We start from the raw sequence: 57671 nt of genomic DNA, 5'->3' as shown, positions 1-57671 counted from the left end.
AAAGCAGTTGGACTTATATTGTAGTCCTTTGCTGAAGTAATTAAACAATATAAATCTCCTAAGTGGGGACTTATATAAGCTGATGACCAGTCAATAACAGTGAGTTCCTCATCGTGAATTAGTAGATTTTTTGGATGATAATCATTATGGGTCAGTGTTATTGGAAATTCCTTATATAACCGATTAAGATGTTTCGGTAGCTCTTCCAACGCTTTTTTTAACACATGTGGTGCAATTTCTATATGTGTTTGTTGATTTATGTACGTTAAATCATTTAATACATCTTTTTTTGAGACGAGATAAGATAAATAATCTTTATTTGTAAGTTTTCCTTCTGTTAGAGCAACCCTTGCCTTTTTGCGGATATTTGATAAGGTTTGCGCTGCTTTAACAAAAGATATAAATTGAGGAGATTCTTCTATCGTCTGCCCTTTAAGGTCTTCCATTATTAAAGCACCAATCTTATTATCTTCATAGACGTTATAAATTGCTGGTACATTTAACTCAAATGGGATAAGTAATTTTTTATATATTGAAACTTCACCAGAGTTTATTTCTTTTCCTATTTTAGCTATCATTGTATTTCCATCTGGCATTTCTATTCTCCAAACTTCAGAAAGTGACCATTGTCGTAAAGGTTCCCACTTAACTGCTTTATTTAAAATGGGAAGAAAGTCAAAATAATCTCTCCAAAATTGAGGTGCATTCTCCATACTATTCTACTCCCTTCGTAAAACTATTTTCATATTCACGTGCTCTATTTCTTTATGTAGTCTGTAATTCCTTCTTCAACAAAACTGACCCTTTATTAACCACGTCATATTCATTTTAACATTAATTTCCTTTTTCTGTTTTTTAAAAAAGAAAAAGCATTCCCGCTTTATTGCAGAAATGCTCCTGTTAATTGAAGAAATTTGTTGTCTAATATTCTTGAATGTCTTCGTCACTTTTGTATTCTAAAATATCGCCCGGCTGACATTCTAAAGCCTTACAAATCGCCTCTAAAGTTGATAATCTAATTGCTTTTGCCTTTCCATTTTTTAATATAGAAAGATTAGCCATTGTGATTCCAACTCTCTCCGAAAGTTCTGTGACGCTCATTTTCCTTTTAGCCAGCATCACATCAATATTGATTATAATTGCCATATTATTCACCTCAGACTATTAAGTCGTTCTCTGATTTTATATCGATGGCTTCTTGTAAAAGTCTTTGAAGAACAGCCGCAAAGACAGCAATCACCATGGGAGCTAAAATCATGACCATTCCGATGATTATCAGACCCGGTGCGTCATCTACCTCCGCTATGATATAGACGAATGGTATGGCTACAACATATAAGCCACTGATTGTGATGGCACATTTTTTGATTTTCTTCAGAGCTCTTACAGATAATTCCGAGAAAGCTTGGTTCTTGTCAATATAGCTTAAAAGGTTAAAAGATTGATACAAAGCGAAGTAAAATGGGATCGCCGAAACATACATAACCATTAAAAGGCCATATACCACATAAGCCAAATCTGACCCTCTTTCTGCTGCTTCATTTGCTTCATTCGCTATCTGAGGCAACAAAAATAGGCACAAAGCAAGAACCGGAATGCCTATAAAAATAACAGCTACCTTTAAAAAGAGTGTTGAACTTCGTTTCATAAAAAGCACCTCATTTATTTATTGTCAATTTGAATTTAACACATATTATATCGTTTTACAATAAAATATTATTGAAATTAGTTAAATTATTATTGTTTATTTAATTGTCCTTTTTCAGACAAATGTAACTAACCTGCACCAATAGTTCAGTAATCCACAAAAAGAACGTTAACCCTGCTTGGATCAACGCTCCCGTTAGCCATCCATGCAGCAGAAATATCGTACTGCACCACAGAATGAAAAATAATATCATTCATCCCATTTACTCTCGGGTCATGCTATAAAATACCGGTTCCAATGAGGGCACTGAAAAAGGGTGCAGTTCACTATTTCAGTGCCCTCTTAGTAATGCGCGGAGCCGTTGCCTGGTTTTGAAAAGCCTTGCTATGAGTGGTTTTCTCATAGCAAGGCGCGCAACGAGTGAAGCCATTACTACTTCCTCGAAATGCTTTCAAAGGGTTTTTCAGTGGCCTCGTTCCAATAGGGTGTTAAAGCTATGCGATTGGCACCCATAATTACAACGCTATTTAAATTTCTCCCTTAGAACTGAACCCGTTAACATTTTGTAGGTTTTTCTGAATACAATTCTTTTAGAGGTGATGAAAAGTGGCAAGAGTGAAATATACCGAAAGTGACATTGCTTTAATGGCAAGGATGATGAGGGCAGAAGCCGAAGGTGAAGGTCGACTCGGGATGCTTATGGTTGGTAATGTAATTGTAAATCGACTAAAAGCGAATTGTGGAGATTTTCTAAGTTTAAGGTCAATTCCTCATGTGATTTTTCAAGTTCAAGGAGGAAATTATTCTTTTGAAGCCGTTCAAAAAGGTAATGTTTTTTATAACAGAGCAAGAAGTATAGAAAAAAGATTAGCCAAACAAACCTTAGACTACTGGCGAGGGCATCCTTCCAAGTATGCCCTTTGGTATTTTAATCCCTATGCTCCATGTCCACCTACATGGTACGATCAACCAATTTCAGGACAATATAAACAACATTGTTATTATGAACCAGCGGCTAATACATGCGAAGGTGCTTATAGGTGGTAACAAAAACATAATACTATTTTATGATTGTCCTCTAGTAAGATAAATAAAGCTAGGCAGAGTATGTTCTGCCTAGCCTTATTCATTTTCTTATTCTTATTTTGAAGCTATCCCATTCCAAAGTTCTATTAACTGTTTGGCATCGGAGGTCAAATTAGTTTTTAATTGTTCGTCCACCTTATTTTTATTTAGGTGTTTTATAAAATCTTCCATCTGTTTTGCAGCTTGAACGTGTTTTCCTTCATCCAACTGATGCTGTACCTGGTTTAACTTGTTCACTAACACGGAAAGCTCTGGACTATTCAATTCAAGATTTACTGAATGCTTTATTGAATTGACACTTGGCGTATAATCAATTTTTTCTGCATTTAACTTTCCATCAAGTACAGTTTCTCTAATATCCTCACCTAGATAGAAACCGATATGTGGTGGTTGATTGTAAGTCGTATTTTGCCAAGCAATCGCCATTCTATATACTGGATCATGCATAAGAGTATATAGTCTGTACTCTGTAGGAATTGTTGTGCTGAATATTCTTAACTCTGAATCATCTTCAGTACTGTAAATAACCTCTTCACGCCAATCCCCAAGAATATCTGCTTGTAAGGTTGGATTTGCTTTTGTTCCATTATTACTTACAACACCTTCAAAGCTTTCCATAACACTAACTTTGCCTGTTGTTTCGTCATACTTAGAAATCGTTGTTCCATCTAATAATTCATGTAGTAGGTCTCCATCCCAGTAAGTAACAAAGTTAACTGGAAGACCAATACTTCTAAAGTCATTAGCTTCAACACCACCCTGGACATTGTAGACACCGCCACCTGTTTCAACAGTTCCACCGCCAGTTCCCCAGAATTCATACCCAGGTGTAGAGGTAATGTTTGCTGCTACTCCACGACCTGCATCCTTGTATGCATAGAACGCTTGTAAAGTTTCACCTGTTGCACCATCATGATATTCTAAAGATGCAACCTCTGATGACTCACGCACACCAAAGACATGTAAACCTTCACGATTAGGATCGAATGCACCTACATGTAGAGCATCACCATGAGATCCTTGCACACGACCCATTTCTCCATCCATTGCATAAAGGATCGTTCCGTCGTGATCAAGTGTTAATGAACCAGCTACAATTTCATCAAATCCATCATTATCTAGGTCACCAATCGCAAGGTTATGGTTACCTAAGCTTGCCCCTCTGCCCGCTTCGTCTGAATCAAATGTCCATTCCTCGATAAGTTGGCCGTCTTCTAAACTATATGCCGCAAAAGCAGTTCTTTCATAATATCCTCTACCATAAATTGCACTTGGTTTAACTCCATCTAAGTAAGCTAATCCAGAAAGGAATCGGTCTGAACGGTTATAGAAGTTATCTCCCCATGATGCACCCATATCTCCTTTTTCTTTTTCAACTGGGAATGCAAAATCAATCGTATCAATAACTTCACCAGTTTCACCATTGAAAACAGATATTAATTCTGGGCCATTCACTACATGACCACCATCATTAACCCAGTCAGCGGTTGGGTCACCGATTACACTAGTAACCTTATCGCTATCAAATTTGCCATCTGTTGCACCATATGACGTTGTTCCATCCGCTGTTTTAATAAGGAATTCAGATTTACCATTGCCATCCATATCACCCACCACAAATTGGTGATACTGAGGACCAGATGTTAAGTTAGGACCCATATTTATCCGCCATAATAGGGTTCCATCTAATTTATACGCATCAAAAATTGTTGGACCCGTGATCACATCTTCTAGAGCATACATAGAGTTAGATGGACTCCAAGTGATAATTACTTCATACTCTCCATCCCCGTCTAAATCACCTACACTAGCATCATTTGATCTATATGTGTAGTCACCTGTAGCAGTTGTTCCACCTGCTGGTTTTTGAAGTGGAATAGATAGATAATCTTTTTCTGCTACTTCTTTATCGTTTTTCTCGGTAGACTTTCCATTAACAAGTGTCTCAACCGTATAATTGTCTTCAGTTGTACCTTCTGAATCAACATAGTTTGTCACAGCCAATGGTTGATCATTTAACTTCTCACCATTACGATAAACATTGAATTTCACATCTTTATCATATTCATCTGCAAGCAAACGCCAGCTAATGAAAATACCATCTTCAGATTGAAGAGCGATGACTCCTCTATCAAGCCATTCTACCTGTTGTGGGTTATCAACTGGAGTATGACGATTATACACATACATTGTGACATCCCTGTTAAATTCATTGTTTACTTCATCTGTTTCTTCAAACGTCCCCTTAAATTCGTAGACACCAGCTTCATCAGGGTTCCATTCCTTACCTACTGCAGTCCACTCGCTTATAGGTACTTCTGCTTTACTATTATCAGCAAGAGTTACTGTTACATCTTCGGGCAAACCAATTGAATCGATGTCTTTAGTTGACTCACCTACATACAATCGGTGATATGGAAGTTTGTCCGCTCGAATAAGTGTATTGTCAGCCACAGGCACATTATAGACTCCAAGGTTATCTAGATAAGTAGTCCATGTTAAATTGTTACCAGATGTACGTACACCTACTAGTTTAAATGCAGCAACAGAGCCATCGAAAGCAACACCATCTAATGAAGATGCATATTCTTCCGTTATCCCCTCTTGATCTGTAAGACTTAACAAAACCTCATTGTTAAGAAGATCAAAATTAACCTTTACATGATACCATGCTTCCGTATCTGTAAACTCAGTTTGAGTAGGTGCTTGGCTACCTGAGTAAAAGCTTAGCGGAGCATTATTTGTATTATTAATTGTAAAGACAGTACGGCCTGAGTTGTCATAGAATCTAACATCGCCGCCATTTTCCTGAACATGTGTACCCTTATCATTTACATCACCAGGGTACCAATCAAATTCAAAAAGAATCTGTGCGCCCTTTACAGCTGTATCAAATTCCTTGGTTGCCACACGTCCACCAGATTGATCAATGGTGTCGAATTGTAGCTTTGGAGTCAAATTCCCACCCACATCTTCATCATTAGTTGAGAGTGTTGCTGCGAATGTAGTGAAATCCCAAAGGTCATTAAATTCACTGAAATAAACAGATTCATAGCCTTCTTCACTATTTTTATTTACTACTTCACCAAATGCCGGTGAAATACTTGAGATTAATAGGATTGATGTCAAAATAACAGAAAATGATATTCTGGTTTTTTTACTTAGACCCATTTTATATTTACACTCCTTCTGTTGTGATACCAAGGAATGATGAGTTTCGTGGTGCAGGTTCTCCTTGGGAAAACATCGTTTCCACTTTTCATAGTTTAAACGTTTTCCTACATCTAACCTTTCGTCTTACATCTGCTTTTGTCAAACAATTACCGGATTAGTTCCAACCTCAAATCCCTATGTTGTCAAACCACCCCCATCCAAAATTACCTAACACAATTATGGCTTCATTCAGTCCGCATAGCTAATTGTAAACGATTACATTTTAAAAATAGAAAGAACAGATAGTTACCCTACCATGCTGTTCGCTTCATTAGGTTACTTCATCCTTGAATGATTAGCCACTTTCTACTTGATACTAGCATCTTAAAGAGGAGCATGTCTATTGCACTTTTTTGAATGAGACTTTAGCGCTAATTCAGCAAAAGAGAAAAGTCCTACATTCTAGAATATTTAGAAAAACTAACACATCCTTGCCTCATTTCTCCATTTTTGCGATAAATATAAACAAAGAAATAGGCTGGACCCGAAATTGGATCCACCCCGAAATTGGATTGAGTTTAATTGAAAGGAATAAATGGATACATAATGACTTGGCCCACTGTTCTTCCCTAATCCCTTGCTGTTTCGACACCAACCATTTAACTGTAGAAAGCGAGAATACAACAGGTTTGCATCGGCAAAAAATTCATATACTGATAAAAAATTTATATTTCAGAAAAACGATGAAAGGTCATTCTTTTTTTGGAGACGGTATAACAATAAAGTTATATACTAATTTTACTTGTATTAAAATTTACTTATTATCTATATTATACTACATTTACGTCATCGGACATTGTCCCTTGAAGAATCTCTCTTTTTGATAAATATACATAAAAGCTAACTCAAATGAGCGTTATGTGAGGTGGATGCGTAATCGGCTGAAAAGAACCAAATTATTGTCTCAACAATTATCGCTGTACTTAATCTTCTTGTTTATGAATTTCGGATAATAATTTGCTTGCTATGTTCGTATTAGTTGGGTTTTCTGATAGAGAATTCAATAATTTAACGACTTCTCCCAAATTAGATATTTCTTTGTTAAAATGGCTAGCATTCCTTAAATCCGTCACTATATTTCTCGAATAACCGTTTACAAATTCATTTTCTTTTGAATAAGATGTGTAATTACTCAAAGAGCTAACTTTATGAGCGTGCTCTAAAGCTAAATATGTATCACCTTCTTTTAAAAAGCCGGCTACTCTAGCTAATTCAATTGAAAATTCTTGATCAATCTCACTTTGGAGTTTATTGTAATCATATAGTTTTTGAGCCAGAACTAAGTTAGCAACAAGTGATATCGTTATTATCGTGGCAATTAATAATTTTTTTCTCACACAACCAACTCCTTATTTTTAGTTCATTAAAACGTCAGGTGCGAGAATCTTCCTGATTTTCCTCTTTTGAAATCTTTTTATACCCCATGACAGCTGTTTGGTTAATTTTGTTAATTTTTTCTAGCTTACCATAATTAAAGTTTTTTAACAAAAACCTAGAACAAGATAAAAAGCTTGAAGAATCAAGCTTTTTATCTTGGAAAGGCATCTTTTTTAGAAACTCGTATCATTTCACTACGAAAATATTTATTAAAATATTTTTCTACCTTTACATGTAAATCTTTTCGATACCACTTCGATAGTCCATGTTCTTCAAATAATTTTGGCATTGCTAATCTCTCTGAACGTTTACCCATTGAACCGTCCCCAATACTTAGCGTATCGATCCAAATATGTTCCACAATACCATCCAATACTTTTGGAAAGTCAGGGGTAAATGGCAAAACGGGAGAAATCGAAACTTGGGTAGGTATTCCCCTATCATGAACTTCTTTTAAGGCTTTTATCCTTAATTTAATTCCAGGTGCATAGGGTGAAAATATTTGCTTTATATCTTCTCTATCTGTTTCAATCGTCATCGATACAAGGACTTCACATTTTTCTTTCAATTTTACTAACAACTCAATATCTCTTAGAATGAGTGGGCCCCGTGTTTGGATTTGAAGAAAATCTGGTGGAGTTTTAATCATTTCTTCTAATATCCCCTGTGTGATTTTTGCTTTCCGTTCAATAGGTTGGTAGGGGTCTGTTGCTGAAGACATAAAAATATTTACGGGTTGGTTTTTTTTACGAAGTTTCGTCATTTCATTTCGGTAATTTTCTGCTGCGTTTGTTTTTATGTCCAACCATTCTCCCCAGGGAATTTCTTTGAATTTTTGGATAGGCATCTCTCTTACATAACAATACCTGCAAGAAAACGCACAACCACTATAAGGATTTAATGAATGTGTAAATCCAACATCTAAATAACCCTTTGCTTCAGTAAGGATTTTCTTAGCAAGTGTTTCTTTAATTTCAATCCCCATATCCATCACTCCTCTCTTTATAGTTTATCGCATATTTAAAAATTAGAGAAAAGTTTCTATATTCTATTTCAATTTGAAGCCTTACTGATTTCTTTGGAAGAGGTCACTGTTTAAGTAATTCTTAAACAGGTAAAAAAGCAATCACGTATGATGATTGCTTTTTTACCCGAAACAGGATTTATATCACTCGATGTCTTTTTTTATTTCTTTACTTTTGAAATGGTCAACCCATCACCAATGGGAATAAGAAGGGATTCTAATAGAGGATGATTAGCGACCGTCACATTAAATTTCTTCATTAACTCAGTATAATGTCTAGGTTTAACATCCTCGTCAACTACACTTCCGCCAGCAAGTACGTTATCTGTAACGATTAAAGCACCCGGTTCAGCTAGCCTGATGCAATAGCTCAGGTAATTTTCATAATTTTCTTTGTCTGCATCGATAAAGAAAAAATCGTAAGTCTTGTTTTCACCAACTAGTTTTTCAAGGCTTTGCAAAGCTTCCCCGGTAATATATGATACGTGATCGCCAAAGCCCGCTTTAGATAGATTGCTTTGTGCTAGCTTTGCATAACTCTCCTCTAATTCAAGGGAAGTTATGTTTCCTTCTTTACCGAACCCTCTAGCAAGGCAAATCCCACTATAACCGCCAAGAGCCCCTATTTCTAAGACATTTTTAGCCCCTGAAATTGAAATAAGCATGGAAAGAAGCTTTCCGGAAGAAGGAGAGACAGATATGGAAGGCATTCCGTTTTCTTTTATCGACGAAATAACTTCCTCCAAAAGAGCATCTTGATTATGAAAGACTGTATCAATATAACTGTTAATCTGTTTCATTAATTTCAATTCCTTTCTCTTCCTTATTAAATGACTCTTTCCTCTCCAACACAGTTGCTTCACTTTCATGTAGTTCAAATAATTGCATAAATTCATTGATTACCATATCAATGGCTTTTAATTCCCCGACTAAAATCGGATTAATCGACTGTAACTCTGGTGTATCTAGCTGTTGTTTTAATGTGGAACGTTTAAGATTCATCATCTCTAAAAAGGCAATGGCTCTTCCTCGGCGAAACGTTTTTGCACCACGTGGTTTTGAACTATGGTCTCTTCCTTTGTAGCACTCACCTCGGTGATGTCCTTCTTTTTTCATATCAGTAAATTGGTCACTTCTCATTAAATAGCCCCTTCTTTCGTATACGAATGTATACAAACCTATGATGTTAATTATATACAGATGTATACAATATGTTAATATAAATTCAATTGTTTTCCAAAATTGGGACAATAACATAATCGTCGTTTTAGAATAGTGTATTCCTCTCATAAACACTTTAAAACTACCTTCAGAATCCTCTCGTACGGTTCTTTGAAATAAGCTTGCAACATTAAAGGACACTAAAAAAGGTAAACAATATACCTTCTCCAGTGCCCTCTAAACTAGACGTAGTATGAGAATTCCATACTAAGCTACTCAATAAAGCTTCGCAAAGTATAGATTGCTCCTTCTTGGGTGTCAAATGAGATAACGTGGTTTGAAGTTTCAACTAACACGTTCTTTCCTTCTGTTTCAATTGTAAATGAATTCGGTGCTGCAATTGAACAACGGTTTCCATTTCTAGAGATAATCGTCGCTTCTTCAAGTACCCCGTTTTCCCATGAAAGATTCACTTCAAATCCTCCTCGTGCTCGTAGACCTTTCACTGAACCTGTTGGCCATACATCAGGCAGAGCCGGTAGAAATTGAATCGCCTGCTCATGAGACTGTACGAACATTTCAGCCACGCCTGCTGTGAAGCCAAAGTTCCCGTCGATTTGGAATGGCGGATGCGCATCAAATAGATTTGGATAAACCCCACCTGCTTGTTTATTCTCTGGGCCCTCTTTTACTAATTGTAATAAATTAGAGATAAACCTATATGCACGATTTCCATCTTTAAACCGCGACCACAGGCAAATTTTCCATGCAAGACTCCAGCCTGTGCCACCATCGCCACGTCGCTTAAGTGACTGCTTGGCAGCTTTATAGAATTCAGGGGTGTCACACTCCGTCAATTGATTCCCTGGAAAAACACCAAAAAGATGAGAGACATGCCTGTGGTGAATATCCTCATCCTCAAAGTCATTCGACCATTCTTGTAATTGACCGTACTTGCCAACTTGAGGAGGAGCTAACTTTAATTTGGCTGTTTGCAACTCTTCTATAAACTTCTCATCAACTCCTAAGAGCGTTGCAGCATTAATACAGTTTGTGAACAAATCCCAAATTAAAGATAAATCCATTGTTGCTCCGGCGCTGACTGCAGCCATTTGTCCATTATCCGTTTGAAATTTATGTTCAGGTGAAGTTGAAGGTGAGGTGACTAACTGTCCTTCTTCATTTTCGACTACCCAATCTAAACAAAAGAGTGCCGCTTCTTTCATTACTGGATACGCCGATTTGGCTAAGTAGGTACGATCCTCCGCAAACAAATAATGCTCCCACAAATGCTGACATAACCATGCAGCTCCCATTGGCCAAAATGCCCAAGCAGGATCGCCATGTCCATAAGCCCCAACCGGCGCGGATTGTCTCCAAATATCTGAGTTATGATGAGCCACCCAACCTCGGCAACCATAATTAATCTCTGCAGTTTTCCGCCCATTTTCTGCTAATTCTTTTATAAAAGTTAAAAGTGGTTCATGGCATTCAGCTAAATTACACGTTTCAGCTGGCCAATAATTCATTTCAGCATTAATATTTAACGTCCAATTGCTACTCCAAGGTGCCTGAAGCAACTCGTTCCATATTCCTTGTAAATTAGCAGGCTGCGACCCTTGACGAGAACTGGCAATCATCAAGTATCTACCATATTGAAAGAGAAGCTCCACGAGTCCTGCATCGCTTGCACCATACTCCTTGACACGTTGGTCTGTTGGGATCTCTTCTACTATTAAGGATTTCCCTAAATCAAGTTCAACACGGTTAAATAGGGTTTGATAATCATCGATATGTGCTTGTTTAAGTTCATCATAAGTGACAGAAGATGCTTTGTCTAAATGTGAAGCAATAACCGTTGCTGGGCTTTTCCCGTTTGTACCAGGATTGTTTAAAAAGCCGTTATAACTCGTGGCTGCACTAAGCAATAGGACCACAGTTGTCGCACCACTTACCTGTAACCCTTCAGACGAAATGTCTACTTTCCCGTCCGTTTGTTGAACTTGTACTTCACATTCAAACCTCATCGCGCTTGATGTTTCCGCCTCACCGTTACCCGTTGTTTTCTTACTCTGATAATAATTAGGGTCAACATGTTCTGGACAGATTCCTTTTAATAAAATCCCGTTATCCTTCGTAACCGTTTCATACTTTAGCTGACTTTCAAGCTGGGATGTAAAGCTTAATGCGCCTCGTTTATTTGCCTGAATGCGCATAACAAGGATTTGATCAGGGAACGAGCAAAACACTTCTCTCGTATAGATGACACCGTCAAGTTCGTATTGCACATTTGAGATAGCTGTCTTTAAATCAAGTTTACGCTCGTAAGATTTCGCATTTGCTGCATTATGATGAAAATGTGTGACAAGGTCCCCGAGCGGAAGATATGATTGGGTATACGGTCCCATCATTTCTTTACAACGTTTATCAGCTTCTTCATATCTCCCTTCAGATATGAGGCTTCTCACCTCAGGAAGTACCTCTTTTGCGTTCGGGTTATTCCAATCTTTCGGACTACCTGACCAAAGCGTATCGTCATTCAGTTGAAGACGTTCTACATTGATACCGCCACGGACCATCGCACCAAGACTCCCATTTCCAATCGGCAGCGCTTCGGTCCAAGTCTTCGCTGGTTCTTTATAGAATAATTTCACAACCTCATCTCCTTTGCTATTATTTAATAAGATCCATTCAAATACAGTCGCGGAACTTTCCAGGAGGCTGTCCTTCAAGCTTTCGGAAAACCTTATAAAAATGTTCCTGATTCTCGTATCCAACTAACTTTCCGACCTGATGAATAGAAAGCTCCGGGCTATTCATTAATAAGTCCTTAGCTTTGGTAATTCGGAAGGCGTGCAAGTAATGAATAAACGTTAACCCTGTTTCTTTCTTAAACAATGAACTCAAATAATTACGGTGCAAATTGATATAGCCAGCTAATTCATCTAATGAAAGATCTTGTTGATAATTCTCGCTAATATAAGATAAGACCTGCTTAATATGCTTTGAATACTGATCTATATTTTCAATTGGATCCTCACTCTTATATTTCTCTTTGTTTTCTTTTTCGTAGATCTCTTCAAAAGACTTTTGGATAAGGTGAATAATTTCCGACTTATTTATCGGTTTTAGTAAATAATCAATGACCTGGTACTGTATCGCTTGTCTTGCATAGTGAAAGTCATTGTAGCCACTCAAAATAATAAAACGATTACATGTTTGTAAATTTCGAATGTTTTTAATTAAATCTAACCCGCTCATTTCAGGCATATTGATATCTGTTATTACTAAATCAGGAGGGTTTTGTTTTGATTTATGAAGAGCCTCGATACCATCACAAGCTCCTTCAAGTTCTGTCATCTGAGGGCAATTTTTGTTAATAATGGTCATCAGTCCATTTAAAATAAACGGTTCATCGTCAACGACTAAAATCTTCACGTTTCTCTCCCTCCTTTCGGTAAAGTAAGAATACATGTCGTTCCTTGACCAGATTCACTGTGTATAGAAAATTGAGAATGTTCACCATAATACAATTTAATTCTTTCATTCACATTGAATAGTCCAATCCCGCTACTAGTGTTCTGAAATTCTTTTACATCTAAATGGTTGGTAAGTAGTTTATTAATTAACTCAAGTCTCTCTTTCTCTATACCAAGTCCATTGTCGGTTATGGTAATTTGGATATGGCTTTCCAAATTCATCATTCCAATTGTTAGTCTACCGTTTGTTCTGATTTTCGAGAGTCCATGACCGATACTATTTTCAACTAGAGGTTGGAGCAGAAAGCGCGGACAAGGAAATTTACTCACATTAACCTCATCTTGTATTTCATACTCTAACCGATCACCCATTCTTAATTTATGAATCCTTAAATAATTACGAATGTGATCAAGTTCTTCACCTAAGGTAGCATTGGTTCTTTTTGGAGACAAACTATAACGCATGAGTTGCCCGAATGTATATGATATATCAGAAACTTCTTGGTCATCATTCATTTCTGCCATCATTCGAATCGTTTCTAATGTGTTGTAAATAAAATGGGGATTAATTTGAGACTGCAAAGCTAGATATTCTGCTTCCTTCCTAGTTAACTCCTCAACTTGAACTTTATTAACTAGCTCATCAATGCGTCTAATCATTAAATTATATGATGACGTAAGAACACCAATTTCATCTTGTTCATTTGAATCCACATACTCTTTAAAATTATGACGATCGATGTTTCTCATGTGGGAGGCTAATTTTAAAATCCTTTTTGTAATCGATAACGCTAAAATATAATAGATAGCAGATAGCGCTAGAAAAGACATCAAGATAACGACAATAAGGATGTCTCGTTTCTCCTCAAAATTCTTGAAAATCCCCTCGACTTGCCCTATTTTTACAACCCTCACATTTAAACGCTCCATATATAATGAATTGACCATAATATGATTATCATCCAAAAAGAAATAATCCGTATGCCCGTCTTCGAACATCGTAAACAATTGCTGTAGCTCGTCATCAAAGAGGGAGTGATTATTGTTAGAAAGGATTTGATTATTTGCTGAAATAAAGAAAATCTCTTCATTCTTATTTGTATTTAAGGTTTTTAAAAAATCATCAATCATTTCATTTTTCACAACAATTTCGAGAACACCTATTTCTCTTGTATAAGAGGGATTGTATAGTTTTTGATAATAATTTAACTTCGGTTGATTATTTTGACCTTCACTTTCAAAAATCCAGCTTCCTTTACCGATTGCAATCGATTCAATAAAATTTCGATCAGCCAAAATATCATCTCTATCTAATATTTCGGGCGGAATACTAGTTATACTTTTTTCGTTTTTATATATTCTCAACTCTTTAATAGACGGATTACCGGACTTAATATAAGTGAAAACAGGCCTTATCTCTTTTAAAAAATGATAAATGCGTTCTCCTTCAAATTCATAGGTTCCATTAAGAAAATTCGTTAATGTTGTATTGTATTGGAGCAGTTCATAGACCGATTCCGCTTGAATCAGTTCATTGTACAAATGATTATGTGCTTGTTCTAGAAGCTGTTGCCTCTCACTGGAATATTGGTGCAAGACATCTTTATATAACTGACTATATAATATATAGCCAACCACTAAAGCTGGAATGAAAACAATGACCACATACCCAATAACCATTTTCTTTACAATACTTATGCTTGTTAGCCTACTAATCAGTTGCTTTAATTTCATCTTACACCTCTGATGCAACCTCGATATCGCGCAATCAACAATTTTTTAGTTCCAGAGAACGTGTAAGTGTAAAAGAGAAGGAGGGTAAGTGTACCCAACCTTCCCCCATTCTTCCTACTCGAAAAATTGTATAACTGATTGATACTCTTCCGTTGCCCACTCTTCTAACTGCTCTATTCCAATTTTTTCTGCATTAGCCATCATTTGTTCATAAGCAGCGACTGCTTCTTCCTCACTCTTTGCCAAATAAATCTTTGTTTCTTCGTTTTTAATCATTTCTTGTATGCTCGTTAAGATGTTTCTTTCTTCTGTATCAGGATCGGGATTAACTAACCCTAATTCTGGTCGGTAAATGGTTCTTTCCTTTGCCATTTGGAATCCTTCCGTGCTTTGCAACCCAGGTACATAGTTTCCAATCCCTTCAGAAACGGCACTTCCACCAAGTAAGCCCCACCAGTAAATACCTTCCTCTCCTTTGTATTCCTCATCATTCACATCATAATTAAACTGAGGGTAGCCTTCCTCATTCCAAGTCCAGTGCTCGCCTTCAATTCCCCATAACCCTAATTTCTGTCCTTCCTCACTTAACATAAATTCCATTAATTTAATCGATGCTTCTGGGTTTTTATTATTTTTAGTAATAAAAACACCAGACCATCCAATCATACTATTAATATAAACCGTATCCTCACTTATTGATTCTGTTAAAAGCTTATATCTAAAATCTTCCCCTTGTTTTTCCAAGTTCGTATTGTTCGCATCGGCAACTCTCATAACATACATATGAGCAAACGCATCGCCACTAAGAACCATTTGATCATCTCTTTGATCATCAGCAAAGGTGAAGTTTTCTGCGGTAATCAAACCATTTCTATACAATCGATTCATATACTTATAATACTCCAAATAACCAGGGTGTCTTGTTTCATAAAATAATTCTCCATCTCTTTCATACCAAGGAGCTGTTGGCCCCACATCAATTCCAAAATGTGCTTTGAAAAAGCCACCAAGATGATTAATATCCATAACTAGCGGAAGCATCCCGTCATAGTTTTCCTTGACCTGCATTAAGACATTTTCAAAATCAGTTAACGACTTGATTTCTGGATTTCCTAACTCTTCCATAATATCTTCACGTACTGCTAACCCTGCGCTACCTGCCCCAGGAAGAGCTTTATCATTTGAATTCCATTCTTCTTCAGTTGAAAATGCATTTAAAATGGTATAGAAATTCTCATCAGAAACAGTGTTAACAGCCTTTCTAGTCTTATCAATTTCAAAAGAAGGCGCATACTCTTCGATTAATTCATTCCACGCATAGGACAATTTCGGGTCTGCCATTCTATCAACATTATCAGCAGTAAAGACAAGGTCTGGAAGATCTCCAGAAGCCATCATTAATGATAATTGATTGTCATCCGCTGCAACTTGAATATTTAATTTTACACCCGTTTGTTTCGTAATTTCTTCTGCAACGGCTCCGCCCCATTCCCTTTGTGTCCACCAAGGATGATTAACAAACATCGTTAATTCAACGACTTCATCCCCACTTTCACTACTCGTCGCATCTGGGTCTGTTTGGTCAGTAACTGTTTCCTCGCTGCCTCCGCTACTACACGCTGTGAAAAGGCTTACAATTAGTGCTAATGCAATGAAAAAAATAACAAACTTACTTTTTTCTCTCATAAATGGACCCTCCAAAGTTAATTTTATAGTAAAGCTACTAATCTATAAAGAGATTAATAGCTGTATACCAATTTCTCACTGAATTATTCCTTTACCCCACCAAGCATAACGCCTTTAACAAAATGTTTTTGTAAAAAAGGATACAAAAGTAAAATCGGTGCCACAGCAACAACCATCGCCGTTACTTGTAGAGAAAAACTTGTCACTTGGCTCGCCCCCATACCAAAAGCAGAATCTTGCTGACTGGAGATTTGACTTTGATTAATAATCTCCATCATTCGATACGTTAACGTCCGTAAATTGTCGTTGGATACAAAATAGGCTGAGTCTAACCAAGAATTCCACTGCCCTACCCCTAGAAACAATGACATCGTCGCTACAAGCGGCATTGAAATCGGTAAGATAATCTTTAAGAAAATCGTCAAATCATTGGCTCCATCAATTCTTGCGGATTCTTGTAATTCTCCAGGAATTTCTCTAAAAAATGAAATCGCAATAAGTAAAAAGAAAATATTAAGCATCGACGGGATAACGTATACCCAAAATGTGTTTAAAAGAGCTAATTCTCTTAAAAGTACATAGTAAGGAATTAATCCTCCCGAGAAATACATCGCCACAATGATGAGGATGAAATAAAACTTTTTGAACATTAAATCTTTATACGCCAGTCCATAAGCAACAAGACAGGTGAAAAATACACCAAGTATTGCTCCAACTACTGTACGTAGAACTGATATCCCAAAAGCTTTTAACCATGTAATATCCGTAAAAAAGGCTTGATAGTTTTCAAATGTAAACGACCGCGGCCATAAATAAATCCCACCAAGTATCGTATCCCGTCCTTCATTAAATGAAATAATCACTAAATAATAAAATGGGTATAAACATAATAGCGTTATCAACGTTAATATAAAGTAGTTTATTGAATCAATAACCCAATCTTCTCGTGTCTTCCGCTTAGCCACCTACATCACCTCGCTTGTTTTCCACTTCTAAAATAAACCTTTACCAGATACTTTTTTCGCAATAAAATTACTAGAAAAAATTAAGAAGATAGAGATAACCGCTTGAATTAAATCGATTGCTGCGGCGTAGGCAAAACGTCCTTCAGCTAAACCAACCTTAAATGCATAGGTTTGAATAATTTCGGAGGTACTATTATTTACCGTGTTACCGAATAGAAAGGCCTGCTCGAAGTTAGACCCTACCAATCCTCCGCCTAACATACTTCCGATTGTAAGAATCAACACAACCACAATCGTCCCTAACATTCCCGGTATGGTTACGTACCATATACGAGCTAATCGGCTTGCTCCATCAATTTCAGCAGCTTCGTATAAGGAAGGACTAATGCCTGCAATAGCTGCTAAAAAGATAATCGTCCACCAACCCATTTCCTTCCAAATTGCACTACTCACCGCTAATCCCCAGAAATAGTTAGCATCTATTAAGATAGGAAGTGGTTCTTGGATGATGTTCAAAGCCAATAACCATTCATTGACTAACCCGTTGTTAATTGAAAAAAAGGCCGAGGCAATTCCGAGTACTACAACCCATGAAATGAAATGCGGGAGATAACTCGCCGTCTGAACAAAGCGTTTCAAGGTTGAATGCCTCACCTCATTTAACATAATCGCAAAGATGATGGGTGCTGGAAAGGTAAAGACTACCTTCAAAAGACTAAGAACTAACGTATTCCGTACTAAATCTGAAAAACGATAATCGTTAACAAATTCTTGGAAATGCTTCATCCCAACCCACTCACTCGTGAAAATTCCGGCGATACCATCTGAAATTGTATAGTTTTTAAATGCCATCAGAATGCCAAACATCGGAGTGTAATTGAAAATCAGTAGAAATAAAATGCCTATTAACACAAAAATTTGAAAGTAAATTTGTTTTTTAAAACGCTTCCATTTCTTCCATTTATAATTGTCGTTTAGCGTTATCGATTGGTCCAATTCAGGTTTCATAGGGTTCCTCCTTTCTGTTATCTATAGTCTACTTGTTAGCAAAGACCATTAACATTGACCATTTTTAGCATTCATTGTCTATTTTTAATATTTTGACTTTTTGATTCAAATTTAGGAATAATCGATTGCTCCTTCCAACAATAAACAGGTTCAATCAGAAATAAAAGGCCTCCCCTCAGCGAGGCCATTGAAAAAGGGGCTTTTCCTTTTTCAGTGGGCTCTTAGTAATGCGCGAAGCCGTTGCCCGGTTTTGAAAAGCCTGGCTATGAGTGGTTTTTTCATAGCAAGGCGCGCAACAAGTGAAGCCATTACTGCTTCCTCGAAATGCTTTCAAAGGGTTTTTCAGTGGCCTCCCCTCAGCAAGGAATTCTTTTACCTCCATAAACATAAACATGTAGAATGCTGTCAATTTATATGAGAACGTTTCTACTATTCAATATGTTATAATTTAATAACTTATTTTTGTGTGAAAGGATTTTGGTTATGCAATCAATTGAAACGAAGAAAGATGGCGTCTTTCCTTCTGTATGTTCCCTAGACTGTCCGGATCAGTGCGGACTGTTGGTGCATAAAGAAGATGGCAAAATAGTAAAAGTGGAAGGTGATCCTAATCATCCGGTTACTCAAGGAAGCATTTGTAACAAAGTAAGGAATATGAGTGAACGACTATATGATTCTAAGAGATTAACAACACCCCTAAAACGGATCGGTCCAAAAGGAGAAGGAACCTTCGCTCCTATTAGTTGGGACGAAGCCATTGAAACGATCGCAACAAAATGGAAGTCACTCATAAATCAACACGGCCCTGAGTCGATTCTTCCTTATAGTTTCTATGGAAATATGGGCAACCTTACAGCTGAAGGAATGGACCGACGCTTTTTCCATCGCCTTGGATCGAGTCAATTAGACCGTGCCATTTGTTCTGTTGCAGGATCGGCGGGATATGAGTATACAATGGGCTCTAGTTCGGGGACGGACCCTGAAGAAACAACGAACACAAAGCTCTTTATTATGTGGGGAATTAATGCGGTTAGCACAAATATGCATCAAATGACAATTGCCCAAAAAGCTCGCAAAGAAAATGGCGCCAAAATTGTCGTTATCGATGTTCATAAAAACCAAACAGGACGGATGGCTGATTGGTTTATCCCCATACAACCTGGAACGGACGGGGCCTTAGCTCTGGGAATGATGCATATATTATTTTCTAAACAGATGGTGAATCAAGATTTCTTGAAAGTATACACGCTTGGGTTTGAGGAATTAGAAGACCATGTAAAACAATATGATCCAGAGACTGTCTCTACTATCACCGGTGTTCCTGTTGAAGATATATATAAGCTAACTCATATGTATGGCAATGCCTCCCCTTCTCTCATTCGAATCGGGAATGGCTTACAGCATCATGATAATGGGGGGATGATTGTTCGCACAATCGCATGTCTCCCTGCATTAACGGGTGCGTGGCTTGAAACAGGCGGTGGGGCCATCAAATCAAATAGTAGTTTCTTAGCCTATAACACAACAGCCTTACAAAGACCTGACTTGTTAAAAAACAAGCAAACTCGTACATTTAATATGAACCAAATCGGAAAAGTCTTACGCGAGACGACCCCACCTGTCTACTCTTTATTTGTATACGGTTCGAATCCAGCGATTGTCGCACCCGAGAGTAATAAAGTACGTCAAGGATTAAAACGGAAAGATTTATTTACAGTGGTCCATGATTTATTTCTAACAGAAACAGCACAATATGCAGATATCGTTTTACCTGCAACATCAGCTTTTGAGAACTTGGATTTTTACACTTCCTATTGGCATCATTATGTACACATGCAGCAACCCATCATCGAACCCTTTGGAGAAAGCAAGTCAAATACCGATGTCTTTCGCTTACTTGCTAAAGCGATGGGGTTTGATGAGGGGGCCTTGCAAGACTCAGATGAAGAGTTAATGCGTCAAGCGCTTGATTATCCAGAAAACCGCTATTTTAAACATGTGAATTTTGATACCTTGTTGAAGGAACAATACATGAAAGCCGATCGCTCTCCTTACTCATTCAAAAATCTCGGTACGCCAAGTGGAAAAATCGAGCTCTATTCTGAACAAATGGTCAAGAAAGGATTCCCTGCTCTCCCAACACATACACCATTAGTCGAAGATGTGAATTTCTCGTATCTTTTTATACCAGGACCAAACCATAACTTCTTAAATTCAACTTTCTCAAACAACGAAAAGCATCAAAATTTAGAGAAATCTGCAAAAGTTCATCTTAACCGACTAGATGCCGAAAAGATAGGAATTGCAGACGGAGAGTTAGTTAGAATTTGGAATGACCGTGGCGAATGTGAAATCATTGCTGCTGTTGGAGAGAATGTTCTTCCAGGTGTGGTTGTCAGTCAAGGACTATGGGCAGACATGCCAGGAAAAAAGCAGTTGGTTAATGCGCTAGCTCCTGATAGGCTCGCAGACATGGGCGGTGGGGCCACATTTTTCTCTGGTCGAGTGAACATAGAGAAAATTTAATCATACCTCAGCAAGCCTGTTCCAGATTAGGGGAGCAGGCTTGTTGAGGTTCCCGCTACCAAATTAATAATCTCTATCCACTAGAATGCTCAAACTATACTTTACTAGTGTAGTTTGCTGTAATCTTACTGGTTAAAGGAAAATTATGTATGTAATGGGGTGAGCTAATTTTCCTAGTCTGAACGTTAGTGCCCAAGTATTGTAGTCTTGTATGCTTCGGCAAAACGTAATTACTTTTCCTTTTTTTGCAACCATAGAAACAGGTTCGTAATAAGTTTAGATACAATAAAAAATGCCACATAAAATAAAAATAAATGAATATAATTTATTCCCTTAAACATATGGAAAAAGTGTAAGTTTACCATAATTGGTTTTAATACAAAGGCAAATACTGCCGATAACAGCACAGAGTATAGATAGATATTCTTTTTATGATTTAACGACCATTGATATAACAACATAAAACACACCGGAACTAATGAAGCATCTAACGCAAAGCTTGGTAAAATGGGAACTATTTGATAGGGATATTCCCAGAGACCTAGTTCAATCCCAGCAGTATTTGCATAGTGAAACCAAACGTGGTAATTAAATCCAAAAAATCCAAGAAGTAATATTTTCCTTTTATCAATTGAAAGGAATAATACGATTAACGGTGCAACTACCGTGATAAGCACTACCCAGAACTGCCATGTACCAAAATCCGAAAATGATCTCCAATACTGTAGCTCAAATTGACTTACCTTCACTTCCAGAGTTCTAATTTGATTTAAAAGTTCTGTTTGTTTTTCTATCATATCAGCCACAGCCTATTCACTAAAATTTACTGAGTCTTTTTCTTAGTTTAAATGTCCCATGTAACATCTAAGAAAATTACACTTTTGCTTTTATTTTTTATTCCTCGTTTGTAAATGTACCTGAGAATATTATTAGTTAAATTTAAAATAATATGCATTAAATGCAGAGAGGACAATAAAAACGAAAATGAAAAAACACATATTAGACAAAGCTAACATGCGTCTTCCTTTTTTTGGATACTGTTCAAGTAACGTTGATTGACTCTCCTTCTAGTAATAACAAGTGAAATAGTACTCCAGCCTGTCAATGCCATTATTCCATTTCCGAGACTAACACTGTCTTCAACAGGCTATAAAAACAGGTTGAGTGAAAGACAAATTTCTTGCGGAATCTTGAAAATGAAATCGCGTAGAATTGATGTAGCTCCTATCAGAACACATGAATCTAATACAATAGTAAAATTAATGGTTAATTTGACTAACAAAAAGCTGAATCTGGATTTACATTGTGACTAAATACCTGGTATTATTTATATGCAGGTTTAATTTACCTATACATACAATACAAATACCATTAAGGAGATAATTATGATTTCTAACGAAGAAATGATTTTATTTATTAAGGAAATCTATTTGTTGACAAATGAATATGAAAAATGTGATGAAGCAGTAATAAAAGAACAGATTTACAACGATATATTATTTTTTAGCAAAATCATAACTATAAATACTTAATAGTACCTGTTCCCATTCATTAGTCTTCATCTATTTTCCCGTTTCGATAATAAAGCAACGTCATCTTCTCTTCTCTACAGCTACTTTGAAAGCAACACATCCACGCTCTCTGCATTTGATAAAGTAATCGGATATTCACCATTACCAAGTTTTAATTTAGCTGACTTTTTATCTTCTGATGCTTCATCAGCAGTAGCTTCTGTAAACTGCCATTGTAAGGACTCACCCAAAATTTGATTAACATTCTCAGCATAAATCATAATGTCATTGTTTTTTGGTAGCTTCATCGTTATTTGTCCATTTCCCGTTACATCCCAAGGGCTTCTGAGTTCTCTTGGCTTTAACGTTAATGGCGTGTACTCACTCGATAACTCTAGTGAAAGTGACGACGGTACGACTAACGTTGCTTGTAAGGTAGACATCTGAGAGTGGATAAACTCACTCCCCACTGGTAATTCTTTAAAGGTAAGATATAAGGTATCACCTTTTTCTTCTGCAAGAAGGTATTCATTCGACGTGTTGATTAAAGCTTTTGGAAATAACCCTTGGTATGTTCCAAATATACTCACTTCATTATTAGTAGTCGATTCCACCGTTAATGGATGATTGCCCGATTCGACGACAATTCTTGTGATATCCTCATTCATTTGTTGAGAGAACAGCGGAAGATCATCTGTTCTTACCTCAGACTGTATATATGTTTGAAACTCACCCGTAATTCCCGATGCTTGCAACACCGTGAAGCCAATTCCCGCGGTGCCAATCAACCCCACTAAGAAAATGCTAAGGAAATCAAACTTCAAATAAGGGGTTTCTTGGCGTGACATAAACAAATAAACCAATATTTCTCCACCAAGGATAATAAGCACAACCGGCCACCAGCTTGCTAAAAGGTAGGCAGTATCCCAGTGCAGAATTTGCGATAAAAGCAGGAATACTCCTAAAAATAATAATGCGGCCCCCATCGAAATGGTTCCCACTCTCCAGGTTCTCATTCTAATTCCTCCTTATCCCGTGACTTTTTCTTGCTACCTGACAGTAACTTAACGCCTCCAACAATAAGAAGAAGGCAGACTAGTCCTGTTTGCAGATAGTTATACATCAAATGGTAGATATCGATATTTAGATACTCCGAAATGATTGGTGACAGGACCGGTAATAAAATACTTGTTCCAAGATAGTACACACCAAGGGCAACAAGCCCAATGCCAATCCATTTCTGCTGATTGACGAAATAGGAAACAATCGGCACATCTTCTAATGGTTCTTTGTTATGCTTTGATGCTCGCTGTAAGCCATCGAAGAAGCTATAAAACCAGATGATTGGGACAAAAAAGAGAAAAATTCCGAGCCGAAGTACGTCTAATATATAGATTGAAAAGAGAAACGCCGCCATCAACTGAATCCCTCTACGTTGGTATCCTAAGTAAAGATGTCCTGCTCCTGGGAATATGGAGAGAAAGGTTGCTATCGCCTTGCTTTTCTTACCATCCTCATGATGCGTTTCTAAGTCTTCAAGAATCGACCGATCAGAAAGCTCTTCGCCTGCTTGCTTTTTATTCAACAACTTCATCGTGTCAAAGAAGTTATAAACCAAAATCACTGGAAGAATCATTAAGAAGACAAGAAACTCTTCTCTCCCCGTCATTACTGTTACAAACATAATCATTGCCGTGATTCCAAGGAAAGACGCAAGAAATGTAACCCCTCGATTCATTAAACCTAGTTGAAAATGACCGAGCCCAGGAATGACTGATAAAATAATCGTGTAAAACCGTTCCGTACTTCCTTGTGATGCGTCTGCAACTAGAGCATCGTCTCCCTCTGACTTTTCTTTTACTATTTTCGAAGCCATCATTGCTGTATTGACTATGCTAATCACATAGACGAGAAATCCCCCACCGAGTACCATAATCAAGACTTCCTCTCGAAATGCGCTCTCTACCAAGAATGCAAATGGTATAGAGCCCATAACTAATAATAAAAACATAATACCTTGAAAGAACTTACCTAAATAAAGCAATCCTCCCCCAGGTATAAAGGCTAATAAAAAAGCAATAATGGGGTTCTTCTGTTTATTCATTGTCATTCGCCTCCTCTTTTTGCGATTGTTCTACTCGACCTAATAAATCGGTCGTTTTATTTAATACATTCTCTGTAAATGAAGATTGATGGTGAGTTTGTTGATTTTTTTCAAATTGTGTCGAAACATTCGTTAACTCCGAAAATACCCCTGATGTCATTAATACGAATGTCATGGCTGCCGCCAACACATAATGAAACACTTTTTCTTCGTGCCATTTTTTCGTTATCTCTTTCTCGACTGATATTTTTTTGTTTTGCTCAAAAGGAATTTTTGATAGGATCTCGTCTATATAAGATGGTTCTTCAATGATAGGAATCTCGTCTTGGATCGACTCAACGGCTTCCATATATAAAGTCATGCATTGGTCACATGTGTACAGATGCTGTTCGTAAAAGGTTCGGTTGTCTGCGGTCATGTCGCCTCTTGCATACGTCTTCCACTCACCCAATGAAATATGATTCATATGAAATCCTCCTCCTTCCAATGTTTCCTCATCCATAATCGCGCCCGGTACAGTTTGGTTTCAATCGTTTTTACTTGAACGTTTTGTTCGGCTGCCAATTGTTGATACGTCTTCTCTTTTAAATAAAATCCCTCAATAAGAACCCGGTATGATTCTGGTACTTCCTGCAAGTGTTGCAACACAAGTTCTTTCTGTTCTTTTCGCAAGACGATGTTTTCAACGCCCCGACTCGTTTGGCGTTGTGGTATTTCTGATTTTTCCGGTACTTCATCGACGAGTTCTTCACCCCGTCTAGCTTTCTTTCGCTTGCAATCAATCGAATGATTCACAGCAATTCTCGTAATCCACGTCTTAAAACCTTGCTGTTCATACTGAGGGAGAGAGGTATAGATTTTAATCCACACTTCCTGGGACGCGTCTTCCGCATCCTTTTGGTTATGTAACACACCGTATATACAGCGAAAGACATAGTCTTTATACGTTTCTATTAACATTCGAAAAGCATGTTCATTGCCTTGACTTGCCTTTTCTATTAACGGCTCCACCACTCTCTCCCCCTTTCGAATTGGTGTCAGTATAATAGACGATGCATCCTCGCCGGACCCCTACACTATTTACTATTTATTTTTAAAGGATAGCCAACTATTACATTACCATTTTCTGTTATCCATTCATACAAATCATTATCTGGACATCAAAAAACAGCCTAAATTCTATCTAGGCTGTTTCAAGAGATTTCTTATTAGGGGGACATGTCGCGTGTCAGAAAGGGTGGGCTGATCCCACAAAATAGGCACACCCCTTGTGATAGGCATACATAGGCTATTTTATATTATTTAATCCAAAGGAGACGAATTTATGAATAACCACGTTTACCAATCACCACATAATCCACATCATTTGAATCAAGTTGAAAACCCTTATCAATATCACCATCAACATCTTTATCCTCAAACACATCAGTTAAAAAGTCAGACGTTGTCAACACTCGAACCTCTTGTTCAATATGGTCTTAAAGAAGCTCAATTCACTTCATATCTACATGCAATGAGAGAAATAGCAGCTATCAGTTATTTAATTGGAAGAGGGTATGACCCAAGAACTGCTCACCAGATAGTTGAATCTTGGGAAGTAAATGAGGTATTTTAACATTAAAAGTCTTGTATCGATTTATTAATTTGCTTCACCCTTCTCACAAAGAAGAGGCACGTCTCTATAACTACTTCAAAATAGTCTTTCACTTATAGTTTAAAAGAGCACAAATTTCCAAGGGCACTGAAAAAGGGTGCTTTTCCTATTTCAGTGCCCTCTTACAGTCTCCAAATTTCCTTGCTTCTTTTAACTATTTTTTTCTCATACTACTCTTTTAAATACCCACTCATCTTATCTAACAATTTCTCCATTTGTTTGGCATACCCATTGTACATATCTTTTGCATTTTCGTTCTCAGTTTGCAACGAAAAATCCACTAAATTTGCCTGGAGCTGTTTAATATTTGCGGCAACCAATAACTTTTGTTTCACTTGCGGCATTTTCAATGTATCATTATACAAATCCATATAAACATTTCCCATTGAATCAATTTGTGCACAAAACACATCCGAAAAATTCCTTGCGCCTTGCTTCGTAATCTCGCCTGCCAGCCAATTTTTCGTATACCCATATTCACTCAAACTTCTTTCCATCACATTCCCATCTATAATAACGATACGGGGTTCGCGTACCTGTTCTGTTACCTTCCCGACATCTTTAGGTGTTAACGGCTGCAGTTCGGTTTTTTTTCAATACACTAATTTGTCCGTTTTTCTCCATAACGGCCGTTTCGACATCGGACAGTTTAAAAACATCCTTTTGCCTTAAAGCAATGAAAACCGAAAAGGACGAAGTATTATTTAACGAAATTTCTCAGTTGCAAGATCAGATTGAACAAGAAGAATAGGACGAGGCCATCTTTCACATAGAGGAGTTCGAAAAGAATATGCCAAGCGCGGAAGTGGAAGTTACAACTTTTAGCAGTGATGACAGATTATAAAGACATTGAACTAGAAGTTGAATCGCTGAGGGAATATGTGAAAGATGAGGATGAGGTAGAGTCTCTAATTAGTTTAAGACAAATTCTCTATCGACTGAATGTAATCTATACGATGTAAAGAACAGAAAGGACTAACTCAAATGATGAGAAAGCCTTTTTCTTTCATGTTCTCAACCATCTGTTTCCATTTTGTAACTCGGTTCTTCTAGCTCAAGTTTCTCCATTCGCGTTTCTAACCCTTCAATTATATCTTGAAACTGTCCCGCGGCTTTAGCGTACTTTTCCTTTGCCCCCTCGCCTTTGGTTTGAAGTGCAATTGTTTCAAAATTAGCTTGTACATTTTTAGCATTCGTTAACGCCTGCCTAACCTGTGTTCCGACTGTCACTTTAAACGTCCCCTTTTATGATGGCTATTCTTATATCTTCCCCTCTAAGTTGTTTTATTTATCCTAGCTACTTTCCTCCATGTCGATGAAGTAAATGCAGTGTTTATTGTATTGATGTCTGCATATATCCACGTTTATACACATATAGGTAAATAAACTCAGGACATGTTATAAATCGAACATTGAGGAGGGAAATGATTGTATTTCCTGTATGAGCATGGCTGGGTATTATTTATCCTTTCAGAAGGGCTAACTTGGTTAGCTGCGTTGATGTTCTTAATAAGCCGGTACCGGTTGAGATTGTATCGCCTAAGTCAATGGTGTTTGCTTCTCATCATTCTATGCACTTTTTTCCAGGCTGTATTAGCTGGAGTTAACTACTACTTCACCGGTAAAGTTTCTTTTTTCCAAGTCGTTATCATTCTTTTTATCCTTTACGCCAGTACTATAGGAAGTTCAGATTTTGAGCGCATCGAAAAGTATATACTGCAGAAATTTAAACGGTATCGTAAAAGAAATGAGATAGATGAGCTAAAAGTGGACAGCATTACTTATTTAAAGGCTCGGCAATGGTTATTTATTATACATACGACAACTTTATTTGGTGTTCACTTTCTCTGGTTCATGCTAGATAGCAAAACATCAAGTTCTCGATTTTTACTATTCAATGAATGGATTCAACACCCACATCAAGGTTTTTTTAATAACCAAAGTTTCAACATTATTAGTTATCTGTGGAGTATAGTATATCTCATCGATTTATCTTGTTTTCTGGGTTATATGTTATTTTGGTGGATTAATCAACTAAAAAATGGAGGAAAACAGTAGTAAGACTCCCTCCTACTGTTTTTTTACGGTTATTCCTTAAAAAGAATTACCCACTTAAATAATCTCTATCGTAAAAGAACATATTATGAGTATGTGTTTTACTAAAATTCCACTAAAGGTTTGATCAAATGATACTTGAAACGTTAAAATTATCCGGCTTATTTATCTCAGTCTTTATTGTTATGCGCTTACTTGGCAAAACTCTATTATCACAATGGACAGCCTACGATTTAGTAACCGTGATTTTTTTATCTTATTCAGCACTAGGTGCCGTAAAAATTGAAGGGTTCTTTCACGCGTTACTATGCATTATCTTAATTGGCTTTTTTTATCTGACGCTATCTAGATTGAGTCTACGTGAAGCACTCACTCGTTTTATCATTGGGGAACCGACCATTTTAATAAAAAATGGAGAAATAGCTCAAAAAAATTTAAAACAAATTCGCTATTCTATTACAGAATTATTATCGAGTATTCGCTCTTTTGGATATCCTGATATTCAAGATGTCGAATATGCTATCTTAGAGCCAAATGGTCATATGAGTATTATTCCAAAAAATCATTTACGGACGTTAACACCAAAAGACTTAAACATCAATCCCGAATACCAAGGGTTACCGATAACCGTGATTGCAGAAGGTCGAATTAAACATAAAAATCTTGCTTTATTAAATAAGTCAGAAGAATGGTTGAAAAGCGAATTAGAACGAAAAGAATATAACTTAAAAGCTATTTTTTATGCCTATGGCAAAGAGGATAACGAATCATTAACGATTTTCCCCTATCAAAAATAACCTCGTCCATCATAGGTAAGACAGCATTTTAACAAAAAAATAAGCATCATCCATAACCAATTAATTAGTTTATACCTGATACTTATCATTTAAACCTTTTCCACTAACGATTTGGGTCAAGCTGTTTATGCAGGACCGTGTTCGCCATTAATTGAGAAAATGGCTTATTCGATAAAATGAATTCGTCGATATAATCTTGGTTCGTATTTGATACATGGTCTTCATCTAAAATCTCGACAATAACATAGATGTCAGATTTATTCTCTTCGGCCATTTGTTTAATCGTTGACGCAATTAATAACGTCTTCCCATCCCCAGCCATCTCATCGGTTGGATAATCAGGTGCAAAAATACAAATGGCTTCAGCATACAGAACATTCGCTCTAGTAAGAGTATCTGTTTTCGTTGCGTTTCCTTTCACATAATGAACTCGTGGATGTTGTATCGGGGACTCATTTCCTTGATCAATTAACACAATCTCACTATTTTTATTTCGCTCAAGAATTTCGTCAATTGTAAATTTAGCTTTTTGAGACCAATTAATCATAACCATGTGCTTTTTTCCTTTATAGCCCATTATCTCCTTCTCCTTTAATTCTTCATAATTATTTAATAAGTCTATCCACTTGGCAATTATAATCGCAAAAAAACCTACGCCGACAAGGTATAATATCACGGTATACAGTTTACCGACGGTTGTTTTAGGAACATAATCGCCAAAACCAACTTGCGAAACAGTTGTCATCACGAACCAAAAACCGTTAAATGGGTTTTTAAATTCATTCGGCTCTATTAAATAAATGATAAATGAACTTAAAATGAGAAAAATAATACCCATTATCAATAACTTCCAATGCTCAATATTAATTGTTTTTTGAAGCACTTTTTTTATGAGCGATATTAACATAAACTGATAGCTCCTGTCTGAATTTAAATAGGAACAAGCAAATCACCTAAGAAACGAAGGCTATATCAGTTCCTCTCTCCCGATAATTCATTCAAACCTCCTTCCGAATCATTCTTCGTCTAGTTCCTTTTTCTAACAATATCTTTAGCTAAATTAGGTTATATATGTGGGAAATGATCTCATCAATGGCCAGAAGCCTTGTCGCAACAACAGAACTTCGGGCTTTTATCGGCGACTTTCTCTCTTTTTTCAGCAACTTCACGCGGTTTTCGGCGACTTTCCACCTTTTTTCAGCAACTCCGGCTTTTATCAGCAACTTCCCCACTTTTTTCAGCAACTTCGCGCGGTTATCGGCGACTTTCTCTCTTTTTTCAGCAACTCCGGCCGTTATCAGCGACTTCCTCACTTTTTTCGGCAACTTCGCGCGGTTATCGGCGACTTTCTCTCTTTTTTCAGCAACTCCGGCCGTTATCAGCGACTTCCTCACTTTTTTCAGCAACTTCACGCGGTTTTCGGCGACTTTCCACCTTTTTTCAGCAACTCCGGCTTTTATCAGCAACTTCCCCACTTTTATCAGCAACTCCGGCCGTTATCAGCAACTTCCGCACATTTATCCACTTCCCACCTGTTATCAGCAACGTTCTCTCCTTTATCACCAGCAAAAAAGCAGCTAGCACTTACCACAGCGCATTCCACCTTTAGCCAACAAAAAAAGGCTGCCCGTCAGTCAGTTTATCCTGACTTACGGAACAGCCTTTTTAAATAAAATTAATTAGAGAAATTGATAAACTGGAGCATCTCATCAATCATTTTTGCCATTTGTGCACGTTTCGTTGATTCTTTCGGATTAAAGCTCTCGCGTTCATCGATAATCCCTGCTTGCAGTAATGTCTCGACATCAGCTTATGCAAATCCACTAATACGGCTGTAATCACCGAAGGCTGCTGCCTGCTTTGAACTGTCTAACTCGTTCTCATCAAACTCGACAAAGTTCATCGCACGCGCAATCATTGCGGCTGCTTGCTCACGAGTAACAATAGAATAGGCATCGAAGCTATTATCGTCTTTTCCATTAATGATGCCTGCTTCTACCGCTGCCATTAGCTCAGAGGTAAACCACTCGTCGCCCTGAACATCAGTGAATTGGCTGTTATACTCGCTTCTTGCTTCGAGACCAAGGCTTCTTGTAATAAGAACAGCTAAGTTGATATGCGTTGTTGCTTCGTTTGGCATCACATTCCCATCACTACCTTGGAAAATCTGCTTCACTGCTAACTTATCAAAATGGTCCTTTGCCCAGAATGTATCTGGTAAATCGGTAAAGCTTACTTTCTTTCGATAACGACATGCGTACCACTAGACATGCTCTTAAATGTCGCTATCTCTCCCTCAATGACCGTTGGGACAGATGTATAGCTGCCATCCGCTTCAAGCTTCACTACCGTAGCAAGGTTTGGGTTTACATCAGCTGAAACACTGATTTCCCCTTCTACATAGCCATTAAATTGACTTAAGTTAACCTCTTCCCCATTGGCACTAGCTAAAACTTTAAACTCCACATACTTTGATACTACTTTCTCTTCCGTGCTTTGAGTGGTCACTTCAGGACCTTCCACTTCATTAACTGAAATCGTGATATCAAACTCAACACTTCCAAGCTCAGCTGCAAGTGCTTCACTATTCACTTCAGAAACCGGGAAGCGATACGTTCCTTCTTCTGACTCAATTTCAATGACAGCACGTGGATTCTTTTCAATTAGCAATTCATTAATTGAAGCTGGAACCCTCACTTCGCCTACTTCACCATTTGCTTTTTCAATTTTCACAGTCACTCGCTCAAGATTTTCTTGACCATCAATTAGTTTCTTGATTTGGTCCTTCTTGAATGTTTTTGTAACTTTTAATTTTCCATCCTCTGTTAATTCACGTTTAACCGTCACTACATCATTGTCTACAATGACTTGACCCGGCTGAGGTTTTGATTTCGGTTTTTGTTTTGGTTTTGGACTTGGCTTCGGTTTTGGCTTCTCTTCACTTTCAGGTTTATTGGTATACGTAACCTTTGGTGCATCTAAGTCCCCAGCAAGTACTTGTGCCCTAATATCTTCACCTAAATAAAAACCAATATGAGGTGGCTGATTGTAAGCTGAATTCTGCCACGCAACACCCATACGGTAGACTGTATCGTGCATCAACGTATAAAGTCTGTAGTCAGTCGGAGTTGTCGTACTGAAAATTCTCAGCTCAGAACTATCCGTTGTAGGCAGAAGAACTTCTTCACGCCAGTCTCCTAAAATATCAGCTTGTAACGTTGGTGTCGCTTTTGTTCCATTATTACTAACTACACCTTCAAACTTTTTAACGAGCTCAGACTTACCTGTTTGTTCGTTGTATTTAGTTATCGATGTATCATCAAGTAGTTCTTTTAACAGGTCTCCATCCCAATACGTTGCAAAGTTCACAGATAGACCTGCGTCTCTAAAGCTATCAGCTACAACACCGCCCTGTACACTGTAGATCCCGCCGCCAGTTTCAGCATCTGGACCTCCAGTTCCCCAGAATTCATATCCTGGATTCGAGGTAATGTTTGCAGCAACGCCTCGACCAGCGTCATTATAAGCATAATACGACTGAAGCGTTTCGCCTGTTGCACCATCATGATACTCAACAGAAGCAACTGCCGGCACTTCATGAACAGCAAAAACATGAAGACCTTCGCGATCAGGATCAAATGCCCCAACATGAAGCGCATCCCCGTGTGATCCAGCTTCACGGTTCATTTCCCCATCCATCGCATAAAGAATTGTGCCATCATGATCAAGAGTTAATGAACCAGCGATAATTTCATCGAAACCATCATTGTCGACATCGCCAGTAGCAAGACTATGGTAGCCTAACCCGCCGCCTCTGCCTTCTTCGGCCGAATCAAAGGTCCATTCCTCAACAAGTTCACCATTAACTAAACTATAGGCAACAAAGGAAGTTCGTTCATAATAGCCTCTGCCATAAATAGCACTTGGCTTCACTCCGTCTAAATAGGCAAGTCCAGAAAGGAATCTGTCTGAACGATTGTGCCATGTATCTCCCCAAGAAGAAACGTCTCCTAGTGGAAATGCATAATCAGTCGTATCAATAACCTCTCCTGTTTCCCCATCGAAAACGGAAATATATTCAGGTCCGCCGTAAACATGACCTTGGTCATTGACCCATTTTCCATCATCTTCTGCATTTCCAATAACACTTAGTACCTTGCTGCTATCGAACACGCCATCTGTCGTCCCATAAGATGTTGTCGCATCCGCCGTTTTAATAAGAAATTCACTTTTGCCATTTCCATCAAAGTCAGCAACTACAAATTGATGATAATGGGCACCAGAAGTAAGGTTGTGACCCATATTTATCCGCCATAAAAGCGTCCCATCCATTTTATACGCATCAAAAATAGTTGGACCTGTCATTCCTTGTTGTGAACTATCAATCGAATTAGACGGATACCATTTCACGATGACCTCATACTCACCATCACCATCTAAATCGCCTACACTCGAATCATTTACATTATACGTGTAATCTCCTGTAGCCGTCGTACCGCCCTCAGGCTTTTGCATTGGGATTGAAAGATAATCAGTACCCACTGCTTCGACTTCATTTTTCTCAGTAGATTTACCGTTTACTAGTGTTTCCACTGAATACGTAGCGCCTGGTTCACCTTCTACGTCAACAAAGTTTGTCACAGCCAAAGGCTCAGCATTTAACTTCTCTTCCCCGCGATAAATATTAAACTTCACATCTTGATTATATTCATCTGCTAACAAACGCCAGCTAATGAAGATTCCCTCTTCAGAGTTAAGAGCGATGACGCCTCTGTCAAGCCACTCTGTCTGACGTTCAGACTCAGGTGGAGTCAAACGATTATAGACGTACAATTTAGCCGATCTATCAAAGCCGTTCTCTACACCTTCTGTTTCTGCAAGAACCCCATTAAACTCGTAAACTCCTGATTCACTAGGATTCCATTGCTTCCCAACCACTTCCCATTCACTCACAGTAATCTCTTTCTTACTATTATCTGCAAGTGTTACAGTAACGGTTTCAGGTAAGCCGATTGACGCAATGTCTTCTGTTGTTTCATTAACATACACTCTCTGATAAGATAACTTATCTACCTTTGTAATCGTATTATCAGAAATTGGTACACTATAGATTCCGAGATTATCAAGGTACGTCGTCCACGTATGGTTATTACCAGATGTCCGAATCCCTACTAATCTCACTGTAGCAACCGAACCATCAAAAGCTACACCTTCTAAAGAAGACGTATGTTCCTCGGTTACACCAGCTGAATTTGTCAGTGTTAACGTTGCCTCATTATTCATTAAATCAAACGTAACCTCAACACCATACCATGCTTCTGGCTCAGTAATGCCTGTTTCAGTAGGTTCCTGATTACCAGCAAAATACGTGAGCGGCGCATTATTGGTATTATTTAACGTAAATACGGTATTACCTGAGCTATCAATAATTCTAAATTCGCCGCCATTTTCAGAAGCTCTGTCACCTTTATCATTGTTCTTACCTGGATACCAGTCAAATTTAACTAGTATCTCAGCGCCTTTTACAGCCGAATCAAAATTCTTCGTAGCGACACGACCACCAGATTGATTCACAATGCTGTATTGAAGCTTAGGTGTTGTGTTTCCAGCGACATCTTCCTTATTAATTGAAAGAGTAGCAGAAGACGTCGTAAAACCCCAGTTTACTGGAACCACTTCAACCGTATCACCGAAATCACTATAATAAATGCCTTGATATCCATCAATCTGAGGCATGGCTGCAGCCTCAGCAACAGTTACCGTAGCATTTGCTTCAATATTATTTCCATTTCCAACGTTTGGTACATCGTCCGTATTTAATACGCCTGTAAAGGTATACGCACCAAATGCAGTCGAATCATAATCAACACTATCCCAATCTACAGTCACCTCAACGACAACATCATTCTCTAGTTGCACATCAACAGTACTTGGGAAAAATGAAATGACTTCTTCCTTCGCTACGTCTTTAGGAATTTCTAACTCTGTATTATACTCGCTCACAATCGATACAATGTTTTGTTCTTCTTGTGTGGGAGCAGGTACACCTGAACCGGAAATAGAGATATTATCCAATCCTGTTACGAAATTTAGATTATTACCGCTTGCACGATTCCCCGTTACTGAAATTTCAGCTAAACTATTTACATAGTTTAAAGTGCTAAAATCAACATTGGCAACAGTGAAGCTTTTTGTCTCATCATTTTTATCTTGCACATTGAATGAAACGCTTTCATTGTTGAAATCAAATAAAACATCGACAGACAACCAGCTTCCATCTGTACTAACATTCGTAACAGACTGTGCTTTCGTTAAATCCGTCCCATTTGTTCCAACCTCATAAAGAAGTTCACCATCTGTCCCACCTGCTTTAACAAGACGGAATATGGCATTCCCATTCACATCAGTGAATGAAATTTCACTTGAGTTTACCTCAGTTGAAACATCACCTGGCTTCCAGTCAAAGGTAAAATGCACCCCTGAATCTGTGGTTGGTGCCTCAAGTGTTTTTACAATCGTACGAGACCCACTACCACTACCAGTAGTGTGTAAATAATTATTACCATCTTCTTCTGCCACTACTTCAGCAGTTGCTCCCCCACCTGGTGAAAAGCCCCATGTGTCACTGTTTTCAAAATCAGTTGCTGAGAGCACCGTGTAATCACTCGTACTAGTCGGTTCTGTAGCTACTACGAATGAAAAATTTGAAAATAACAGGACAAATGTAGTAAGTATTGCAAACGTTCTTCTTATGTGTTTGTTATTTGTCAATTTGAAAATTCCTCCTTGTTTTATCGTTTTCATGTTCAGCTCTCTCCTGAAAATACCGCTCCCATTTCATTTGAGACTTTCCTCACGACATAACTACCGGCGGGCCGCAATCAACAAAAACTCTCCCAGTTCCATAACCAATTGGAACTGGCAAACCGTAGATTCTTTGTTGCCCTATCACCCCCTCCTTTGAACATTGGCCACATTCATAATTCATGCTTCCGAACAAATGCTGACGTTAACAACGGCTAAGTCACTCTAAAACTAAAGGTAACATTACTAGCGCAACGCCATGCAAACGGTTACAGAAGTACACATAAATAAAGGATTAGTTATAAAACTTCCTCATCATTACTATCCTTTTATCAATCGCAAAATTATTCAGAAAAATGAACGGCCAACCTCAACCATATACTAGCAACGAATAGACTATCCCGTCTATTGTAGTTTTTTGCGAACAAAAAAAGCTTGTGTTTCAAGGCTTTGAGAGGATATAACACTTTCTTGGCAGAATAATCACTTTATTGAAACCGTTGTCAAACCGGGTGTTGGGGCAAGGAAAAGCAGAAAAAAAAGGAGACCACCTCTAGTAAATTACAGTTTTATTTAATCATTTTCATAAAGTTTTTTACATTTCAATGTCTAACACGCTGCTATAATCAGCAATAATGTTTTCTAGATTCCCGGAATAAAGATAGTCATCTTCCTTCCATCTACCGTACTTTGAAAAGCATAAACAGGTTGATAATATCCTTTGGAATCTAAATGATAGCTCACCTCTACATTGTGGATATGTAACGATTCTATTCTTTTATTATTAGAGTAATGTTGAAATTTTCCATCTGAAATTTCTTTGTATGCTTCTTGTTCGCTTTTTATTTGAACATCCCTTACCTTGACATAGGTTATTAATTGATTCTCAATACTTTTCACTGTATCGTCGTTGTAATAACTAACCCCTAAAACTCCATCTATAAGCTGATTATCTATTACCTTTTTATCTACAGACCACTGATAGCTTCCAGCATCGACTTTTTGAAAAACTGAATCATGAGGTAGATGTATGCCGAATTGTTTTAATTCTTCTATTATGGTTTCTTCATTTACATCTTTTGGATCCATATCTTCGTCAAAGCTTGAAAAATCGGTATAACTGTAACTTCCATCTAAGAAACGAAACCATATATTATAATCTATCTCACCTCGGATCCAATAAACACCTTCATTTTGATAGGAACTAACCTCCATATTCGATGTATCAAGATTCATTTCTCCGAAAAAATCTATAACAAATTCATCAGCAATAGTCTTTGTATAGCTCGGTGCCAGATAGACTGGGACTGTTGTTCTATTATCGTCGAGCTGTATGTCAATGGTCTTAATATAGTACCTTTCACTTCACAACACTTAATTATTTTAACATAAATATCCAATTTGGCTAGAATAAAACATTATTTTACAATATTTCAAAAAAGTTAAAAAATAAAATGTATATAATTTTAAACCATGCTACATTCAAAATGTATCATTTATGAAATTTAAAGTCGAAACACTACCAAACTATCGTATCGCTTATGTCCGAGGAGTTGGTCCCTATGGTCCCGCAAATATTGAAATAATGGAGAAGTTTAAAATTGTTTAATATATTTTTAATCCACAAAAAAGAAGAACAAGTTGTTTCTAATATATAACAACAATATAGATGTTTAAAATTTTAAATAATATTTAAAAATATGTTTAAACTAATCATTAAGAAGCTGTCATAAGTGAACAATAAATTAGAACTTTTAATACGACTACATAGTGGAAGCACTATGTTAGCTTCGATTTTTAGCATTATCATGCTAAAACTAACCATAAATCATGATAAAAAGATAACTTAAGTGCTTCTATGTTAATCGCACTATGCTTTGTGCCTTTTAGTTTTTATTTTCTTATATTTCTATCAAACACTCCCGTCCAGATTTACTCGAATAATCTTAAACAAGTAAGGGGAGTTGTGATTTTTGAAATACGACTTCCCATGAAAAAACTCTAAAAATCCACGGAGCTGACAACATGCTACAATCAGTCTATACAGAAAAAGTAAAGGCAATAAGTGAATCCATTACAAAGTCACAGGACATAAAGACATCCATATGGCTTGAAAATGTTTTATTTACCCCTCATTGGTGGCTTGGTTTATCCTTAGCAATCATTCCTTGGGTATTATGGGCATTTCTTAGTAAAAAAGATAGTAGACATCGTCTTCTTTATACTGGTTTCCTTATTTTAATCATTTCTTCCTTTTTGGACTTTTTAGGAGCCCAGTACGGATTATGGATTTATTATTACGAAGTTATGCCATGGTTACCAGCTTACATACCTTGGGATTGTACTCTTATACCTGTCATTATCCTTGGTATTATTGAGTACAAGCCAGAAGTATCCCCACTACTTAAAGGCATTATTTTTTCAACAGTGGCTTCGTTTGGAGGAGGTCCATTATTTGAATTTTTCAGATTTTATGAAATGCTAAATTGGGAGCATATTTACTCGTTCCCGATATACTTTGTTATCTATTTAATTGCTAACTGGCATAGCAGAAGAGACGATTTCAGTCCCTATTGGTAATTCCTTTTTGTATTTTGACTTTTTATATAAGCTAGTGTGAATTACTTTTTAGCTTGAAGTCCTTGATTTTAGTAAAATACGCTTAAAAATAAATTGGAGGTTTCAAGGCGCAATAACAATGATTTTTTAAAACTTATAGCCTTTACAATATAATCAATTGGTACTGTTGTGCAGTTTAGAATAATGATGAACCCAAATGGTTTAATAAATTACTTTCTAACTTCAAACACCATAAATATATATTTGGTCTGCATTCACCCCCATAGCGCGTCATGCCACGAGGTTTGTAAACCGATAATGTTGTGACCACAAGTAACACCAATATTCCGCCAACAGCGTGGACAACGAGTGACATTCTTACCCCGCGTACAGTGAACTAGATAGTAAAATTAAGGTCAAGGAGATTACAGATCATTCATTCGAGAAGAATCTACGATGACTAAAAGAGGACGCCGATTAAGGCCTTTTAATAAGAGCTCATAATTATATTTTAATTAAAACTTTCCCTTCATATTTACGGCTTTCAATAAGTTTATGAGCTTCTGCTACTTCGCTTAAAGCGAATACCTTTGCAACTTGTAGGTTTATTTTATTTCTAGCAAACAAGTCGATTACTTTTTCTGCAATAGATGTTAACCGTTCAGGGGCATGATTCCTAGTTGTTCCTAAGCTAAAACCTTTGATATTCCTACAACTACTATGAACATCACTCGTTTTAAATGTACCTATTTGACCACTGCTGTTTCCAAATTGAACAAGCGTGCCATATAAACCTAGACACTCTAAACTTTTACTAGACACATCACCTGCTACTGAATCGAAAATAACATTAGCACCCTTATTATTTGTCAGTTTTAAAACTTCATTTGTAAATGTTTCGTAAGTAAATACTGAATGGGCACCTAAATTTTTCACATACTTTTCTTTTTCTAAATCTCCAACTGTTCCTATTATCTTATTCACTCCAGCTAATTTAGCTAATTGTACAAGGACTGAACCTACTCCACCAGCAGCACTATGAATTACAATAGTATCTGTTTTTTCAACTTGACCAATTTCATGTAATAGCATATAGGACAAGAATGATACTGTGGGCATCGTGGCTGCTTTCTCAAAAGTGAGGTTATTTGGAATTTTAAAAACAAGCTGTTGCTTCGCCACTACATACTCAGCGTATGAACCATCTTTCGGAAACGCAATTACCCTATCTCCTTTTGAAAACAGTGAATGAGGAGATGTTTCCTCTACAATTCCAGCAACATCTAGTCCTAATATAAAAGGAAATTTACCTTTATCTTTATTTCCAGATCGCTTTTTAATATCAGCATAATTTACACTTGAATACATTGCCTTTATTAATACTTCATTTTCACCTAATTTCGGAATTTCAACATCAGTGTATAAAAGTACATTAGCATCACCATATTCATTCTGAATTACAGCCTTCATATCTTCTCTATCTCCTTCAACTTTTTTAGGAATAAATAAGGATTCTATATATATTGAACGCTCTCCTTCTTCAACACTCCTGACCGTTAGCAGAACAAAGAAAAGCGATGCTCCAGTTCATAAGAATTTTTCATTTAGAATGGATTTTCTCCTTTGATAAAGGGAACTAAAATTACACACAAGCACAAAAATGTTTATTCCTTTTGTTCTCCTTCGATACTTTCTACTAATGATTTAACTTTATCCATAAAAGAAGACATATCATTATTTCTTGAAATATTCATACCTAATCCTACATCACGAAGAAGTTCTCGTAACTCAGTTAAATGTTCAATGTTTTTTTCAGAAACATCTGTAAAACTATATAATTCATCATAGGGATACTGTGCTTTTAGTTGATAATAAAGTATATTTAGGAGTTGTTTATCTTTACTGGAAACTGAGTTTAGGTGTTCACCAGTTTGCATACCTATCCAAAGACCAGTCATTACATCTCCAATCTTTACAGTAACCAAGTTAGGCTCTGACCAATCATTTTCAATTTGATGTGCAATTAAGCCTTCTAATTCGACCAGATTATCTTGTACTTCTGTGAGCAATAACTGTTCAGAGGCAAAATTTGTTTTTATATATCCCGATGCCACTACAATAACTAATAAGATGTTTACAGCAATTGAAATTCCAAATAATATCTTTTGCTTTTTACTCACCACATACCCTCCATAAAATACTACTTGCGTAAAACCTTACTCTTTTTTAGTACTGTTTTAAGCTATATTTAATCATTCTTTCTTCAACTCTTCTACCAGTTACCTGAATAACTGATTGTTTCAATTTTAACATTAATTCCCTTTTAATTAATACAAAAAGAAAATGCATTCCCTGTTCTTTTAGGATTGCACCGGTTAGCTCACGAAGGCAACTTCGATTTTTTTAAATTTCAAATTCATTTTCCTTTTCTTTTACTTTATTTTCCTACTAAAACAAAAACATTTCCGTCAGGGGCTTGCATTACAGCTACATGACCACCTAAAGAATTAGGGAATGGAGTGCGAATCCACTGAACTTCAGGATCAGATTTTAATATTTCGTAAGTCCGCCGAACGTCTTCACAAACAATCTCAGTTTCAGCAAAATTCAAATTGGGGTTATTTTTTAACACTAACTCTGAATTACCATCAGGAAATATCATACCAATGAGTGTCCACTGTTTTTCTTCGTCTTGAAATACTTCCCAGGCTTTTGTTAAACCTAACGATTGATAGAACTTTACCGACTTTTCAATGTCTTCTGTATAAATTGCAATACATTCTATTCTTTTCCACATCAACCATCCTCCTCTTCATCAGCAGGAACTTATGTTCTATTCAATGATATACCAAAATTCGCCAAACAAACAAGTTAATTATTTAACTATACTGCAGTTCGTATTATAAGGTTAACCAGATAAGAAAATATTTCTGGTTGACCATTTTTCATATGGTCTTATTATAACAGGAGCAAGGATAGAACGTCCGCACCCTTGTTGTAGGAATGCACCCTATTGCTGAATAATGAAAATACGAAAGAGATGAAAAAATGTCTTCTTAGTAATTTTACTAATGCTGCCCGTTACTTTAAGTACAATATTTAATGGTCTTGGATAAATTAAATGTCAATAATTAGACTATAGACGCATTTCTTAATCTTGTTTATCTAATAACTTTTCTACTTTCTTTTCTAATTCTTCAATTCTGGATTCCTGTTTAATAAAAACTGTAATAAACACCGCTAATACGAATGCAATAAAAATAATTAAAGCCCACATCTTTTCTACAATAAGGCCGAGGAAGAAAAATGCAAAAATCCAACAAATAACTATACAAGCCAAAAAGTTACCAATAAATTCCTTCAATTTTAAATACCTCCTTCATATCATACATAATCTTTTAAAGTAATTTGAACAATCCTACTCTTTAGTTAAAAAGCGTCCCAGCTGCTATTGTAACAGTCCATGCACCTTAGCTCCACCACTTTGATAGGTGTAACGAAGGAATAAGAGGGCATGGATCCGTTGAGACGTAGGAGCGAAAACCTCCAGGGGGGCGTGGAGAATACATACAGTATATGGTAATAAATAGGGTGATACTTGTCCCCCTATTTACACATGCCTTCATGTAGCCAAAAGATCCAACACTCAGACCATTCATCCACTACTTTTCTTACAAGAGGTTTGAAAACCTACGAATAAGCGAATTTGGGAGTAAATTGAATCTATCTGAGGGAGTTGACCTGCAAAATTTAAAGGTACAACCCAAAGTTGTACCTTTATCTATTACATTTTTATCCTTACGAACTTCCGTTTCCCAACTTGTACAACTAAACCTTCAGTAATAGGAACTCGTAATTCTGTTTCTTCAATTTTGTCTCCATTTATTTTTACTCCTCTATTCTCAATCATTCTTCGTGCTTCACTTTTCGAGCTTAGCAAATTTAACTCTACTAGGAAATCTAATACTGGTATTTCTAGATTGCCCTTCCATTCAACCACTGGCATCTCATCGGGAACTGCTCCCTTTTGAAAGACAGAGATAAATTGTTTTTCTGCTTTTTTGGCAGCTTCTGTTCCGTGGTACATCCTTACAATTGTTTGCCCCAGAAGCATTTTTGCATCTCTTGGATGTAGCTCGCCTGAATTTATATCCTTATTAATTGTTTCTATTTGTTCAGGAGTGAAATCTGTAACTAACTCGAAATACTTATTCATTAATTTATCAGGAATAGACATCGCTTTACCGTACATTTCTTGAGGACTCTCACCAATACCAATGTAGTTTTTCTTTGATTTAGACATCTTTTCTACACCGTCAAGTCCTTCCAATAAAGGCATTAGCATTGCTACTTGTTTTTCTTTTCCAAACTTCTCTTGAAAATGTCTCCCCATTAAAATGTTAAAGTGTTGGTCGGTTCCACCAAGTTCAATGTCACACTCTAATTCTACAGAATCGTAACCTTGCATTAATGGGTAGAAGAATTCATGGAGTGAAATAGGCTTCCCAAGAGCTATTCTTTCTTCAAAATCATCTCTTTCCATTAATCTTGCTACTGTTATTTTTCCTGCTAATTGAATGACATCCTCAAAGTTTAATTGTGATAGCCATTTCGAATTGTAATGAAGTTCGATTTTATCCATATCCATCACTTTCCCAAACTGTTCAAAGTATGTTTTGGCATTGTGTTTCACTTCTTCATTAGTTAATGGCTTTCTAGCAACGGACTTTCCTGTTGGATCTCCAATCTTCCCAGTAAAATCCCCAATCAACAATTGGATAATATGCCCATTTTCTTGAAATTGTTTCATTTTCTTTAAAACAACGGTATGACCGAGATGTACATCTGGAGCTGAAGGGTCTAAGCCCAATTTTATTTTAAGTGGTCGGTTTTCCAGTAAAGATTTTGCCACTTTCATTTCTAATTCTTCCAACGGAATAATATCTTGTACACCATGCGTATAGATGGCCATTTGTCTCTTTACTTCTATTACTTGTTCTTCTGTTAGTTGTCTCTTTACCTCAGTCATTTTTTTCATTCCTCCAAAATAAAATATAAAAAAACCACATCCCTACTATGAAGGGACGTGGTTTTTCACGCGGTACCACCCTTGTTGAAGAATTTTTTTCTTCCACTTAACGAATAACGGCTCGTCCGTCTTTGCTTACTTTTGTTAACAAAGAAAGCTCAGGGAATGTAATTCGTGTCATCTTTGTGTCGATTCCCACCAACCATCGACTCTCTGATACAGGGAGATAACTACTACTCGGTTTCCCATCAACGCTTGTTTCATATTCATTACTAACTCAAAAACGATTATCTTTAATTACTGTTCTTAATAATGCTGAGATATGCTTTTGCTCTTCTACAGAAAGACCTGAAACGATTTCCACTTCACCCTTATGAAACCTTGGATATAAATCTTCCATAATGCTTCTACCTAAATCCGTTATCGTTACATAAGTAATTCTTCTATCTCTGTTATCTACTTTCCGATAACATAGTTCTTTTCGTTCTAAGGTTTTAGTAACATTGCTTACTGTTGCCTTCGTCACTCCTGTGGACTTAGCTAATTTTTTTGTTTCTACCTGATTTCCTATCCATAAATCATAAAGCAGTGAAAATGATGTCCAAGATAGACCATACTCGGATAAAACCTCTCGTTCCATTTTATTTCTTAATCCTTGTGCTGTTCTGTAGATGTTTGTAACAACAGCTACTGCATCCAAATTTAGTGAATCCATTGGTAACTTAGTTAAGAGATTGATTGTTTCCTTCTCTTCAGGAAGTAATTCCCCATCTTCATTAAATGAATGAATAATAACTCCCCCTTTAATTTTCATAATCGTTAGCTATGAAACGATATTACCAAAAAAAATAAGTTAGTGCAACAAATCAATTCCTAGCAAATCTTACAACCTTTAATACGTGTTGAGAGCGGTGATTGGAACGATACCGACCATCTCTATACCTCAAGACAATTCCTTCTAACCCAAGCGCTTACACCTGGTCAAACGTACCAACCCCATTGCCTTCAGTACTCTGTATTTTAACAAGGTTGTGTGAATCTTTAGGAATTGCCGTATCCTTTATACTTTAGCAGGAGTTGATGGGTAAAATCTGTTTGATGTCTCGTGTAAAGACGAAGTTGACCGGTGACCTGCTCCAAAATAACACGGATACCATCAAACTTTAATTATCTCCATAATATTGCACGAAAATAAAATGCACAAAAATAATTAATTATTGCCTTTTAACTATAGGATTTCAATAGATTTCGTGATCAATATTATTGTACACAAATAATCTGGAATGGTATTATAGAAAACATGACATAACCAATATAATTCCTTTCAGCAATATTGTACATAAAATAACTTATTGGAGGACAAATGGTCAATTCGCATACGGCAACAATAGCTACACTAAAGAATTATAAATTTATTATGATTCCTGTCTGGATTGATTGGGGGGTATTAAGCGACGGCAAAGTCATTAAAAAGCAGTTCCCGGTAATCGGACTTAAAAATCTGGATACTGGCACCCATATCATCCATCCGGTGACAGATTTTATATTACATAACTGGCAGGCAAGAAAATTCAACACTCAAAAGAAGCATGCGTTAAACACCGTGAAATTCCTTAATTATTTACTGATTAACAGGCTCAGTATGCGTATGCACTCACTGTCTGATTTGAAATTGGCGGACGGAAACAAGTACCTGAATACGCTAACTTCTGCCCTTGTTGAAGGAATGCCCCCGTTACTTGAAGTGTAACCCTTCACAATTAAGAGAGGACTTTCGTTTTTTCGAATTTTAGTTCGACGATATATTGAAATCTTCTCCAATAAGCTTAGTCGCTTCATATATAACACCATTATCGTAACTTTTTATGTCAAAATAGCCATTATAATAATCCCATACATCAGAATAGGTTGACGACTTAGTAATATTTTCCAATATCTTGTTAAACAAAGATATAGCCTCTTCCTCTGTTGGATGCCCCTCAACCATAAGCCTAAACTTAATATCACTCTCCCCATCAAAAGAAGCCGCAGTAGTTTCTACGTCATCTAATTCTTTGAGTGTTTCTCTCGTTTGATCCAAGGTTTTACTAATATCGATATTTGGTTGTTGATTACAATCAGTTACTAACAATACTAGAACCAATACTGTACCTATAAAAGATAATTGTTTCATTCTTTTTCTCCCTCCAATAAATTTTTAACAGGGGGCTTCTTCCATGAACCTGCTCTGCTCCGTTAGTGAAAAAGCGTTCCTGCTGATGTTGCAGAAACGCACCCTTTCGTTCAAAAAAATTGTATGTTTTATGACATATTTGCTTTATTTTTCCTTGTGTTGTTCAAGAAAAACAGAGTCCGTCTATATAATTTGTAAAATAGTACGCCAATTAGACTTCCAAGTGTATTTAAAATTAGGTCATCCACATCAATAGCACGCCCTTCTCCAAATCGATATGCAGACGCAATAAAACTAAGTACGAACTGAAAAGTTTCAATACCGAGGGATAGGAGGAAAATGACAAAAACTGTTTTCTTGGTTCCTTTCGTAATGCCTAAAGATAATAAAGCAAAAGCAAAAGGAGTCAATAAAACCAGATTGCCTAAAACCTGAATAATCATGACTGGCACGAACACTGGAAGAGTGAGGACGTGCCAAATAGTATTAAATGGAATGAGATTGATACGGTCATATTGAACGTGATAATTCCCTGTATATTCTTGTGTAAAATAATAGCCAATATCTACAAAGCTTACATATTGATGTAATACAAACAGGTATAGTATAAAAGCACATAAAATGAGAAAATCAAACGTACTTTGGACGGTGGATTTATTAACAAACCAAACAGTTAAAACAGTTATTACTATCCAATTCCCGAAGACTGTAAAGTAATCATATATAAGGGAACCATTTTCTATTACTTTTAAATAAACAAATACAAGGTACAAAAAAGAGACGAAAATTGCCAACCATTTTAATTTTTTATACTTCACTACATAACACTCCTAATTACAAAATTATCTACCTTACTTGACGAAAGAAATATTTAACGGTATAGTTTCATCTTTTGTTCAACTCTTCTGCTCCGTTAGCTCAATAAGCCAAAGGAGCTACCGTTACGACAGCCCCCACTCTTTCGCTCAAGTGCCCGTTAGCTTAACAACACTTTTATGTTTATGACTTTTTCTTATCCCACAATTTGTACAGACCAACAACCAAAATAATATAGGCAATGATTTCAATTGTTTTAGGGATAAATGAAAGTAATAAAGCGAATTCTCCTACGGTCATTGCTGATGGTTCATGATTGTTTAACATAAAATTCTCTATAATACTGTTCGTTACAAAGGGTGATACAAGCAAATAAAGTTGGTTAATCATCAAAAGGAGAAAAGCATAGAACCCCGCCATAAAAGAGTGTTTCTTGGATTGAATCAGTCCAAACAAAAGCAAACCTATGAATACAATCGTTATAATAAAATTCAAAAAATTAACTATCGGTATCAACTCCAATCATAAGGTATTTGCATTTAACTTTAACATAAATATCCATTTCCTTTTTAGTATTGTCTTATTGCACTAAACTGCTCGTTCGTATTATAAGGTCAGCCAGATAAGAAAATATTTCTGGTTGACCTTTTTTAATATGGTCTTATTATAACGGTAGCCGGGGTAAAACGTAACTGCCCGTGGGACTTGATCCCGTCAGCTAAACAGTTTGCCCCCTACTTGTAGAAACATGATTGAGGCTGGTTTGGACGTAGATCTCGTATAACAAGCGAAGCTGTGATACTGCAAGAAGGATTAGGGGTACCGGTTAATTTATCTTTTGGAGGGGATATCGAATGAATCCAGTCATTGGTCTGGATGTATCAAAAGGAGAAAGTCAGATTCAGGCTTTCTTAGACAAGGGAAAACCATACCGTAAGAGCTTTAAAGTATCTCATACTCTTGAAGGACTAGATTATCTTGTCCGATTTATTGAAGAAGTGAAAGCTGAGACTGGGAAGAAACCTCCGGTTATTCTAGAAGCAACAGGACATTATCAAAGTCCTATCGTTCACTATCTTGAGGAGCGTGGATACCTATTAATTATTATTAATCCATTAATTTCTTATAAGGCCAAAAGTTCTAGCTTACGAAAGGTAAAGACTGACGCAGTTGATGCCTATCTATTGTGCGAACTTTTCTATAAAGAGGAACTAGAACCCTATAAAAAACGAGGCGTCCAACTATTAAACTTACGTAATCTTACAAGACAACATGAGAACATTACTGGTACTGTCATTCAAACAAAGTTACAGTTTCAAGCCATTCTCGATCAGGTTTTCCCTGAGTATAGAGGTGTGTTTGGAGATTTATACTCTATTGTATCTCTATTAACTCTAAGGACCTTTCCTTCGTCTGAGGATATATTAAATGCGGATGATGAAACCCTAACAAGCACCATTCATGAGTTCTGTAAGAGTCGTTCAAGGGTTTGGGCAAGTGAGAAAACAGAACAGCTCAGAGCTGCAGCTATGCGTAATCCATTTGAGAAAACTGTTTATCAGAGTCATATTTTGAGTCTGGGGATGTTTATTAATATTCTTCTCCAATACAAAGAGCACCTATCAACGTTAGAGTCAGAGATAGATGCCCTTGCGAAAGAAGTTGAAGAATATACCATTATCAAATCAATTCCTGGAATCGGAGAAAAGATCGCGGCAACGATTATATCCGAGATTGGGGAAATCGATCGATTTGATCATCCTAAGAAGCTAGTCGCATTCGCTGTTACTTACGTTGAATACGGTAGAAAATCATACTACATATAAGCACCCGTTTTTAAGTACAATCCTTCACAATTTAAAATTAAAGTCGAGTTATCTTCAAATAGAGTGCTTTTCTATTCTTTTTCTCTTAGCCATTTTTATAATGATAATGGTGTAGCTTATGGAAAAAGATTGTTCAAAATGAATTATTCTCTTATGAATTGGTACACAACTTTTATAAAAAATTTGTTCATTTTTCATAATCCGCTGTTTATAGAAAATGAAGTTGTTTATTTTGTTCATAAAAATGGTTTCTTGACGTATTTTGTTACGAAAAAGTTTTAAGTCCCGTTACTCCTATAATTATAAAGGATATATAAACCACCTTTGATACACTTTTATTTTCATTAAAAAAATACATACCAATAATCACACTACCTATTGAACCAATACCCGTCCATATTCCATAAGCTACCCCAATAGGGAGTAATTCAACTGCTTTTGCCAAAAAAGAAAAACTAATTATACCTGAGATACCAGTTAATAAACTGTATGTTCTATTTGTAAATCCATCAGACAATTTTATAAAACTAACAAGTCCGAATTCTCCTAAGCCAGCAACTATTAAATAAAGCCAAGTCATATATTCTCTCCTACCCTTCTTCATTCGTAACAGACATTTTTAACCCGATTATGCCCAAAATTAAAAGGGATAAGAAAAACAGTTTAAGTAAATTAAAAATTTCGCCAAACATAAAAAATCCTAATAAGGCTGAACCTACTGCCCCTATCCCTGCAAAAATTGCATACGCTGTTCCAATTGGTAATCTAATAACCGATTTTGAAAAGAAATAAAATGTAATTATAATCAGAATAATCGTTATTACACTAGGAGTAAGAATTGTAAAACCCTTTGACATTTTTAGGCCAGCTATCCAAACAACTTCTAGGATTGCTGCAATAATTAAAAATATCCAACTCATTTTTATCACCTCTTGTTTTAAATAGAAGGATACCCCTATTGGAGTATCCTAAATTAAGTTTGGAATATTACATTTGCCTATTAATAAGTTTCCTCATCTCTTATTACCGCAATAGGATCTAATACACAATGATCAAACTTAGATAATATTTGATTTTCTTTTACTTTGTTTGGCCAATCAGGGTTGGATAGAGCACTAGTCCCTAATGCAACAAAATCAGTTTCTCTGTTACCTATCATTTTTTCTGCTGTTTCGGGTTCTCCTAACTGCCCATTTGCAATTACAGGTATATTCCCATATTTTTTTGCAAGGCTAGCAAGCGTATGACTATGCTCTCCAAACGCTGGTTTATCTGCTTGAAACTCTGTTGTGTGTATATAATCTGGGCTAGCTGAGGCTAGATTCTCAAAGATTATTTTTGCTTCATCTTCTTTTCCTATCCATTTATGATAGAAATCATTTACTTTACCTTGAGAGACACGGATACCCACAACAAAATTGTTACCCACTTTATTTCGAATAGCTTTTAACACTAAAACACTTAGCCGAACACGATTTTCCGGTGTCCCACCAAATTCGTCTTCACGAAGATTTGTATAGTCCGTATGAAATTGATCTAATAAATATCCATTGGCTCCATGGACTTCAATACCATCAAAACCAATATTTTTGGCTCTTAATGCAGCATTGGCAAAACTCTCAATAACTGCCTCAATTTCTTCTTTGCTTATTTCTTTTGGTAGTGAATATTCGCCACTCCCCCCATGGGCTTTAAGTTTTTCTCCTTTTGGCTTAACGGCAGAGGGGGCTAATGAATAGTCAGTATAGCGATTGTATTGAACAATTGCTCCTGCGTGTTGAATTTGTAAAAAGATTTTTCCTCCTTCTTTATGAACAGCATCTACCACTGGTTTCCATGCAGCAGCTTGTTCATCAGTTGCTATTCCGGGTTGATTTTCATACGCTTGCCCATGTGTCAAATCGGGATAAGTACCTTCTGTAATTATTAAAGAAAATCCACCTCTTGCAAAACGTGAATAATATTGGACCATTCTTTCATTGGCTAACCCATTCGGTTGAGCACTTGTTCTGGTCATTGGAGATACTACCGTTCTATTTGATAGTTCCAATGAACCAATCTTAAATTCGGAAAATATATTAGGATACTTTGACATAATCTGAATCACTCCTGTTTTTTTATTTGCTTGCAATTATAAGTTTACATTTGGGGTGGTATTTAGTAAAATGATTAAAAATGATATGTCCATCAATAAAAGTGATAAGGAGAATATTATGGAGTTAACTGATTTAAAAGTTTTTCTAACTGTAGCTGATGAGGGGAATTTTACTAAGGGAGCAGACAAACTAGGCTATGTACAGTCTAATATCACCAATCGAATTAAAAAACTTGAATCTGAACTAGAGGTTACTCTATTTAATAGACATCCTAAAGGAGTTAGTTTAACTGAAAGAGGCTTGATTTTTTATGAACATGCAGCTTCCATAAATAAACGGGCTGAAGAAGCAATTTCTGCTGTTCGAGAAGCAGAAAACTTTGGGGGAAAGTTGGCTATTGGGGTTGTTGAGACGCTTGCCTCAAATAAATTTATGAATATACTTTCTGATTTCCAAAAACAGCATCCTAATGTATCGATTTCGTTATTAACAGGAACATCACCAAAATTATTAGAGATGATCCAAAAATACAAGCTTGATGCTGCATTTATTACTGGTCAAACAAAAACTATTTTGTTCGAAATTGAATATACGATTCAAGATGTAGTTAGTCTAATTACTAAAAGAGGAGTTAAAGCTGAACAGACACCAAAGACTTGGGCAGTATTTCCTGAAGGTTGCCCATTTAGAAGGGTTTTAGTTGAATGGTTAGACAGTAAAGGGGAAAAACCAACTAACTTTATAGAAGTTAATACCTTAGACACTTTGTTAAATTGTGTGAAGTCAGGGTTGGCTTCAGCAGTTCTTCCTGAATCAGTAATTACTCAAACCCAAGAAATAGAATACAACTCAACCCCTCTGCCAGAAGAGTACCGACTTATGGAAACACATCTTGTTAGACACAGGGATTTAGCAACTAATAAGGTTTTATCCTCCTTTATTCAAAAAATTAATAAGAATGAACTATAAAGTAAGTATCCGCCGGTAGTGATATCAGAAGGAGTTTATATAGATCTATCTGTTATAAATATTCTAATTGAGACGGAAAAAACAGGGGAAATTCCCTACGCTACTCGAAAGTTAAATTAAGATACTTTTAATATGGCATGTTCAGTTTATTTCTTCGTATTTAGACAATAAGAAAAGCATCTCATTTATCGAGATGCTTTTCTTACTGCATTATTCGGATTGTTCTAATCAATTTATCTCCAATACTCGTGGTAGCAATTTCAGTCTCTCTAACGCCATGTTCCCTAATAATATCCCTTTGGTTATAGGATAATAAATTAACAGCCTGTTCCTCAATATCCATACTTTCCTTCATTAACTTTGCACCTCGAACGAAAGAATTTACTCAATCAATTAGCTGACCATGTTCTTTTGTAACAACTTTTGGTACAGAAAGTCCCTCCAACTCTCTTACTATAAATTCTTATCGTTCAGCAGCAATAAGTCAATTCCTCTTTATAAGTTGCTAATTCACTTTTAGGATATGACTTTCATTCTTCTAATTGTGGTATTAGATACTTTAATTATCATATCTCCAACTGAGTTTAAACTCTCAGCATATTTTATATACTCTTTATTCATTCTCATCCACCTCTCAAAAAATCCTATTACCAAAATTTTAACACAAGTCAGAATAATATTGCCTATATCCATAAAAATCTATCTATTTGGTTTTATTCCACACTTACCTTTATGTAAGTACCTGTAAAAAAAGTGCGTACTTACAAGAAATGCATACGTTCTCTATACTCAAAGTGTAACAACAATACGCTTAAGAAGGAGAGTCATTTTATGAAAACACTTGTAGTTGTAGCTCATCCCAGTATAGAAACATCTGTAATAAATAAAAGATGGATAAAAGAACTGAAACAATATCCAGAGAAATATACGGTGCATGAATTGTATAAGATTTATCCAGAAGGAAAGATAAATATTGAAAAAGAACAAAAACTGATTGAATCCCATGAAAATTTAATTTTACAATTTCCCGTCCAATGGTTTAATTGTCCTTCTCTCTTAAAAAAGTGGCTGGATGATGTGTTTGCTTATGGTTGGGCATATGGTTCAAATGGTGGTGATCATTTAAAGGATCGCAAAGTGGCTTTAGCTGTTTCTGCAGGAATAAAACAGTCAGATTACAGTGAAAGTGGAAGATATCGTCATACTTTAGAGCAAATACTAGTTCCGTTTGAAACAACCATGTTTTATTGCGGTGCTGATTACTGCTCAATCTATGCGTTTTATGGAGAAGAGGGAGCACCGGGAGGTACTGAAGAAGAAGATATCCAGCCGGAGAAAAATGGATTATCAGAAAGTGCTATAAATTACCTAGAATTTATAAATAATTTATAAATCCGTTCGAAAAAAATATCGTATTATAATTGAAACAAATAGTAAAGGGCTGATACAATAAGTAATAAAATGACAATTGTACCAGCCCTTTTTTATATCTAGATTAATGCCTAAGTCTTAAGTCGATCGTCAAGTTGCCAAAAAATAAAGAACTAGCATAGATTGTAGCTACGCTACGTTCTACCACTCCCATAAGATGCAAATTCAAATGGCTAATTACCGATTGTTTTCTCCCCATTGACACATCATGTCCAGTATTGGAATTAGTGAACGACCAAGGTCAGATAATGAATACTCTACTTTGGGAGGTATCTGCGGAAATTCTTCACGAATGATAAGCCCATCAGCTTCCAATTCTTTTAACATGACGCTGAGTGTTTTAAACGATACTGTGTCTACACTTCGTTTTAACTCATTGAACCTGATGACTTTTTTTTCAGATAACCAATACAAAATGATCATTTTGTATTTACCGCCTATTAAGGACAATGTATGTCCAAAACCGGTGTCCACTAAATTGACACCAGTAGGTACACAAGTTTTGACCGTTTCACTTCGCATATTTGTACTCCCCTCCTTTTACAAAAATTAAAAACTCTCATATTTGAGTTTCATCACTTAATTATTATTTTCCAATTTTACTATAATCTGTTTTTAATCCATAACATCTTCTTTACCTTTACAGTTCTAAAATCAAGTTGAATGGACGGGAGGTCTAAAATTCGATAACCATTAATCTATATTTAGAATATATTTTTATTTGCTATCATAATAACATTAATTTTCGCTAAACTAAATAATTTGAAACTGTATTATCATTGAAATAAACCGTTCGTAGAAGTACACTTCGGCAAATCAAAAGAGAAGAAACTTAGTATAAAGTTTTTTCCCTAATGACTAATCCTATACAGTTATTTTTCCCAATAATTTAAGAAAATGAAGCAACTTATTCTTCAACTAAACTGCACCGTTAGCTTAAGTGAAAGTCTTCACAATCTCAATTATTATTCTAATGAAACACGTGAAAACGTTCCTCAAGAATCTGGCCCAATTCAATAGAGATAGTTCATTTCGTTAGCTTGATAGGCATGTAGGAGGATCCCTAATTATGCAAAAATATTTTTTATTACTATTGACATGAAACCACTCCCACAAAATAAACTCAAGAAGAACACTAGTTGGCGTAACACGAATGGAGATTTATTAGCATAGTGGCGTTACGACTAGTGTTTTTAGCTAATAAATCTTTAAAAGGAGGATATTTAGGAAATGATGAGTGAACAACAAATATTCGAATGGTTAAAAAAACATAATGCCCCTTTTGATTTGAAATTAAAAGTAATGGAACTTTTCCAAGTCAATACATTACTTGTAGAGATTGATAAAGAATTAATGGAAAAAGAAAGGCAAGTCATGATTCTACGTAAATATGTATTAGGTAATTAGCTAAAAGGCACCTTAATCTTATAAGAGAAAATAATCAAGATATTGACATGGTACACGTTCTATATTTTAGAATAATTCTGTGCCAGAACTCGACCCTAGCTTAAGTATAAAGAAGACCACATTACTGAATGTGGTCTTATGTTGATTTTCTTTTGATAAACTCTAATTCTAATGTATTAGTGATTGGGACGTCTTTGGTATTGATTAAACTATATAATACATTTACTGCTGTCTCACCCAGCTTTAGAATGGGTTGATTTATCGTTGTAAGCTCCACGACTTTAGATATTGGCTGATTATCAAATCCTACAACTGCTAAATCCTCAGGTATCTTTAATCCCTGATTTTTAGATTCGTAAATGATTCCGGCAGCTACATAATCACTTCCTACAACCATAGCTGTAGGACGAAACGGTAGTTCTAGAAGTTTTCTTGCTACTGTAATTCCATCCTCAATTGTATACTGTTCAGCAAAGTACCAATTATCTCTCCACTGTAAGCCATATTCCTTTTGGTAGTGAAAAAACGAATTCCTTCTACTCATTCCCACGCCACTTTCAGGATTTCCTATACAAAGTCCAATGGCTTGATGCCCTTGATCTCTTAAATGATCAATAGCCATTTGGATTCCAGACTCGTGATTAATAAATACACTTGCAATTTTTTTATTTTCAGAAGCTTCGCAGGAAACCATTTTTCCAAAATCAGATACTTCATCGAGTATGTGGCAAGGACTTACACATGAACCTAAAATAAGACCATCAATGAGCTTGTATTTTAACCTGTTAAAAAACTCTAGTTCTTGTTTAGGATCATTATTAGATTGATGTACAAGCAAGCTATAATTGTGCTTGTTACACTCTTTGCCTATTCCCTCAATTAAGTTACTAAAAAACGGATGGTTAATCTTAGGAACAATAACTCCTAATACGTTTGTTTTGCCTTTAGATAAATTTACAGCATTTAAGTTTGGAACATAATTAAGTTCTTTTATTGCCTGTAAGACTGCTTCTCGTTTTTCTGGTTTGACATAAGGATGATTATTGAGAACCCTCGATACCGTTGATCGAGAAACATTTGCTTTTTTGGCTATCTTTGTAATATTACTCATTGTGACAACTCCTGGCTATAAGCAGATCGTGCCATCCCCATTTTATGCAAGAGCTGATCGAATACTCCTACTAATAATCCTAAACATAGTACCACAATAACAGATCCTATTCCAATAGGTCCTTTCAATAGAAATGCAAGTATAAAGGCTATAGCTTCTCCAATTGTTTTGGTTACGTTAATTTTCCACCCGGTACGAGCTGTGATAGCCAACATAAGTTCATCATTTGGAACAGATAGAAAAGATGCGCGTAGATAAATAGCAATACCCAATGCTAGTACTGATAATCCTCCAAAAAATAAAACCCACTGGAGAACATAAACATGTATTTTTATAAAGTGAAGTATCTTTAGATTTAGAAGATCTACAAATGATCCAATGATTAAGATAGGAATAAACCCTCCGAGATTAGGGGTACTTCTTTTAATTATACTGTTTACGAAGATGAGAACACCTCCGACAAGGAAAACCCAAGATCCAATGGTTAAACCAATTCGTTGGGATAATGCTACATTTAATGCATCCCATGGCGCTATCCCAACATTGGATTTAATCATTAATACAACTCCTAAAGACAAAACGAACAGCCCTGTAAAATAAATGAAACATCTACGGAAGAAGTGATTCATACTAGCTTCTCTTCCTCTACATCTTGATCTCCTACTTGATTTGCTTTTATATATTTTTCAAATGCATATGCTACACCACATTCCTGGTTAGATAGCGTTTGATACGTGGAAACCCGAACTAATTCCTTATCCGCATTTCCCATAGCAATTCCTGTTGCTGCTACTTGAAACATTGGCATATCATTTAAGTTGTCCCCGATAGCAACAGCATTCACTACATTTGTCCCGTAATAGTTACAAAGCCTGCGTAAAGCTATCCCTTTATTTACGCCTGTACTCATAATTTCTAAATTAAACGTTCCAGAACTAGATATTACACACTCAGTTATTTGTTGAAAATGAGCTTTTACTTCTTTGAGTACATGAACGTTAGGAGAGACGACCATAATTTTAATAATAGAATGATAGTCTGTCGGCAGAATGGTACCTGTTATTTCTTCTAAACCATACTGATAAATCTGAGCTTTAATTCCTTCCCAGAACTCATCTGAATTAAAATCAGGGTTTTGTTCCATTACGTCATGTAGTTGCTTTTCTAAACAATGTATCCCTTGATTGGATACAACAATTTTGTCAGAAAGATAGACTTGATAGTACATTTCCCTCTCGTTTAACCAGGGTATAATAGCTTGCACTATGGTCTGTTTTATAAATTGTTCATCTATTTTCTTATGTTCTACATAAATCTGAGCTCCATTTGATGCAATGATGGGACAATCTAAGTCATGCTTTTTTGCAATATGCTGTGCATCGAATAACGCTCTACCCGTTGCAATCGCAACAATATGATCTTGTTCCTGAGCTTCCTTTATAGCATTAACATCTTTCTCATAAATAGATAAATTCTCAGATAAAAGAGTACCATCTAAATCAATTGCAATTACTTTCATGATGCTTCATTTCTGTAAGTTAAAATATATAGACAGTATAAAATGTGGGACGCGTTTCAGAGCAAATATTATTTTATTATCAATTTCAGAATGCAAATGGATTGTAGCTAAAGATTTAATATGAAATCCTGATCAGTTACTAACTCTATGTTAACCTACATCTTGTATATAGGTTTTTTGGTTCCGTTAAAAGAATATCATTAATTTGCTTATTAAACTAAATGGCCCAATACATGAAAAAGACGCGTTCTTAAATTTAGAAACGCGCCCTTTAATTGAATAAGAAATACTTATTTATTCAAGATATACCCCAATAAGAAATAAAAAATAAACGATAGAGCAAGGAATCGCAACGACTAATAAAAATCTTTTTTTACCTTTTGATATTTCTTTGAATCTTAAGAAAGTATCATAAACCAAGAACATACTTGCAATTTGAACTAAACCAGCCATAACCATTCTAAACATATCTATAATTTCTAATGAATTTAAGGGTTTACCGAAATTTTCTCTAAGGTAAATACTCGATAAACCGAACAATCCAGAAAAAAGAAAGAAGTACATAAAAATTTTAACATTTTTCATTTTTTATCCTCTTTTTATTTAACAAGATTAATTTATCTCGATCTTAGCAGGAATACTCTTTGAAATACAGAGGGAAATCAGTTGTTTATTCCACTAAACTTCCCTTAAATAAGCAGTGAATAAGGAAGAAGGGCTGCTATAACAGCCCTGAGTTGCTCAATAATTGCGCCCTTTAATGGAATAACTAAAATATGGTCTCAGTCCTAAAATCACTCAATTCTTTTTAAACTAACGCACCCGTTACTTGAAGAAGAGATTTTTTCGTAAGCAGGTGGTCCCATCATATATTCTGCAAAAATCGCTAAAGAACAAAAAGCT

At 36.3% G+C, this 57671-nt stretch carries 57 protein-coding genes, 3 pseudogenes and 1 other annotated feature (1 of these 61 running past the window's edge); of the genes and pseudogenes, 14 read left to right on the top strand and 46 right to left on the bottom strand.

The genetic code is table 11. The features are described 5' to 3' along the window. The 3 genes from CEF19_RS20815 to CEF19_RS20805 all read right to left on the bottom strand — a co-directional run. Window positions 1-713: the 5' portion of a phosphotransferase gene (locus CEF19_RS20815; RefSeq protein ID WP_100407825.1), read on the bottom strand. The gene continues 202 nt to the left of window position 1, outside the view; only the first 713 of its 915 coding nucleotides appear in the window; it begins with the start codon at window positions 711-713; its stop codon lies beyond the left edge, outside the window. 208 nt (window positions 714-921) lie between these two features. Beyond that, a complete protein-coding gene (locus CEF19_RS20810; RefSeq protein WP_100407824.1) occupies window positions 922-1146 on the bottom strand; it encodes a helix-turn-helix domain-containing protein in 225 nt (74 codons plus the stop codon). Window positions 1147-1156: 10 nt separating this feature from the next. Continuing rightward, the gene (locus CEF19_RS20805; RefSeq protein WP_100407823.1) at window positions 1157-1648 is read right to left on the bottom strand and encodes a DUF2975 domain-containing protein; all 492 of its coding nucleotides are present in this window, start codon (window positions 1646-1648) and stop codon (window positions 1157-1159) included. Window positions 1649-2254: 606 nt separating this feature from the next. Here CEF19_RS20805 and CEF19_RS20800 point away from each other — a divergent pair. Continuing rightward, complete coding sequence (locus tag CEF19_RS20800) at window positions 2255-2695, top strand: cell wall hydrolase (protein ID WP_100407822.1); 441 nt, start codon at window positions 2255-2257, stop codon at window positions 2693-2695. A 93-nt stretch (window positions 2696-2788) separates the two neighbouring features. Here CEF19_RS20800 and CEF19_RS20795 read toward each other — a convergent pair whose 3' ends face one another. The 11 genes from CEF19_RS20795 to CEF19_RS20745 all read right to left on the bottom strand — a co-directional run bounded on the left by CEF19_RS20795 (window position 2789) and on the right by CEF19_RS20745 (window position 18381). Next, window positions 2789-5905 (bottom strand): rhamnogalacturonan lyase family protein, encoded by a 3117-nt coding sequence (locus tag CEF19_RS20795; protein ID WP_100407821.1) that lies wholly within the window; start codon window positions 5903-5905, stop codon window positions 2789-2791. A 965-nt stretch (window positions 5906-6870) separates the two neighbouring features. Next, entirely contained in the window at window positions 6871-7284 is a 414-nt protein-coding gene (locus tag CEF19_RS20790; RefSeq protein WP_100407820.1) for a hypothetical protein, read from the bottom strand. A gap of 191 nt (window positions 7285-7475) precedes the next feature. Further along, complete coding sequence (locus CEF19_RS20785) at window positions 7476-8309, bottom strand: SPL family radical SAM protein (protein ID WP_100407819.1); 834 nt, start codon at window positions 8307-8309, stop codon at window positions 7476-7478. Window positions 8310-8509: 200 nt separating this feature from the next. Further along, window positions 8510-9148 (bottom strand): O-methyltransferase, encoded by a 639-nt coding sequence (locus tag CEF19_RS20780; RefSeq protein WP_264755143.1) that lies wholly within the window; start codon window positions 9146-9148, stop codon window positions 8510-8512. Then, window positions 9135-9488, bottom strand: coding sequence for a hypothetical protein (locus tag CEF19_RS20775; protein WP_100407817.1), 354 nt, complete (start codon window positions 9486-9488; stop codon window positions 9135-9137). Before CEF19_RS20775 ends, CEF19_RS20780 begins: the two co-directional genes overlap by 14 nt. A gap of 293 nt (window positions 9489-9781) precedes the next feature. Next, the gene (locus tag CEF19_RS20770) at window positions 9782-12163 is read right to left on the bottom strand and encodes a glycoside hydrolase family 95 protein (RefSeq protein WP_100407816.1); all 2382 of its coding nucleotides are present in this window, start codon (window positions 12161-12163) and stop codon (window positions 9782-9784) included. 37 nt (window positions 12164-12200) lie between these two features. Continuing rightward, on the bottom strand, window positions 12201-12947 hold the full coding sequence (locus CEF19_RS20765; RefSeq protein ID WP_198510340.1) for a response regulator transcription factor: 747 nt from the start codon (window positions 12945-12947) through the stop codon (window positions 12201-12203). Further along, on the bottom strand, window positions 12944-14722 hold the full coding sequence (locus tag CEF19_RS20760; protein WP_100407814.1) for a sensor histidine kinase: 1779 nt from the start codon (window positions 14720-14722) through the stop codon (window positions 12944-12946). Before CEF19_RS20760 ends, CEF19_RS20765 begins: the two co-directional genes overlap by 4 nt. A 114-nt stretch (window positions 14723-14836) precedes the next feature. Beyond that, complete coding sequence (locus tag CEF19_RS20755) at window positions 14837-16408, bottom strand: extracellular solute-binding protein (RefSeq protein WP_100407813.1); 1572 nt, start codon at window positions 16406-16408, stop codon at window positions 14837-14839. 83 nt (window positions 16409-16491) lie between these two features. Further along, a complete protein-coding gene (locus tag CEF19_RS20750) occupies window positions 16492-17373 on the bottom strand; it encodes a carbohydrate ABC transporter permease (protein ID WP_100407812.1) in 882 nt (293 codons plus the stop codon). Between the two features lie 27 nt (window positions 17374-17400). Next, window positions 17401-18381, bottom strand: coding sequence for an ABC transporter permease (locus CEF19_RS20745; protein WP_100407811.1), 981 nt, complete (start codon window positions 18379-18381; stop codon window positions 17401-17403). 483 nt (window positions 18382-18864) lie between these two features. Here CEF19_RS20745 and CEF19_RS20740 point away from each other — a divergent pair, with 483 nt between their 5' ends. Continuing rightward, the gene (locus CEF19_RS20740; protein ID WP_100407810.1) at window positions 18865-20907 is read left to right on the top strand and encodes a molybdopterin oxidoreductase family protein; all 2043 of its coding nucleotides are present in this window, start codon (window positions 18865-18867) and stop codon (window positions 20905-20907) included. A gap of 230 nt (window positions 20908-21137) precedes the next feature. On the opposite strand, the gene CEF19_RS20735 is transcribed toward CEF19_RS20740, so the two are convergent. Beyond that, window positions 21138-21704, bottom strand: a complete 567-nt coding sequence (locus tag CEF19_RS20735) for a CBO0543 family protein (protein WP_100408399.1) — start codon at window positions 21702-21704, stop codon at window positions 21138-21140. Window positions 21705-22292: 588 nt separating this feature from the next. On the opposite strand from CEF19_RS20735, the gene CEF19_RS23360 reads away from it, so the two are divergent. Continuing rightward, on the top strand, window positions 22293-22439 hold the full coding sequence (locus tag CEF19_RS23360; RefSeq protein ID WP_157801040.1) for a hypothetical protein: 147 nt from the start codon (window positions 22293-22295) through the stop codon (window positions 22437-22439). 80 nt (window positions 22440-22519) lie between these two features. On the opposite strand, the gene CEF19_RS20730 is transcribed toward CEF19_RS23360, so the two are convergent. Genes CEF19_RS20730 through CEF19_RS20715 form a run of 4 tightly spaced genes read right to left on the bottom strand, consistent with a single transcriptional unit; the run spans window position 22520 to window position 25533 of the window. Then, on the bottom strand, window positions 22520-23434 hold the full coding sequence (locus CEF19_RS20730; protein WP_100407809.1) for a hypothetical protein: 915 nt from the start codon (window positions 23432-23434) through the stop codon (window positions 22520-22522). Beyond that, window positions 23431-24522, bottom strand: a complete 1092-nt coding sequence (locus CEF19_RS20725; protein WP_157801039.1) for a hypothetical protein — start codon at window positions 24520-24522, stop codon at window positions 23431-23433. The genes CEF19_RS20730 and CEF19_RS20725 overlap by 4 nt, the downstream gene beginning before the upstream one ends. After that, window positions 24515-24988, bottom strand: coding sequence for a hypothetical protein (locus CEF19_RS20720; protein ID WP_100407807.1), 474 nt, complete (start codon window positions 24986-24988; stop codon window positions 24515-24517). The genes CEF19_RS20725 and CEF19_RS20720 overlap by 8 nt, the downstream gene beginning before the upstream one ends. Further along, window positions 24985-25533 carry a sigma-70 family RNA polymerase sigma factor gene (locus CEF19_RS20715; RefSeq protein ID WP_319830087.1) on the bottom strand — a complete coding sequence of 183 codons (549 nt, stop codon included), beginning with the start codon at window positions 25531-25533 and terminating at the stop codon, window positions 24985-24987. Before CEF19_RS20715 ends, CEF19_RS20720 begins: the two co-directional genes overlap by 4 nt. A gap of 313 nt (window positions 25534-25846) precedes the next feature. On the opposite strand from CEF19_RS20715, the gene CEF19_RS20710 reads away from it, so the two are divergent. After that, window positions 25847-26137: a hypothetical protein gene (locus CEF19_RS20710; RefSeq protein WP_100407806.1), complete on the top strand. Its 291-nt coding sequence runs from the start codon at window positions 25847-25849 to the stop codon at window positions 26135-26137. A 209-nt stretch (window positions 26138-26346) separates the two neighbouring features. On the opposite strand, the gene CEF19_RS20705 is transcribed toward CEF19_RS20710, so the two are convergent. Both CEF19_RS20705 and CEF19_RS24380 read right to left on the bottom strand, forming a co-directional pair. Then, window positions 26347-26757: a DUF1657 domain-containing protein gene (locus tag CEF19_RS20705; protein WP_406565397.1), complete on the bottom strand. Its 411-nt coding sequence runs from the start codon at window positions 26755-26757 to the stop codon at window positions 26347-26349. Continuing rightward, on the bottom strand, window positions 26738-26854 hold the full coding sequence (locus tag CEF19_RS24380; protein ID WP_227522119.1) for a YetF domain-containing protein: 117 nt from the start codon (window positions 26852-26854) through the stop codon (window positions 26738-26740). Before CEF19_RS24380 ends, CEF19_RS20705 begins: the two co-directional genes overlap by 20 nt. 152 nt (window positions 26855-27006) lie before the next feature. Here CEF19_RS24380 and CEF19_RS24045 point away from each other — a divergent pair, with 152 nt between their 5' ends. Beyond that, window positions 27007-27138, top strand: a complete 132-nt coding sequence (locus CEF19_RS24045) for a hypothetical protein (protein WP_264755142.1) — start codon at window positions 27007-27009, stop codon at window positions 27136-27138. Between the two features lie 52 nt (window positions 27139-27190). Here the strand turns inward: CEF19_RS24045 and CEF19_RS20695 are convergent, their stop codons facing one another. Next, window positions 27191-27406: a DUF1657 domain-containing protein gene (locus tag CEF19_RS20695; RefSeq protein WP_100407804.1), complete on the bottom strand. Its 216-nt coding sequence runs from the start codon at window positions 27404-27406 to the stop codon at window positions 27191-27193. 198 nt (window positions 27407-27604) lie between these two features. Between CEF19_RS20695 and CEF19_RS20690 the strand changes: the two genes are divergently transcribed. Beyond that, window positions 27605-28234 carry a hypothetical protein gene (locus tag CEF19_RS20690; protein ID WP_100407803.1) on the top strand — a complete coding sequence of 210 codons (630 nt, stop codon included), beginning with the start codon at window positions 27605-27607 and terminating at the stop codon, window positions 28232-28234. A gap of 128 nt (window positions 28235-28362) precedes the next feature. Then, complete coding sequence (locus CEF19_RS20685; protein ID WP_100407802.1) at window positions 28363-29028, top strand: DUF421 domain-containing protein; 666 nt, start codon at window positions 28363-28365, stop codon at window positions 29026-29028. A 103-nt stretch (window positions 29029-29131) separates the two neighbouring features. Here CEF19_RS20685 and CEF19_RS20680 read toward each other — a convergent pair whose 3' ends face one another. The 6 genes and pseudogenes from CEF19_RS20680 to CEF19_RS20660 all read right to left on the bottom strand — a co-directional run bounded on the left by CEF19_RS20680 (window position 29132) and on the right by CEF19_RS20660 (window position 37068). After that, window positions 29132-29935, bottom strand: coding sequence for a potassium channel family protein (locus tag CEF19_RS20680; RefSeq protein ID WP_100407801.1), 804 nt, complete (start codon window positions 29933-29935; stop codon window positions 29132-29134). A 148-nt stretch (window positions 29936-30083) separates the two neighbouring features. Continuing rightward, complete coding sequence (locus tag CEF19_RS20675) at window positions 30084-30503, bottom strand: hypothetical protein (RefSeq protein WP_157801037.1); 420 nt, start codon at window positions 30501-30503, stop codon at window positions 30084-30086. A gap of 200 nt (window positions 30504-30703) precedes the next feature. Beyond that, window positions 30704-30823: pseudogene (locus CEF19_RS24375) on the bottom strand (hypothetical protein); the annotation flags it as partial. Window positions 30824-30838: 15 nt separating this feature from the next. Continuing rightward, a complete protein-coding gene (locus CEF19_RS20670) occupies window positions 30839-31204 on the bottom strand; it encodes an S-layer homology domain-containing protein (protein WP_157801036.1) in 366 nt (121 codons plus the stop codon). A 56-nt stretch (window positions 31205-31260) separates the two neighbouring features. Further along, on the bottom strand, window positions 31261-35832 hold the full coding sequence (locus CEF19_RS20665) for a rhamnogalacturonan lyase (protein WP_100407798.1): 4572 nt from the start codon (window positions 35830-35832) through the stop codon (window positions 31261-31263). A 642-nt stretch (window positions 35833-36474) separates the two neighbouring features. Beyond that, entirely contained in the window at window positions 36475-37068 is a 594-nt protein-coding gene (locus tag CEF19_RS20660; protein ID WP_100407797.1) for a hypothetical protein, read from the bottom strand. Between the two features lie 262 nt (window positions 37069-37330). Here CEF19_RS20660 and CEF19_RS23900 point away from each other — a divergent pair. Together CEF19_RS23900 and CEF19_RS20650 are read left to right on the top strand one after the other, a co-directional pair. Continuing rightward, window positions 37331-37432, top strand: a pseudogene (locus CEF19_RS23900) (DNA gyrase inhibitor); the annotation flags it as partial. A gap of 425 nt (window positions 37433-37857) precedes the next feature. Then, entirely contained in the window at window positions 37858-38412 is a 555-nt protein-coding gene (locus CEF19_RS20650; protein WP_100407796.1) for a CBO0543 family protein, read from the top strand. Between the two features lie 483 nt (window positions 38413-38895). Here CEF19_RS20650 and CEF19_RS20640 read toward each other — a convergent pair whose 3' ends face one another. The 6 genes from CEF19_RS20640 to CEF19_RS20615 form a co-directional block, all read right to left on the bottom strand. Further along, complete coding sequence (locus CEF19_RS20640; RefSeq protein ID WP_100407794.1) at window positions 38896-39861, bottom strand: quinone oxidoreductase family protein; 966 nt, start codon at window positions 39859-39861, stop codon at window positions 38896-38898. A 194-nt stretch (window positions 39862-40055) separates the two neighbouring features. Beyond that, window positions 40056-40571: a hypothetical protein gene (locus CEF19_RS20635; RefSeq protein ID WP_100407793.1), complete on the bottom strand. Its 516-nt coding sequence runs from the start codon at window positions 40569-40571 to the stop codon at window positions 40056-40058. Window positions 40572-40828: 257 nt separating this feature from the next. Continuing rightward, the gene (locus tag CEF19_RS20630) at window positions 40829-41188 is read right to left on the bottom strand and encodes a VOC family protein (RefSeq protein WP_100407792.1); all 360 of its coding nucleotides are present in this window, start codon (window positions 41186-41188) and stop codon (window positions 40829-40831) included. Window positions 41189-41542: 354 nt separating this feature from the next. Further along, window positions 41543-41755 (bottom strand): hypothetical protein, encoded by a 213-nt coding sequence (locus CEF19_RS20625; RefSeq protein WP_100407791.1) that lies wholly within the window; start codon window positions 41753-41755, stop codon window positions 41543-41545. A 420-nt stretch (window positions 41756-42175) separates the two neighbouring features. Then, window positions 42176-43420 (bottom strand): tyrosine--tRNA ligase, encoded by a 1245-nt coding sequence (gene tyrS, locus CEF19_RS20620; RefSeq protein ID WP_100407790.1) that lies wholly within the window; start codon window positions 43418-43420, stop codon window positions 42176-42178. A 48-nt stretch (window positions 43421-43468) separates the two neighbouring features. Next, window positions 43469-43681: a binding site (T-box leader), on the bottom strand. A gap of 16 nt (window positions 43682-43697) precedes the next feature. Next, the gene (locus CEF19_RS20615; protein ID WP_100407789.1) at window positions 43698-44234 is read right to left on the bottom strand and encodes a MarR family winged helix-turn-helix transcriptional regulator; all 537 of its coding nucleotides are present in this window, start codon (window positions 44232-44234) and stop codon (window positions 43698-43700) included. Between the two features lie 549 nt (window positions 44235-44783). On the opposite strand from CEF19_RS20615, the gene CEF19_RS20610 reads away from it, so the two are divergent. Next, complete coding sequence (locus CEF19_RS20610) at window positions 44784-45170, top strand: hypothetical protein (RefSeq protein WP_198510339.1); 387 nt, start codon at window positions 44784-44786, stop codon at window positions 45168-45170. A gap of 39 nt (window positions 45171-45209) precedes the next feature. Here CEF19_RS20610 and CEF19_RS20605 read toward each other — a convergent pair whose 3' ends face one another. From CEF19_RS20605 to CEF19_RS23355, 3 genes are all read right to left on the bottom strand, one after another. Next, window positions 45210-45593, bottom strand: coding sequence for an IolE/MocC family protein (locus CEF19_RS20605; protein ID WP_100407788.1), 384 nt, complete (start codon window positions 45591-45593; stop codon window positions 45210-45212). Window positions 45594-45721: 128 nt separating this feature from the next. Then, window positions 45722-46411, bottom strand: a complete 690-nt coding sequence (locus CEF19_RS20600) for a VanZ family protein (RefSeq protein WP_100407787.1) — start codon at window positions 46409-46411, stop codon at window positions 45722-45724. A gap of 181 nt (window positions 46412-46592) precedes the next feature. After that, window positions 46593-46736, bottom strand: coding sequence for a hypothetical protein (locus tag CEF19_RS23355; RefSeq protein ID WP_157801035.1), 144 nt, complete (start codon window positions 46734-46736; stop codon window positions 46593-46595). Window positions 46737-47263: 527 nt separating this feature from the next. On the opposite strand from CEF19_RS23355, the pseudogene CEF19_RS20590 reads away from it, so the two are divergent. Continuing rightward, window positions 47264-48193 (top strand): annotated as a pseudogene (locus CEF19_RS20590) (IS110 family transposase); the annotation flags it as partial. A 307-nt stretch (window positions 48194-48500) separates the two neighbouring features. Here the strand turns inward: CEF19_RS20590 and CEF19_RS20585 are convergent. The 3 genes from CEF19_RS20585 to CEF19_RS20575 all read right to left on the bottom strand — a co-directional run bounded on the left by CEF19_RS20585 (window position 48501) and on the right by CEF19_RS20575 (window position 50330). Continuing rightward, window positions 48501-48815, bottom strand: coding sequence for a DMT family transporter (locus tag CEF19_RS20585; protein WP_100407785.1), 315 nt, complete (start codon window positions 48813-48815; stop codon window positions 48501-48503). A 10-nt stretch (window positions 48816-48825) separates the two neighbouring features. Next, window positions 48826-49155 (bottom strand): DMT family transporter, encoded by a 330-nt coding sequence (locus CEF19_RS20580; protein WP_100407784.1) that lies wholly within the window; start codon window positions 49153-49155, stop codon window positions 48826-48828. A gap of 80 nt (window positions 49156-49235) precedes the next feature. Further along, the gene (locus tag CEF19_RS20575; protein ID WP_100407783.1) at window positions 49236-50330 is read right to left on the bottom strand and encodes an oxidoreductase; all 1095 of its coding nucleotides are present in this window, start codon (window positions 50328-50330) and stop codon (window positions 49236-49238) included. A gap of 70 nt (window positions 50331-50400) precedes the next feature. Between CEF19_RS20575 and CEF19_RS20570 the strand changes: the two genes are divergently transcribed. Next, complete coding sequence (locus CEF19_RS20570; RefSeq protein WP_100407782.1) at window positions 50401-51300, top strand: LysR family transcriptional regulator; 900 nt, start codon at window positions 50401-50403, stop codon at window positions 51298-51300. Between the two features lie 202 nt (window positions 51301-51502). Here the strand turns inward: CEF19_RS20570 and CEF19_RS23350 are convergent, their stop codons facing one another. Then, on the bottom strand, window positions 51503-51655 hold the full coding sequence (locus CEF19_RS23350) for a hypothetical protein (protein WP_157801034.1): 153 nt from the start codon (window positions 51653-51655) through the stop codon (window positions 51503-51505). Window positions 51656-52131: 476 nt separating this feature from the next. Between CEF19_RS23350 and CEF19_RS20565 the strand changes: the two genes are divergently transcribed. Continuing rightward, complete coding sequence (locus tag CEF19_RS20565; RefSeq protein ID WP_100407781.1) at window positions 52132-52692, top strand: NAD(P)H-dependent oxidoreductase; 561 nt, start codon at window positions 52132-52134, stop codon at window positions 52690-52692. Window positions 52693-52908: 216 nt separating this feature from the next. Here CEF19_RS20565 and CEF19_RS20560 read toward each other — a convergent pair whose 3' ends face one another. After that, complete coding sequence (locus tag CEF19_RS20560) at window positions 52909-53253, bottom strand: winged helix-turn-helix transcriptional regulator (RefSeq protein ID WP_100407780.1); 345 nt, start codon at window positions 53251-53253, stop codon at window positions 52909-52911. 708 nt (window positions 53254-53961) lie between these two features. Here CEF19_RS20560 and CEF19_RS23345 point away from each other — a divergent pair. Then, entirely contained in the window at window positions 53962-54138 is a 177-nt protein-coding gene (locus CEF19_RS23345; protein ID WP_157801033.1) for a hypothetical protein, read from the top strand. Between the two features lie 136 nt (window positions 54139-54274). Here CEF19_RS23345 and CEF19_RS20555 read toward each other — a convergent pair whose 3' ends face one another. From CEF19_RS20555 to CEF19_RS20540, 4 genes are all read right to left on the bottom strand, one after another. Beyond that, window positions 54275-55249: a LacI family DNA-binding transcriptional regulator gene (locus CEF19_RS20555; protein ID WP_100407779.1), complete on the bottom strand. Its 975-nt coding sequence runs from the start codon at window positions 55247-55249 to the stop codon at window positions 54275-54277. Continuing rightward, window positions 55246-55806, bottom strand: coding sequence for a YczE/YyaS/YitT family protein (locus CEF19_RS20550; RefSeq protein WP_454429351.1), 561 nt, complete (start codon window positions 55804-55806; stop codon window positions 55246-55248). Before CEF19_RS20550 ends, CEF19_RS20555 begins: the two co-directional genes overlap by 4 nt. Before the next feature lie 68 nt (window positions 55807-55874). After that, window positions 55875-56768, bottom strand: a complete 894-nt coding sequence (locus CEF19_RS20545) for a Cof-type HAD-IIB family hydrolase (RefSeq protein ID WP_100407777.1) — start codon at window positions 56766-56768, stop codon at window positions 55875-55877. 294 nt (window positions 56769-57062) lie between these two features. After that, window positions 57063-57353 carry a hypothetical protein gene (locus CEF19_RS20540; RefSeq protein ID WP_100407776.1) on the bottom strand — a complete coding sequence of 97 codons (291 nt, stop codon included), beginning with the start codon at window positions 57351-57353 and terminating at the stop codon, window positions 57063-57065. Window positions 57354-57671 lie beyond the last annotated feature (318 nt).

This window comes from Bacillus solitudinis, assembly GCF_002797395.1.
GTDB classification, from domain to species: domain Bacteria; phylum Bacillota; class Bacilli; order Bacillales; family Bacillaceae_D; genus Halalkalibacter_A; species Halalkalibacter_A solitudinis.
Note: the sequence above shows the minus strand (reverse complement) of the source record. Positions and strands in the feature narration are given on the sequence as shown.

Excerpts from the sequence above, each read along its gene's own strand:
- CEF19_RS20785 (WP_100407819.1), bottom strand. The coding sequence starts at position 8,309 with ATGGGGATTGAAATTAAAGAAACACTTGCTAAGAAAATCCTTACTGAA.
- CEF19_RS20630 (WP_100407792.1), bottom strand. The coding sequence starts at position 41,188 with ATGTGGAAAAGAATAGAATGTATTGCAATTTATACAGAAGACATTGAA.
- CEF19_RS20585 (WP_100407785.1), bottom strand. The coding sequence starts at position 48,815 with ATGACTTGGCTTTATTTAATAGTTGCTGGCTTAGGAGAATTCGGACTT.
- CEF19_RS20780 (WP_264755143.1), bottom strand. The coding sequence starts at position 9,148 with ATGAAACAGATTAACAGTTATATTGATACAGTCTTTCATAATCAAGAT.
- CEF19_RS20580 (WP_100407784.1), bottom strand. The coding sequence starts at position 49,155 with ATGAGTTGGATATTTTTAATTATTGCAGCAATCCTAGAAGTTGTTTGG.
- CEF19_RS23360 (WP_157801040.1), top strand. The coding sequence starts at position 22,293 with ATGATTTCTAACGAAGAAATGATTTTATTTATTAAGGAAATCTATTTG.
- tyrS (WP_100407790.1), bottom strand. The coding sequence starts at position 43,420 with ATGACTGAGGTAAAGAGACAACTAACAGAAGAACAAGTAATAGAAGTA.
- CEF19_RS20615 (WP_100407789.1), bottom strand. The coding sequence starts at position 44,234 with ATGAAAATTAAAGGGGGAGTTATTATTCATTCATTTAATGAAGATGGG.
- CEF19_RS20545 (WP_100407777.1), bottom strand. The coding sequence starts at position 56,768 with ATGAAAGTAATTGCAATTGATTTAGATGGTACTCTTTTATCTGAGAAT.
- CEF19_RS20710 (WP_100407806.1), top strand. The coding sequence starts at position 25,847 with ATGAATAACCACGTTTACCAATCACCACATAATCCACATCATTTGAAT.
- CEF19_RS23345 (WP_157801033.1), top strand. The coding sequence starts at position 53,962 with ATGATGAGTGAACAACAAATATTCGAATGGTTAAAAAAACATAATGCC.
- CEF19_RS20725 (WP_157801039.1), bottom strand. The coding sequence starts at position 24,522 with ATGAATAAACAGAAGAACCCCATTATTGCTTTTTTATTAGCCTTTATA.
- CEF19_RS20605 (WP_100407788.1), bottom strand. The coding sequence starts at position 45,593 with ATGAAACAATTATCTTTTATAGGTACAGTATTGGTTCTAGTATTGTTA.
- CEF19_RS20805 (WP_100407823.1), bottom strand. The coding sequence starts at position 1,648 with ATGAAACGAAGTTCAACACTCTTTTTAAAGGTAGCTGTTATTTTTATA.
- CEF19_RS20665 (WP_100407798.1), bottom strand. The coding sequence starts at position 35,832 with ATGAAAACGATAAAACAAGGAGGAATTTTCAAATTGACAAATAACAAA.
- CEF19_RS20740 (WP_100407810.1), top strand. The coding sequence starts at position 18,865 with ATGCAATCAATTGAAACGAAGAAAGATGGCGTCTTTCCTTCTGTATGT.
- CEF19_RS20575 (WP_100407783.1), bottom strand. The coding sequence starts at position 50,330 with ATGTCAAAGTATCCTAATATATTTTCCGAATTTAAGATTGGTTCATTG.
- CEF19_RS20810 (WP_100407824.1), bottom strand. The coding sequence starts at position 1,146 with ATGGCAATTATAATCAATATTGATGTGATGCTGGCTAAAAGGAAAATG.
- CEF19_RS20555 (WP_100407779.1), bottom strand. The coding sequence starts at position 55,249 with ATGAGTAATATTACAAAGATAGCCAAAAAAGCAAATGTTTCTCGATCA.
- CEF19_RS23350 (WP_157801034.1), bottom strand. The coding sequence starts at position 51,655 with ATGAAGGAAAGTATGGATATTGAGGAACAGGCTGTTAATTTATTATCC.
- CEF19_RS20640 (WP_100407794.1), bottom strand. The coding sequence starts at position 39,861 with ATGAAGGCTGTAATTCAGAATGAATATGGTGATGCTAATGTACTTTTA.
- CEF19_RS20730 (WP_100407809.1), bottom strand. The coding sequence starts at position 23,434 with ATGAGAACCTGGAGAGTGGGAACCATTTCGATGGGGGCCGCATTATTA.
- CEF19_RS20720 (WP_100407807.1), bottom strand. The coding sequence starts at position 24,988 with ATGAATCATATTTCATTGGGTGAGTGGAAGACGTATGCAAGAGGCGAC.
- CEF19_RS20735 (WP_100408399.1), bottom strand. The coding sequence starts at position 21,704 with ATGATAGAAAAACAAACAGAACTTTTAAATCAAATTAGAACTCTGGAA.
- CEF19_RS20660 (WP_100407797.1), bottom strand. The coding sequence starts at position 37,068 with ATGAATCTTGATACATCGAATATGGAGGTTAGTTCCTATCAAAATGAA.
- CEF19_RS20760 (WP_100407814.1), bottom strand. The coding sequence starts at position 14,722 with ATGAAATTAAAGCAACTGATTAGTAGGCTAACAAGCATAAGTATTGTA.
- CEF19_RS20745 (WP_100407811.1), bottom strand. The coding sequence starts at position 18,381 with ATGAAACCTGAATTGGACCAATCGATAACGCTAAACGACAATTATAAA.
- CEF19_RS24045 (WP_264755142.1), top strand. The coding sequence starts at position 27,007 with ATGACAGATTATAAAGACATTGAACTAGAAGTTGAATCGCTGAGGGAA.
- CEF19_RS20795 (WP_100407821.1), bottom strand. The coding sequence starts at position 5,905 with ATGGGTCTAAGTAAAAAAACCAGAATATCATTTTCTGTTATTTTGACA.
- CEF19_RS20680 (WP_100407801.1), bottom strand. The coding sequence starts at position 29,935 with ATGTTAATATCGCTCATAAAAAAAGTGCTTCAAAAAACAATTAATATT.
- CEF19_RS23355 (WP_157801035.1), bottom strand. The coding sequence starts at position 46,736 with ATGTTAAACAATCATGAACCATCAGCAATGACCGTAGGAGAATTCGCT.
- CEF19_RS20560 (WP_100407780.1), bottom strand. The coding sequence starts at position 53,253 with ATGCGAAGTGAAACGGTCAAAACTTGTGTACCTACTGGTGTCAATTTA.
- CEF19_RS20650 (WP_100407796.1), top strand. The coding sequence starts at position 37,858 with ATGCTACAATCAGTCTATACAGAAAAAGTAAAGGCAATAAGTGAATCC.
- CEF19_RS20755 (WP_100407813.1), bottom strand. The coding sequence starts at position 16,408 with ATGAGAGAAAAAAGTAAGTTTGTTATTTTTTTCATTGCATTAGCACTA.
- CEF19_RS20550 (WP_454429351.1), bottom strand. The coding sequence starts at position 55,806 with ATGATTAAATCCAATGTTGGGATAGCGCCATGGGATGCATTAAATGTA.
- CEF19_RS20540 (WP_100407776.1), bottom strand. The coding sequence starts at position 57,353 with ATGAAAAATGTTAAAATTTTTATGTACTTCTTTCTTTTTTCTGGATTG.
- CEF19_RS20685 (WP_100407802.1), top strand. The coding sequence starts at position 28,363 with ATGATACTTGAAACGTTAAAATTATCCGGCTTATTTATCTCAGTCTTT.
- CEF19_RS20775 (WP_100407817.1), bottom strand. The coding sequence starts at position 9,488 with ATGAGAAGTGACCAATTTACTGATATGAAAAAAGAAGGACATCACCGA.
- CEF19_RS20610 (WP_198510339.1), top strand. The coding sequence starts at position 44,784 with ATGGTCAATTCGCATACGGCAACAATAGCTACACTAAAGAATTATAAA.
- CEF19_RS20570 (WP_100407782.1), top strand. The coding sequence starts at position 50,401 with ATGATTAAAAATGATATGTCCATCAATAAAAGTGATAAGGAGAATATT.
- CEF19_RS20565 (WP_100407781.1), top strand. The coding sequence starts at position 52,132 with ATGAAAACACTTGTAGTTGTAGCTCATCCCAGTATAGAAACATCTGTA.